This window comes from Klebsiella sp. K5-45 (assembly GCF_030128605.1).
GTDB lineage: Bacteria > Pseudomonadota > Gammaproteobacteria > Enterobacterales > Enterobacteriaceae > Klebsiella > Klebsiella quasipneumoniae.
The window spans coordinates 1-55,491 of sequence record NZ_JAKUZW010000002.1 but is presented as its reverse complement, the minus strand read 5'-3'; the positions used below and the strand labels follow the sequence as shown (position 1 = coordinate 55,491).

Annotated in this window: 57 protein-coding genes and 3 pseudogenes (1 of these 60 only partly in view); 32 read left to right on the top strand and 28 right to left on the bottom strand. The window is 57.1% G+C overall.

Annotation, left to right across the window (positions count from 1 at the left end; genetic code table 11):
* Positions 1 to 939: the 3' portion of a GntP family transporter gene (locus tag MKS11_RS04150; RefSeq protein WP_114267948.1), read on the top strand. 426 nt of this gene lie to the left of the window's left edge; only the last 939 of its 1,365 coding nucleotides appear in the window; its start codon lies off the left edge, out of view; it ends in the stop codon at positions 937 to 939.
* A 26-nt stretch (positions 940 to 965) separates the two neighbouring features.
* Here MKS11_RS04150 and MKS11_RS04145 read toward each other — a convergent pair whose 3' ends face one another.
* Positions 966 to 1,874: a helix-turn-helix domain-containing protein gene (locus MKS11_RS04145; RefSeq protein WP_284109383.1), complete on the bottom strand. Its 909-nt coding sequence runs from the start codon at positions 1,872 to 1,874 to the stop codon at positions 966 to 968.
* A gap of 311 nt (positions 1,875 to 2,185) precedes the next feature.
* Between MKS11_RS04145 and kbvR the strand changes: the two genes are divergently transcribed.
* Positions 2,186 to 2,797 carry a LuxR family transcriptional regulator KbvR gene (gene kbvR / locus MKS11_RS04140; RefSeq protein WP_043519528.1) on the top strand — a complete coding sequence of 204 codons (612 nt, stop codon included), beginning with the start codon at positions 2,186 to 2,188 and terminating at the stop codon, positions 2,795 to 2,797.
* Between the two features lie 29 nt (positions 2,798 to 2,826).
* On the opposite strand, the gene MKS11_RS04135 is transcribed toward kbvR, so the two are convergent.
* Positions 2,827 to 2,946: a small membrane protein gene (locus MKS11_RS04135; RefSeq protein ID WP_138100189.1), complete on the bottom strand. Its 120-nt coding sequence runs from the start codon at positions 2,944 to 2,946 to the stop codon at positions 2,827 to 2,829.
* Between the two features lie 398 nt (positions 2,947 to 3,344).
* On the opposite strand from MKS11_RS04135, the gene MKS11_RS04130 reads away from it, so the two are divergent.
* The gene (locus MKS11_RS04130) at positions 3,345 to 4,562 is read left to right on the top strand and encodes a diguanylate phosphodiesterase (protein WP_064187257.1); all 1,218 of its coding nucleotides are present in this window, start codon (positions 3,345 to 3,347) and stop codon (positions 4,560 to 4,562) included.
* 20 nt (positions 4,563 to 4,582) lie between these two features.
* On the opposite strand, the gene MKS11_RS04125 is transcribed toward MKS11_RS04130, so the two are convergent.
* The 3 genes and pseudogenes from MKS11_RS04125 to MKS11_RS27575 all read right to left on the bottom strand — a co-directional run.
* Positions 4,583 to 5,095 (bottom strand): 2-oxo-tetronate isomerase, encoded by a 513-nt coding sequence (locus MKS11_RS04125; RefSeq protein ID WP_023318181.1) that lies wholly within the window; start codon positions 5,093 to 5,095, stop codon positions 4,583 to 4,585.
* A 169-nt stretch (positions 5,096 to 5,264) separates the two neighbouring features.
* Positions 5,265 to 5,738: an Hsp20 family protein gene (locus MKS11_RS04120; protein WP_017900339.1), complete on the bottom strand. Its 474-nt coding sequence runs from the start codon at positions 5,736 to 5,738 to the stop codon at positions 5,265 to 5,267.
* Positions 5,739 to 6,188: 450 nt separating this feature from the next.
* A pseudogene (locus MKS11_RS27575) lies at positions 6,189 to 6,281 on the bottom strand (hypothetical protein); the annotation flags it as partial.
* Here MKS11_RS27575 and MKS11_RS04110 point away from each other — a divergent pair.
* Together MKS11_RS04110 and MKS11_RS04105 are read left to right on the top strand one after the other, a co-directional pair.
* Entirely contained in the window at positions 6,241 to 6,336 is a 96-nt protein-coding gene (locus MKS11_RS04110; RefSeq protein WP_272481999.1) for a YnaM/YnfT family protein, read from the top strand. The pseudogene MKS11_RS27575 and the gene MKS11_RS04110 overlap by 41 nt on opposite strands.
* Positions 6,337 to 6,674: 338 nt before the next feature.
* Entirely contained in the window at positions 6,675 to 7,346 is a 672-nt protein-coding gene (locus MKS11_RS04105; RefSeq protein ID WP_064189723.1) for an SOS response-associated peptidase, read from the top strand.
* Between the two features lie 78 nt (positions 7,347 to 7,424).
* On the opposite strand, the gene MKS11_RS04100 is transcribed toward MKS11_RS04105, so the two are convergent.
* From MKS11_RS04100 to dcp, 4 genes are all read right to left on the bottom strand, one after another.
* Positions 7,425 to 7,961: a GNAT family N-acetyltransferase gene (locus MKS11_RS04100; RefSeq protein ID WP_064189722.1), complete on the bottom strand. Its 537-nt coding sequence runs from the start codon at positions 7,959 to 7,961 to the stop codon at positions 7,425 to 7,427.
* A gap of 110 nt (positions 7,962 to 8,071) precedes the next feature.
* The gene (locus tag MKS11_RS04095; protein WP_064189721.1) at positions 8,072 to 8,761 is read right to left on the bottom strand and encodes a VIT family protein; all 690 of its coding nucleotides are present in this window, start codon (positions 8,759 to 8,761) and stop codon (positions 8,072 to 8,074) included.
* A gap of 51 nt (positions 8,762 to 8,812) precedes the next feature.
* Entirely contained in the window at positions 8,813 to 9,394 is a 582-nt protein-coding gene (locus tag MKS11_RS04090; protein WP_284109382.1) for a cytochrome b/b6 domain-containing protein, read from the bottom strand.
* 303 nt (positions 9,395 to 9,697) lie between these two features.
* Positions 9,698 to 11,743: a peptidyl-dipeptidase Dcp gene (gene dcp, locus MKS11_RS04085; RefSeq protein ID WP_101865675.1), complete on the bottom strand. Its 2,046-nt coding sequence runs from the start codon at positions 11,741 to 11,743 to the stop codon at positions 9,698 to 9,700.
* Between the two features lie 130 nt (positions 11,744 to 11,873).
* Here dcp and ydfG point away from each other — a divergent pair, with 130 nt between their 5' ends.
* Together ydfG and MKS11_RS04075 are read left to right on the top strand one after the other, a co-directional pair.
* The gene (gene ydfG, locus MKS11_RS04080) at positions 11,874 to 12,623 is read left to right on the top strand and encodes a bifunctional NADP-dependent 3-hydroxy acid dehydrogenase/3-hydroxypropionate dehydrogenase YdfG (RefSeq protein ID WP_004206024.1); all 750 of its coding nucleotides are present in this window, start codon (positions 11,874 to 11,876) and stop codon (positions 12,621 to 12,623) included.
* A 91-nt stretch (positions 12,624 to 12,714) separates the two neighbouring features.
* Positions 12,715 to 13,401: a GntR family transcriptional regulator gene (locus MKS11_RS04075; protein ID WP_087771715.1), complete on the top strand. Its 687-nt coding sequence runs from the start codon at positions 12,715 to 12,717 to the stop codon at positions 13,399 to 13,401.
* 51 nt (positions 13,402 to 13,452) lie between these two features.
* On the opposite strand, the gene MKS11_RS04070 is transcribed toward MKS11_RS04075, so the two are convergent.
* The 4 genes from MKS11_RS04070 to MKS11_RS04055 form a co-directional block, all read right to left on the bottom strand.
* Positions 13,453 to 13,884 carry a universal stress protein gene (locus tag MKS11_RS04070; protein WP_004206026.1) on the bottom strand — a complete coding sequence of 144 codons (432 nt, stop codon included), beginning with the start codon at positions 13,882 to 13,884 and terminating at the stop codon, positions 13,453 to 13,455.
* 267 nt (positions 13,885 to 14,151) lie between these two features.
* The gene (locus MKS11_RS04065) at positions 14,152 to 15,615 is read right to left on the bottom strand and encodes a mannitol dehydrogenase family protein (protein WP_087771714.1); all 1,464 of its coding nucleotides are present in this window, start codon (positions 15,613 to 15,615) and stop codon (positions 14,152 to 14,154) included.
* A 269-nt stretch (positions 15,616 to 15,884) separates the two neighbouring features.
* Positions 15,885 to 17,168 (bottom strand): MFS transporter, encoded by a 1,284-nt coding sequence (locus MKS11_RS04060; RefSeq protein WP_017900333.1) that lies wholly within the window; start codon positions 17,166 to 17,168, stop codon positions 15,885 to 15,887.
* A 114-nt stretch (positions 17,169 to 17,282) separates the two neighbouring features.
* A complete protein-coding gene (locus MKS11_RS04055) occupies positions 17,283 to 17,645 on the bottom strand; it encodes a YnfA family protein (protein WP_165474151.1) in 363 nt (120 codons plus the stop codon).
* Positions 17,646 to 17,753: 108 nt separating this feature from the next.
* Here MKS11_RS04055 and MKS11_RS04050 point away from each other — a divergent pair, with 108 nt between their 5' ends.
* The gene (locus tag MKS11_RS04050; protein WP_004206035.1) at positions 17,754 to 18,095 is read left to right on the top strand and encodes a DUF1283 family protein; all 342 of its coding nucleotides are present in this window, start codon (positions 17,754 to 17,756) and stop codon (positions 18,093 to 18,095) included.
* Positions 18,096 to 18,161: 66 nt separating this feature from the next.
* On the top strand, positions 18,162 to 18,722 hold the full coding sequence (gene speG, locus MKS11_RS04045; protein ID WP_004206037.1) for a spermidine N1-acetyltransferase: 561 nt from the start codon (positions 18,162 to 18,164) through the stop codon (positions 18,720 to 18,722).
* On the opposite strand, the gene MKS11_RS04040 is transcribed toward speG, so the two are convergent.
* Positions 18,716 to 19,426, bottom strand: coding sequence for a YnfC family lipoprotein (locus MKS11_RS04040; protein WP_017900332.1), 711 nt, complete (start codon positions 19,424 to 19,426; stop codon positions 18,716 to 18,718). The genes speG and MKS11_RS04040 overlap by 7 nt on opposite strands.
* A gap of 101 nt (positions 19,427 to 19,527) precedes the next feature.
* On the opposite strand from MKS11_RS04040, the gene MKS11_RS04035 reads away from it, so the two are divergent.
* The 6 genes and pseudogenes from MKS11_RS04035 to clcB all read left to right on the top strand — a co-directional run bounded on the left by MKS11_RS04035 (position 19,528) and on the right by clcB (position 25,949).
* Positions 19,528 to 19,797, top strand: coding sequence for a DUF1161 domain-containing protein (locus MKS11_RS04035; RefSeq protein WP_023318174.1), 270 nt, complete (start codon positions 19,528 to 19,530; stop codon positions 19,795 to 19,797).
* A 150-nt stretch (positions 19,798 to 19,947) separates the two neighbouring features.
* Positions 19,948 to 22,383, top strand: a pseudogene (ynfE, locus tag MKS11_RS04030) (selenate/tellurate reductase subunit YnfE).
* 10 nt (positions 22,384 to 22,393) lie between these two features.
* Entirely contained in the window at positions 22,394 to 23,011 is a 618-nt protein-coding gene (locus MKS11_RS04025; RefSeq protein ID WP_064187263.1) for a DMSO/selenate family reductase complex B subunit, read from the top strand.
* Position 23,012: 1 nt separating this feature from the next.
* Complete coding sequence (locus MKS11_RS04020) at positions 23,013 to 23,870, top strand: DmsC/YnfH family molybdoenzyme membrane anchor subunit (protein ID WP_087771710.1); 858 nt, start codon at positions 23,013 to 23,015, stop codon at positions 23,868 to 23,870.
* A 41-nt stretch (positions 23,871 to 23,911) separates the two neighbouring features.
* Positions 23,912 to 24,520, top strand: coding sequence for a Tat proofreading chaperone DmsD (dmsD, locus tag MKS11_RS04015; protein ID WP_284109380.1), 609 nt, complete (start codon positions 23,912 to 23,914; stop codon positions 24,518 to 24,520).
* Positions 24,521 to 24,653: 133 nt separating this feature from the next.
* The gene (clcB, locus tag MKS11_RS04010) at positions 24,654 to 25,949 is read left to right on the top strand and encodes a voltage-gated ClC-type chloride channel ClcB (protein ID WP_053810422.1); all 1,296 of its coding nucleotides are present in this window, start codon (positions 24,654 to 24,656) and stop codon (positions 25,947 to 25,949) included.
* Here the strand turns inward: clcB and bioD are convergent.
* From bioD to MKS11_RS03995, 3 genes are all read right to left on the bottom strand, one after another.
* Positions 25,902 to 26,597 carry a dethiobiotin synthase gene (gene bioD, locus MKS11_RS04005; RefSeq protein ID WP_004206045.1) on the bottom strand — a complete coding sequence of 232 codons (696 nt, stop codon included), beginning with the start codon at positions 26,595 to 26,597 and terminating at the stop codon, positions 25,902 to 25,904. The genes clcB and bioD overlap by 48 nt on opposite strands.
* 127 nt (positions 26,598 to 26,724) lie before the next feature.
* Complete coding sequence (gene mlc / locus MKS11_RS04000) at positions 26,725 to 27,945, bottom strand: sugar metabolism global transcriptional regulator Mlc (protein WP_004206046.1); 1,221 nt, start codon at positions 27,943 to 27,945, stop codon at positions 26,725 to 26,727.
* Positions 27,946 to 28,069: 124 nt separating this feature from the next.
* The gene (locus MKS11_RS03995; RefSeq protein WP_004206047.1) at positions 28,070 to 28,972 is read right to left on the bottom strand and encodes a LysR family transcriptional regulator; all 903 of its coding nucleotides are present in this window, start codon (positions 28,970 to 28,972) and stop codon (positions 28,070 to 28,072) included.
* Positions 28,973 to 29,102: 130 nt separating this feature from the next.
* Between MKS11_RS03995 and MKS11_RS03990 the strand changes: the two genes are divergently transcribed.
* Positions 29,103 to 30,353, top strand: a complete 1,251-nt coding sequence (locus MKS11_RS03990; RefSeq protein ID WP_043519519.1) for an MFS transporter — start codon at positions 29,103 to 29,105, stop codon at positions 30,351 to 30,353.
* A gap of 30 nt (positions 30,354 to 30,383) precedes the next feature.
* Here the strand turns inward: MKS11_RS03990 and MKS11_RS03985 are convergent, their stop codons facing one another.
* Positions 30,384 to 30,476 (bottom strand): KPN_01571 family protein, encoded by a 93-nt coding sequence (locus MKS11_RS03985; protein WP_004206050.1) that lies wholly within the window; start codon positions 30,474 to 30,476, stop codon positions 30,384 to 30,386.
* Between the two features lie 227 nt (positions 30,477 to 30,703).
* On the opposite strand from MKS11_RS03985, the gene MKS11_RS03980 reads away from it, so the two are divergent.
* From MKS11_RS03980 to MKS11_RS03970, 3 genes are all read left to right on the top strand, one after another.
* Entirely contained in the window at positions 30,704 to 32,191 is a 1,488-nt protein-coding gene (locus tag MKS11_RS03980; protein WP_284109379.1) for a carboxypeptidase M32, read from the top strand.
* A gap of 164 nt (positions 32,192 to 32,355) precedes the next feature.
* Positions 32,356 to 32,775: an acid resistance repetitive basic protein Asr gene (gene asr / locus MKS11_RS03975; RefSeq protein WP_004206052.1), complete on the top strand. Its 420-nt coding sequence runs from the start codon at positions 32,356 to 32,358 to the stop codon at positions 32,773 to 32,775.
* Between the two features lie 940 nt (positions 32,776 to 33,715).
* On the top strand, positions 33,716 to 34,528 hold the full coding sequence (locus MKS11_RS03970) for a serine protease (protein ID WP_259595622.1): 813 nt from the start codon (positions 33,716 to 33,718) through the stop codon (positions 34,526 to 34,528).
* Here MKS11_RS03970 and MKS11_RS03965 read toward each other — a convergent pair whose 3' ends face one another.
* A complete protein-coding gene (locus MKS11_RS03965; RefSeq protein ID WP_224052069.1) occupies positions 34,529 to 36,631 on the bottom strand; it encodes a bifunctional diguanylate cyclase/phosphodiesterase in 2,103 nt (700 codons plus the stop codon).
* Between MKS11_RS03965 and MKS11_RS27570 the strand changes: the two genes are divergently transcribed.
* Entirely contained in the window at positions 36,603 to 36,716 is a 114-nt protein-coding gene (locus MKS11_RS27570) for an ArsR family transcriptional regulator (protein ID WP_224052065.1), read from the top strand. The two genes, MKS11_RS03965 and MKS11_RS27570, sit on opposite strands and share 29 nt — an antisense overlap.
* A 74-nt stretch (positions 36,717 to 36,790) precedes the next feature.
* On the opposite strand, the gene kpnF is transcribed toward MKS11_RS27570, so the two are convergent.
* The 3 genes from kpnF to MKS11_RS27670 form a co-directional block, all read right to left on the bottom strand.
* On the bottom strand, positions 36,791 to 37,120 hold the full coding sequence (gene kpnF, locus MKS11_RS03955; protein WP_004206057.1) for a multidrug efflux SMR transporter subunit KpnF: 330 nt from the start codon (positions 37,118 to 37,120) through the stop codon (positions 36,791 to 36,793).
* Complete coding sequence (gene kpnE / locus MKS11_RS03950; protein ID WP_004206058.1) at positions 37,107 to 37,469, bottom strand: multidrug efflux SMR transporter subunit KpnE; 363 nt, start codon at positions 37,467 to 37,469, stop codon at positions 37,107 to 37,109. Before kpnE ends, kpnF begins: the two co-directional genes overlap by 14 nt.
* Positions 37,470 to 37,587: 118 nt before the next feature.
* The gene (locus tag MKS11_RS27670; protein ID WP_004148297.1) at positions 37,588 to 37,773 is read right to left on the bottom strand and encodes a hypothetical protein; all 186 of its coding nucleotides are present in this window, start codon (positions 37,771 to 37,773) and stop codon (positions 37,588 to 37,590) included.
* Between the two features lie 138 nt (positions 37,774 to 37,911).
* Here MKS11_RS27670 and MKS11_RS03945 point away from each other — a divergent pair, with 138 nt between their 5' ends.
* From MKS11_RS03945 to mdcH, 9 genes are all read left to right on the top strand, one after another.
* Entirely contained in the window at positions 37,912 to 38,946 is a 1,035-nt protein-coding gene (locus MKS11_RS03945) for an AI-2E family transporter (protein ID WP_004206059.1), read from the top strand.
* A 221-nt stretch (positions 38,947 to 39,167) separates the two neighbouring features.
* On the top strand, positions 39,168 to 40,823 hold the full coding sequence (gene mdcA / locus MKS11_RS03940; protein WP_049116449.1) for a malonate decarboxylase subunit alpha: 1,656 nt from the start codon (positions 39,168 to 39,170) through the stop codon (positions 40,821 to 40,823).
* Positions 40,823 to 41,665, top strand: a complete 843-nt coding sequence (locus MKS11_RS03935) for a triphosphoribosyl-dephospho-CoA synthase (RefSeq protein WP_048294814.1) — start codon at positions 40,823 to 40,825, stop codon at positions 41,663 to 41,665. The genes mdcA and MKS11_RS03935 overlap by 1 nt, the downstream gene beginning before the upstream one ends.
* Positions 41,666 to 41,682: 17 nt before the next feature.
* On the top strand, positions 41,683 to 41,982 hold the full coding sequence (mdcC, locus tag MKS11_RS03930) for a malonate decarboxylase acyl carrier protein (protein WP_017900317.1): 300 nt from the start codon (positions 41,683 to 41,685) through the stop codon (positions 41,980 to 41,982).
* On the top strand, positions 41,975 to 42,808 hold the full coding sequence (locus tag MKS11_RS03925; RefSeq protein ID WP_048294813.1) for a biotin-independent malonate decarboxylase subunit beta: 834 nt from the start codon (positions 41,975 to 41,977) through the stop codon (positions 42,806 to 42,808). The genes mdcC and MKS11_RS03925 overlap by 8 nt, the downstream gene beginning before the upstream one ends.
* On the top strand, positions 42,808 to 43,608 hold the full coding sequence (mdcE, locus tag MKS11_RS03920; protein WP_032455992.1) for a biotin-independent malonate decarboxylase subunit gamma: 801 nt from the start codon (positions 42,808 to 42,810) through the stop codon (positions 43,606 to 43,608). The genes MKS11_RS03925 and mdcE overlap by 1 nt, the downstream gene beginning before the upstream one ends.
* A gap of 136 nt (positions 43,609 to 43,744) precedes the next feature.
* A complete protein-coding gene (locus tag MKS11_RS03915; protein ID WP_032455991.1) occupies positions 43,745 to 44,704 on the top strand; it encodes an AEC family transporter in 960 nt (319 codons plus the stop codon).
* A gap of 3 nt (positions 44,705 to 44,707) precedes the next feature.
* Entirely contained in the window at positions 44,708 to 45,325 is a 618-nt protein-coding gene (locus MKS11_RS03910) for a malonate decarboxylase holo-ACP synthase (RefSeq protein ID WP_087771708.1), read from the top strand.
* Positions 45,325 to 46,227: a malonate decarboxylase subunit epsilon gene (gene mdcH / locus MKS11_RS03905; RefSeq protein WP_064187270.1), complete on the top strand. Its 903-nt coding sequence runs from the start codon at positions 45,325 to 45,327 to the stop codon at positions 46,225 to 46,227. Before MKS11_RS03910 ends, mdcH begins: the two co-directional genes overlap by 1 nt.
* Here mdcH and MKS11_RS03900 read toward each other — a convergent pair.
* The 4 genes from MKS11_RS03900 to MKS11_RS03885 all read right to left on the bottom strand — a co-directional run bounded on the left by MKS11_RS03900 (position 46,217) and on the right by MKS11_RS03885 (position 50,529).
* Positions 46,217 to 47,143, bottom strand: coding sequence for a LysR substrate-binding domain-containing protein (locus tag MKS11_RS03900; protein ID WP_004206070.1), 927 nt, complete (start codon positions 47,141 to 47,143; stop codon positions 46,217 to 46,219). The two genes, mdcH and MKS11_RS03900, sit on opposite strands and share 11 nt — an antisense overlap.
* A gap of 156 nt (positions 47,144 to 47,299) precedes the next feature.
* Positions 47,300 to 48,910, bottom strand: a complete 1,611-nt coding sequence (gene mqo / locus MKS11_RS03895; protein WP_228958665.1) for a malate dehydrogenase (quinone) — start codon at positions 48,908 to 48,910, stop codon at positions 47,300 to 47,302.
* 307 nt (positions 48,911 to 49,217) lie between these two features.
* Positions 49,218 to 50,138, bottom strand: coding sequence for an N-acetylmuramic acid 6-phosphate etherase (locus MKS11_RS03890; RefSeq protein ID WP_048324078.1), 921 nt, complete (start codon positions 50,136 to 50,138; stop codon positions 49,218 to 49,220).
* Positions 50,139 to 50,337: 199 nt separating this feature from the next.
* On the bottom strand, positions 50,338 to 50,529 hold the full coding sequence (locus tag MKS11_RS03885) for a hypothetical protein (RefSeq protein WP_176377276.1): 192 nt from the start codon (positions 50,527 to 50,529) through the stop codon (positions 50,338 to 50,340).
* A gap of 440 nt (positions 50,530 to 50,969) precedes the next feature.
* On the opposite strand from MKS11_RS03885, the gene MKS11_RS03880 reads away from it, so the two are divergent.
* Both MKS11_RS03880 and MKS11_RS03875 read left to right on the top strand, forming a co-directional pair.
* Positions 50,970 to 51,272 (top strand): hypothetical protein, encoded by a 303-nt coding sequence (locus MKS11_RS03880; RefSeq protein ID WP_000673879.1) that lies wholly within the window; start codon positions 50,970 to 50,972, stop codon positions 51,270 to 51,272.
* A gap of 18 nt (positions 51,273 to 51,290) precedes the next feature.
* On the top strand, positions 51,291 to 52,181 hold the full coding sequence (locus tag MKS11_RS03875; protein WP_000522986.1) for a hypothetical protein: 891 nt from the start codon (positions 51,291 to 51,293) through the stop codon (positions 52,179 to 52,181).
* Positions 52,182 to 52,570: 389 nt separating this feature from the next.
* Here the strand turns inward: MKS11_RS03875 and MKS11_RS03870 are convergent.
* Positions 52,571 to 54,484: pseudogene (locus MKS11_RS03870) on the bottom strand (ClpP-like prohead protease/major capsid protein fusion protein).
* Positions 54,481 to 54,675, bottom strand: a complete 195-nt coding sequence (locus MKS11_RS03865) for a hypothetical protein (RefSeq protein ID WP_087771704.1) — start codon at positions 54,673 to 54,675, stop codon at positions 54,481 to 54,483. The pseudogene MKS11_RS03870 and the gene MKS11_RS03865 overlap by 4 nt, the downstream one beginning before the upstream one ends.
* Positions 54,676 to 54,826: 151 nt before the next feature.
* On the opposite strand from MKS11_RS03865, the gene MKS11_RS03860 reads away from it, so the two are divergent.
* Positions 54,827 to 55,384, top strand: coding sequence for a HEPN domain-containing protein (locus MKS11_RS03860; RefSeq protein WP_284109378.1), 558 nt, complete (start codon positions 54,827 to 54,829; stop codon positions 55,382 to 55,384).
* The last annotated feature ends 107 nt before the right edge of the window (positions 55,385 to 55,491 follow it).

The window sequence follows — 55,491 nt, the reverse complement described above, 5'->3', positions numbered from 1 at the left end:
TTTGGCCTGCCAATGGCCGGAGTGATGTTAACCGTCCACGTGGCATTGCCAACCCACCCTGGCGCGGCGGTCGCGGCAGGTATTCTGCATAGCGATGTCGGCTGGCTGATGCTGGCGGGGATTGGGGTGTCGGTCGTGGTGGGTATCGTGGGTTATTTTGTCGCCCGGTCGATCAATCAGCGCCATTATCATCTGTCGATTAACGTGCTGGAACAGCAGCAAACGGCCGAGGTGCCCGACCTCTCCGTCAACGCGCAGCAGACCCGACTGGCGCCGCCGAATGCGCTGGTTATCGGCGGGCTGATCGTGGTGCCCATCGTGCTGATTGTTTCCGGAACGCTCTGTCAGGCCTTGCTGCTGCCGGAAAACGCGATTCGCCAGCTGATGACCGTCATTGGCACCCCGCCCGTCGCCCTGCTGATCTCCCTGGGGCTGGCCAGCTGGACGCTGGGCATCCGGCGGGGTATGAACCTGAAAAAGCTGGGAGAAGTGACCGGCAGCGCGATCCCCTCCTCGGCGGACGTTATCCTTGTCGCCGGCGCCGGCGGCGCCTTTGGCGGGGTGCTGGTCGCCTCCGGCATCGGCAATGCCTTAGCCGAGGCGCTGGAGACGATTCATCTGCCGCTGATGCCCGCCGCTTTCCTGCTGTCGCTGGTGCTTCGGGCCTCGCAGGGCTCGGCCACCGTGGCGATCCTCACCACCTCCGGCCTGCTGTCACAGGCAGTTGCCGGGCTGGAGCCGCTGCAGCTGGTGCTGGTGACGCTGGCGACCTGCTTCGGCTCACTCGGATTGTCACACGTCAACGATGCCGGATTTTGGGTGGTCACGCGCTATCTGGGGCTCTCGGTGCCGGACGGACTCAAAACATGGACCGTACTGACAACCATCATGGGGGTGACGGGCTTCCTCATTACCTGGCTGCTGTGGTTTTTACTGTGAAGTTTATTTGGGTGGCTCCGGCCACCTTATTGGGTCCCCCTCGCGGGGACTGACTCATTATCGCTGCCCGGCTGCTGAGCCGCCGCTTTCAGCGTCATCGGTATAAAATAGCGTACGTGATAGCACCTCTCTTCTGTATCTCCGCCTTCCGTATGGCGTGCCATGAAACATTCTATGTCATACCCGTCGCGACGGCTTACCCCCAGCGTTGGCAGCAGATCCAGATAGAGATCGCTGGACAAACGGGCATAGCGTGACCAGCTGCCGTAGAAATCAACTCCGACATAGAGTCCCGACCGGGCGGTCAACGTGGACGATGGCTTTCGCGTCTCATGACAACCAACAAAGGCGTTAATCTCGACGTTAAGCTCATTTTGACGCGCCGCGGCGTAATCAGAGAGTATGGAAAGCGAGCCTTCTCCGGTGGTAAAAAAACGGTCAACCTTTTGTCTGATAGCCGTCTTGGCGGTGCGTTGCAGCACCATATCCGACAGGCGCAGTTCATACTTCATCGGGTAGCCATAATAGACCCGCTCCGGCAGGGAACAGATCCGCGCCAATGGCAGACGTTCATCATCAGGGGAGAATTTTTTTAACAGTTTTGCCGTATCCCAGTGCGCTGCGCATCGGTATTCCCGTGGCGAAAGCGAGAACCGTTTCTTAAACTCGCGGGAAAAGGTCTGCGGCGAATCGTAACTTAACTGCCAGGCTATAGCGGCGATCGGTTGCCGCGTTAAGCGCAGACTGACCGCTGCGATGGTCAAGCGCCGCAGGCGAATATACTGCCCGATGGGTAACCGGCCGTATTGATAAAACACCTCGTACACAAACCGACGCGAATAGCCCATATACTGTGCCAGGTCATCGATCGCCGGGTTACAGTAGATATTATCCTCCAGCCACGCCAACATTTTTAAATAGAGCTTCTGCTTCATAAGCACTACATACTTCCTGTAATCTTGTCCTCCGCTAATTCTAACAACAGATACTGGCTATCACTAAGCTTTTTATGCATCGCAAAAATAAAAAATCATCAAAACGCTTAAAACGCTGATCGATATATCCTTAACATTTTGTTTATTAGGAACTTTCGCATACCAATACACCGATATCTCACTTTTCCAGGCAGATATTGCATTAATGAAAAACATCCCTTAGATTACCCCGGCTAAAAAACGTCTGCACCTCACCATTATATTCTTTAATTTATTCTGACACCTTTTTTAATACCCAACAGGGAAGTTATATGACGAATTTTTTGATCAATATAAAAAATCACTATTTGCGGGTTGCTATTGCGGAACTGGTGGATGAAGCGATGAAGACCTACGGGGGATCAGAGTATCAGTTTTCTCAACAATGGAACGCGGATGGGATGGCGCAAGCTAATGTGATCTTCACGGAAATGGTGGCGGGAGAATGGTACCTGTGTCATGACCTGTTTCAGCATGCCCCAGAGCAATACACGCTTTTTATTTTTCAGGATAATGAACAAGCTACCGCCGAAGAGGGTTTACCCAACTGTCTGCGGCAGGCGGTGTTTATGCCTCCCCACGTTCCCGTTCAGCTTCTTAAAGATGAGATAGCCAGCGCGATTCAGCGCTCCCTGCCACCTCATCATGACCCATCCTTCAATCGCCTGCGGCGTTGCATCAATTGCGCCTGCAAGACGGTCAGCGATGCGCAAACCAAAGTCATTTACGCATTCAGTATTGGATTAAGTCCGCATGAAGTCGCCGCGGCGCTTAAAATTAGCCATAAAACAATTCATTCGCATAAAAAGAATATTATGTGCAAGTTCAATTTAAACAGCCGCCAGCAATTTAACAACCTCGTAAAACTACTCGCAAGACGTTAATACAATCGCCATTGTATTACCTCTGCAGATTATCTTCTGGAACGGAAGACGTAGCGTCTTTTGCGTCTTTCCCGAATGTAAGAAACACCACTCCACAAAGAAATAACGGGACAGAGAATCAGGCATAAAATAATAAACAAGTCACTCATAGCAGACCTAAAAAAAGAAATTTAACCTGGACTGATATTATGCATTCTATTTTATCGAGGCAAGACCAGCATCGCTTTTTGAGAGCGTGAAATAGAATGGTAGGATAATTCCTGGTGACGAGTATTAACCGGCTAGTTAATACGCTGAGCCAATATTTCAAAAAGGGCGATCGGTCTGTTTGCCCTTTTTTGCATTGAGCATGCGAAAAAGATAGCTAAACTTTAGATTCCCTGTAGAGTGAAGGTAGTCACCAAGTGAAACTCACGTTCTGCGTGCGGACATCACGGTTAGTTAAAGGGCACCAAACACAGACTCCCTATTTGGGGGGCAGGCCATACTTTTCTCAACATGCGCTGTACAGGCCATCGCAGCTTTGCTGCAGCGACCGGAATGACTAATGCTAACCACCCTGATTTATCGCAGCCAGGTTGATCCTGACCGCCCGCTCACCGATCTCGACGCTTTAATTCATCGCGCCTGCGGGAAAAATACGCCCCTTGGCATCACCGGCATTCTGTTGTTTAACGGCCTGCAGTTCTTCCAGGTGCTGGAAGGGAGCGAAGAGAGTCTGGAGTCGTTATTCCACGAAATACAAAGCGATCCGCGCCATCGCGATGTGGTTGAGCTGATGCGCGACTATTCGGCCTACCGTCGCTTTCGCGGCACCGGGATGCGCATGTTGGATCTCCGTCTTTACGATGACGATGGCGCGCTGGAGGAGATCCTGCGCATTAGCTCGTTCGGGGTCACCGAGCCAATCAACGACCGGATGTTCCGACTGATTAACGCCTTTATCGCTAACGGTGGGCGCTATTGTCTTCCCGAGCCGTTGCAGCCTTCTCGCTGGACGATGAAGGCCGCCGCGGGCACAGCCACGCCGCGTCATCTGCCCGATCAACCCTGCCAGTTTGCCTTGCAGGCTATCGTCGAACCAGCGAAAAAGCGAATCTCCTCCTTTGAAGCGCTGATCCGCAGCCCTACCGGCGGATCCCCTGTGGAGATGTTTGCCGCCATCCCGGCGGAGGATCGTTACCGTTTCGACCTCGAGAGCAAAGCATATGCCTTCTCTCTCGCAGGTCAGCTACCGCTTGGCAAACACCAACTGGCCATTAACCTGCTGCCCGGTTCGCTGTATAACCATCCTGACGCCGTCGGCTGGCTGATGAACAGCCTGCTGGCGGCCGGCCTCAGGCCGGACCAGGTGCTGATAGAGGTCACCGAAACGGAGGTGATCACCTGCTTCGACCAGTTCCGCAAGGTGCTCAAAGCGCTGCGCGTCGCAGGCATGAAGCTGGCCATCGATGACTTTGGCGCGGGTTACTCCGGCCTGTCGTTACTGACCCGCTTTCAGCCTGACAAAATTAAAGTGGACGCAGAGCTGGTGCGCAACATTCATATCAGCGGCACCAAGCAGGCGATTGTCGCCTCGGTCGTCCGCTGCTGCGAGGATTTAGGCATCACGGTCGTGGCGGAAGGCGTTGAAACCCTGGAGGAGTGGTGCTGGCTACAGTCGGTTGGCATTCGCCTGTTTCAGGGCTTCCTGTTTTCCCGGCCTTGTCTGAATGGCATCGGGGAGATTTTCTGGCCGGTAGAGCGCCAGGCTGCGGATCTGTAAAGGCGCAGCGTCCGGTAGCGTCACTGCCAGTGGGCGAGTTTTTCGCCCAGCGCTGCCATGGCGAAGCGCACCGCTTGTGCCACCACTGCCTCGCAGTCACCGGTAAAGCGCATCCGTTGGGTTTCGATCTGGCCGCGAAAGTTCCATGCAAACCATACCGTCCCGGCGGGAGTTCCATCCTCCCCTCCTTCCGGCCCCGCATAGCCGCTGATGGCGATGGCGATATCGGCCCCGGCTAACGTCAAAATACCGGTCGACATTTCCTGAACGCACGCTTCGCTGACAGCGCTATGTACCGCCAGGGTTTCCGCGCGGACCTGGAGCACGTTGCGCTTGGCTTCATCGCTGAAGGTAACCACGCCGGTATCATAAAAGGCCGCGGTATCAGCCTGAGCACAGAGCGCCGCCGCCAGATTGCCACCGGTGCAGGATTCCGCCGTGGTCAGTCGCCAGCCTCTCGCAATAAGCGCCCGGGCCACCCGAGCGGTCAATTCATGGGTATTTTGTGCGTCTTTATCGATTTGGTCCGTCATTCTGACACCTCGCCGACTTTTAGAAGGAACACAGCCTCACAGGCCCTGTTTACAGGATAGCATATCGATTTCTCTGATCGCCGGGAGGCCGTTTACGCCTCCTTTAGCGGATAATATAAAGGCCCGCAGCGCGGGCCTTGAAATGAACAACTTTAGGACAGAGACGCAATCAAACTTTATGCTCGATCACCCTGCCTTGATTCTCAATCGCAATTTTGCGCGGTTTTTCGCTCTCGGGTATTTCCTGATGGATAGCAATTTTTAAGATCCCGCTATCCAGCTGCGCCTGATTAATCTGGGCGTGTTCAGGAAGCGAGAAACTGAGCTGGAAATCAGCCCGACGAATGCCTTTATAAATCCAGCCCTGGCTGCCTCCGGAATGATTTTCGGTTTGCGCGCGTTTGCCGGTAATATGTAAATTACCGCCTACGGTCTCAATTTCCAGTTCATCATCTTTCCAGCCTGGTACGCTAACGCTGAGCAGAAAATTACTGTCATCCACTTTCTGTAAATCGTAGGCAGGTAAGGTACCCACCGGCGTATCGCCAGTTAACTGGCTGAAAAGACGGTCAATACGATTAAAGCGATCGGCAAAAAGAGAATCAGCAAATACCGGGAGTGCTGACAAGGTTTTGAGTGCCATCATTAACCTCCTGAATATCCATTCAAAAGCTCAACATAAAGGCAAGCATTGCTTGTCCGCTATATAAAATAATAGCTAAAGCGCGTTTTTCAAGACCTGAAATAAAAATTTTCTTCGTCAGTCACCGTGAGAAATAACCAGGTCAGGTGGCAAAGTAACCCCCGCCCGACGGCGGGGGTGTGGTGCTTCTGAGTCCCATAACTGATGCTGTTTAACATTCAATAAACAGAAGCGACATGTATATATAACTTGTACAATGGGATGTCAACGCCCGAAACGCGACGCATCCCCCTGCCAGTGGCTTCCTGCAACAGCGCAGGGAGAAACACGGCTCCCCGCATTATCCCTCCGTCAAGAGCGGTGCCTCGATATGACATCCGCCTCGCTGGCGCCAGACGGAAAGACGCTGGTGAAAAGATAATCCGCCAGGGAAGGAACCTTTCTCGTCCCCCCGTGCCTAATAATCTGCATACGCACTTTCTGAGGCATCATAATGACCAGCATTTTTATCTCTACCACCCTGTTCGCCCTCTTCGCGTCGATGTTGATCGGTCTGGGGATGGTATGGAGAGGCATCTCCAACAACCCGGATAACTAATCTTTTTCTACGCCGTTGCCTTTCGTCTGTTGCAGCGGCGGGTAAACACCCCACCTTCAACCCCATCTACACGCCTTGTTCAGGCGACATATACTCAGTACTTGCGCCTGCGTACATTTATCGCAACAACAATTCACATGGTGAATAAGTAACTTCTATTAATATATTTCAGGCCAGAATCATGGCCTGCAATATCGGCAACTTAAACAGTATGTGCCCAGACGTCAGCCATACGCCTGGGGGAAGGAATCACAATCGCATGATTTCAAAATCATTTCTCACAACGGCCCCTCCCTGATGAACTATACTTTCCTTTATACATTATGCTGGAGGTGGCGATGTGCGGACGTTTTGCGCAAGCACAGACGCGGGAAGAATATCTGGCTTATCTTGCCGAAGAGGCTGAACATGATATCCCCTGGGACCCGGCGCCGATTGGGCGGTATAACGTGGCACCCGGGACAAAAGTGTTACTCCTGAGTGAAAGGAATGCGCAACTCCACCTCGATCCCGTTTACTGGGGTTATGCGCCAGGATGGTGGGATAAACCCCCGCTGATCAACGCCCGCGTTGAGACCGCAGCCACCAGCAGGATGTTCAAACCGCTGTGGCAGCACGGGCGGGCGATCTGCTTCGCCGACGGCTGGTTTGAGTGGAAAAAGGCCGGAGAGAAAAAGCAGCCCTACTTCATCCAGCGCAAGGATGGTCAGCCGATATTTATGGCCGCTATTGGCAGCACGCCCTTCGAACGCGGGGATAGCGCCGAAGGATTTTTGCTGGTGACCGCTGCCGCCGATCGCGGTCTTGTCGATATTCATGACCGCCGGCCGCTGGTCCTGGCGCCGGAAGCCGCCCGGGAATGGATGAGGCAAGAAGTCACCGGCGCGGAAGCGGTGGAGATTGCCAGGGACGGAGCCGTCACCGCCGACGATTTCATCTGGCATGCGGTATCGCGGGCGGTCGGCAATGTGAACAATCAAGGGCCAGAGTTAATTGAGCCAGTAGAATGAACGCATGATTCTGTGAGCAATCCCCACCTGATGCGCCGGCTGCGGTGCGATCCAGCCTTGCGAATAAGCGCCCGCGGGTTACCCCGACTGGCTTAACCACTCGCTTAAGGTCAAAGAATAGAGCAGACTCGGCGGCGCATCTTTTACATCAGCAATATCGTTAATGTACCTCATCCCGGCTTTCTCGAGAACTTTCTGCGAAGCCAGATGGTTAGCCCGGACAACCGCTGACATCTCCGCAAGTTTAAGCGCCTCGAAGCCATATCTTATCGCGCCAATCGCAAACTCGGTGGCCAGTCCTTTTCCCCATGCCTCAGTGGAAAACCGATATCCGAGATTGTTAATGGTGACATCGTTATAACTGCGTAGACTTACGCCGCCAAAGCCAATGATTTTTTCCGGGGTATCACGCGCCGATATGGCCCAGTTGCCAAATCCGCGATCGTGCCAGTGGGCAAGCCAGCGCTGGAGAACCATACTGGCATAGTCAATATCCGGATAGGGCCCTGCGGGGTTAAAGGTATTTGTCGCCGGATCGCCATAAATTCGGTATAGATCGACAACATCTTCAGCCATGACAGGGCGAAGACGCAGGCGATGAGTCTCAATATGCAAACGTATCTCCTTGACGAATGAGGTGGGCAGTGCTCCTCCCTGCCGATCAAAACCCCACGATGAGCTCAACCAGTGATGAGGAGCGGTCGAGGAACAGACCCTCGACAATTCTACAATAGTATCTGCCCGGCGATACGCCCAATCCCCATCGAAAAAAGCATGGCCAGCGAGCTCCAGAACGTAATTCTGATGATCGCCCTGACAGGCGGTGCGTTACTCACAACGGAAGAGAGATAGCCCAGCGCAGCCAGTGAAAAAAGTGTAGAAAAGAAGATAGAGATGGATATCAATTTTGCTGGCGATAACAAGGCAACGATCAAAGGCAACCCCGCCCCGACGGAAAAACTCACTGCCGAAAAGAGAGCCGCCTGCAAAGGTCGCGCAGAAAGGACATCCGTTAACCCCAGTTCTTCGCGGGCATGAGCCTCCAGAGCGTCTTTAGCCATAAGCTGCTCTGCTACCTGCCGGGCAAGCACTGGCTCCACACCACGTTGGATATAAAGTGATGTCAACTCCCGCACCTCTCCCTGATAATCTGCGTCAAGCTCACTTTTTTCCTGGGCAAGCGCCGCGGCTTCGGTATCCGCCTGGGATGATACCGAAACATATTCTCCTGCGGCCATAGACATGGCGCCAGCAACCAGCCCGGCGACCCCCGCCAGTAGTACACCCGAAGAGCCGCTGTTTGCAGAGGCGACGCCGAGCACCAGGCTTGCGGTTGAGACAATCCCGTCATTTGCTCCCAGAACCGCAGCCCTTAGCCAGCCGACGGTTTCGATGCTGTGTCGTTCAAGATGCATGTCGTTTCCCTTTAAATACGCATCCTCATCGGAATTAGAAAGTGCAGAACATTAATCAATAATCGCTTGTTTTCTTTGACGGCGAAAGGAGAGAAAGATATGCAGCACTCCCATCGCACCATGTGCCCAGAAATAGGTTTCAATGAACACCGTCAGAAACTTATGCCAATGAAGGACTGTTTCCGCCAGCGACGGTGACGCCCATGACGCGGTGTCCAGTACAAACCAGAGTCCACCACAGAGTGCGACCGCTAACAGTGCCAGTACGCCAAGCCCCTGAATCATTGCCGCTATGCCCCCGGCATGGGCTTCAGGAAGACGAAATGTCATCAGCTGTTTACTGTCTTCAACCACACCACGAAAATCAAACGTCGACCAGGCAAAATAGTATCGAAACCCGCGCGTATTAAGCATCCAAACCAGCAACACCGCACCAAGCGCAATCAGCGCTAATCCCGAGACAATATGAAACCATGTGACGACCCCGGTAATATTCAGGTCGCGAAGCGCCTCACTTTCAGTGAAATTAGAGCTAATAATCTGCAGCAGAATCAGGGTGGCGACAATAATATGCAGCATGCGGAAAAAAGGGGTGTCTTTATGCGGTAGTGCATTACGTAACTGTTCGTTCATGATTTGGCCATTTTATGAGAGGATTGGCGAGGTCAGTATCCTGCCTGTTTGTTAATTAAACCTTAACACCCGTGTTTGCAGGGAAATAAGTGGCGCCTGATGTCCTCTTTTTCTGTGTTTGGAAAACGGACAAAGTCGCTGTCACCTGCGCCGCCCCGTTACTGCGACGGAAATATCGCCGGTATAGTTCTTTCTCAGAATTTGAGGGGGGACTGGGGAGAACAGTGTGGAGACATTTGAGGAACAAAAAGGGGTCAATAAACCGGGCATCGCGCCCGGTTATCGTGTCAGCCCGAAATGACCCTACGCACTCAGCCCACGGTTTTCCAGCATCGGCTCAATCTGTGGATCGTGTCCGCGCCACTGGCGATAAAGTTCAGCTAAATCAGTGCTATTGCCGCGCGACAGAATCGCTTCCCGGAAGCGCTGACCGTTCTCACGGGTCAAACCGCCCTGCTCCACGAACCACTGATAGCCGTCATCGGCCAGCATCTGGGTCCACAGATAGGCGTAATAGCCTGCCGCATAGCCCCCGCCGAAGATATGGGAGAAGTAGCTGCTGCGATAGCGCGGGGGAACGGCCGCCAGATCCAGTTGCTCATCCCGAAGTATTTTCTGTTCAAACGCATCCACCTCTTCCGGTAACGAAGTGGTCGACAGCGTGTGCCAGCGCATATCGAGCAGCGCGGCGGCTAGCAGCTCGCTCATGTCATATCCTTTATTGAAAGTTGCCGCACGCAACATATTGTCGCGCAGCGCCTCCGGCATCGGCTCTCCGGAGCGATAATGCTTCGCATAATGGGCAAATACCTGCGGATGGCTGGCCCAATGTTCGAAGATTTGCGACGGGAACTCGACAAAATCCCGCGGGGTATTGGTGCCGGAGAGGCTGGCATAACGCTGGTTGGCGAACAGCCCGTGCAGGGCGTGGCCAAACTCATGGAACAGGGTGATCACCTCATCCCATGACAACAGCGCGCTCTGCTCGCTCTGCGGCCGGGTGTAGTTGCAGACGTTATAGATAACCGGGCGCTGCTCCCGCAGGGTCGACTGTTCGACAAACACGTCCATCCAGGCGCCGCCGCTCTTTGAATCGCGCGCGAAATAATCACCATAAAACAGCGCTATCCCTTCGCCATTGTGGTCGAAGATCTCCCAGACCCGCACATCCGGGTGGTACACCGGGATGTCAAAGCGCTCCACGAAGCGGAGCCCAAAGAGCTGCGATGCCGTCCAGAAGACGCCGTCCTGCAGCACGCGCTCGAGGGCAAAATAGGGTTTAAGCTGCGCGTCATCAATGGCATAGGCAGCCCGCCGCACCTGCTCGCTGTAGTAAAGCCAGTCCCATGCCTGCGCGTGAAACGCCCCGCCTTCGTTGTCGATCACCTGCTGGATGTCCGCCAGCTCACGTTCCGCCCTCGCCCGCGCCGCCGGCGCGATCTGACGCATAAAGCCCAATGCCTCCGCCGGGGAAGCCGCCATTTGATCGGTCAGCGCCCAGCTGGCGTAATCTGCCGCCCCCAGCAGTTCCGCCTGCTGCGCGCGGATCGCCGCCAGCCGCAGCACCAGACGACGGGTATCATGCTCATCGCCCTGCTGATTGCGCGTCCAGCCGGCGGCGAAAAGATTTTCCCGCGTTTGCCGGTCGCGCAGCGCAAGCAGCTGCGGCTGCTGGGTGGTGTTGGTCAGCGTCAGCAGCCAGCGATCGCTGAGCCCTTTTTCGCGCGCCGCCTCGGCAGCCGCCGCTATCTCCTCATCGTTCAGGCCATCCAGTTGATGCCGGTCATCGACCACCAGGCCGCCGCTTTTCGCCGCCCCCAGCAGCCGCTGCTGGAACTGACTTTGCAAAGTGGCCGCTTCAGTGTTCAGCGCGCGCAGCACCGCCTTCTGCGCCGGGTCCAGCGTTGCCCCGGCGTGAACAAAACGTTGCCATGTCAGGGTCAGGAGACGCAGGGATTCGCCGTCAAGCGCGAGCGTCTCGCGCTGTTCGTAGACGCTGTTCACCCGCTGGAATAAGGCCTCGTTGAGCCAGATGTCATTCCCCAGCCCGGCGAGCTCGGCGGAAAATTGTTCATCCAGTGATTGAAGATAAGGGTTGGTATGGGCGCAGGCCATGGCGAAAAAGACCCGCGTCACCCGCGCCAGCAGCTGTCCGCTCTGCTCCAGCGCCTCGAGCGTGTTGGCGAAACTGGCCGGCTGCGGATTGTCGATAATGGCGCGGATCTCCTCGCGCTGCTGCCGAACGCCCTCATCAAACGCCGGACGATAGTGACTGTCTTCGATCAGGTCAAACCGCGGCGCCTGGTAAGGCAACAGACTGACGCTAAAAAAGGGGTTTTGTTCGGACATCTTTCTCTCCTGCACAGGCTAATCCTGTAAGATTAGGCTTCTCCTTAAGGGGTCGCAATGATTTCCGTTACCGGTCGCCGCCTGTGCGTGCTATGGTATGAAAACACAAAAAGCGTTGAGGAACAGTAAGATGATTATCATGGTCACCGGCGCCACTGCCGGTTTTGGTGAAAGTATTACTCGCCGTTTTGTCGCTAACGGTCATAAAGTGATTGCCACCGGACGTCGCGAAGAGCGCCTGAAGACGCTGAAAGACGAGCTGGGCGATAATCTTTATATCGCGCAACTGGACGTCCGCAACCGCGCCGCTATTGAGACGCTGATTGCCGACCTGCCCGCCGAGTGGCAGGCTATCGATGTGCTGGTGAACAACGCGGGTCTGGCGCTCGGTCTGGAGCCGGCGCACCGCGCCAGCGTGGAAGACTGGGAAGATATGATCGACACCAATAATAAAGGGCTGGTGTACATGACCCGCGCCGTCCTGCCGGGCATGGTGGCGCGCAATCGCGGCCATATCATCAACATCGGCTCCACGGCGGGCAGCTGGCCTTATGCCGGCGGTAACGTCTATGGGGCGACCAAAGCCTTTGTGCGCCAGTTCAGCCTCAATCTTCGCACTGACCTGCACGGCACCGCGGTGCGCGTCACCGACATCGAGCCGGGCCTGGTGGGCGGCACCGAGTTCTCTAACGTCCGCTTTAAAGGCGATGACGCCAAAGCCGGTAAAACCTACGAGAACACCGAAGCCCTGACGCCGGAAGATGTGACCGAGGCGGTCTGGTGGGTGGCCACCCTACCGAAACACGTCAACATCAACACCCTGGAGATGATGCCGGTGAGCCAGAGCTTTGCCGGGCTCAGCGTTCACCGCCAGGGCTAACCGTCAGCCACCCGGCCTGCTGGCCGGGTATGGGCGGAACCGCAAAAAACGCGTAAAATAGTGCGCATAACCCCATAAAAAGTAACCATCAATGGCCGCAGAATCGCAACTGAATCCGACGCAACCCGTTAATCAGCAAATTTATCGCATCCTCCGCCGGGATATCGTTCACTGCCTCATCCCGCCTGGCACGCCGCTGTCGGAGAAAGAAGTCTCCGTGCGTTTTGCGGTATCTCGTCAGCCGGTGCGCGAGGCCTTTATTAAGCTGGCGGAGAATGGACTTATCCAGATCCGTCCCCAGCGCGGCAGCTACGTCAACAAAATCTCCCTGTCTCAGGTGCGCAATGGTTGCTTTGTCCGCCAGGCGATTGAGTGCGCGGTGGTCCGCCGTGCCGCTGGCATGATTAACGATGAGCAAGTCTATCAGCTGGAGCAGAATCTCCATCAGCAGCGTATTGCCGTCGACCGCCAGCAGTTAAACGATTTTTTCCTGCTTGATGATGAATTTCACCAGAAGCTATCGGTTATTGCCGATTGTCAGCTGGCCTGGGATACGGTGGAAAACATCAAAGCCGCCATTGACCGCGTGCGCTACATGAGCCTTGACCATGTCTCCTCCCCGGAGATGCTTCTGCGCCAGCATTACGAAATTTTTACCGCGCTGGAAAAACGCGACGCTGAGGCAGTCGAGAAAGCCATGAGTATTCATTTGCATGAAATCAGCGAATCTGTGCTGCTGATCCGCCAGGAGAATCGCGACTGGTTTAGCGAAGAGTAAGGACCAGACGGCTGCGAAATAAGGCTGACGCAGCCGTCGTGACGGAGGGGATTATCTGACCACCAGCACCGGCGTTTTGGCGTAGCGCAAAATGGACTCGGCGTTGGAGCCCAGCAGATGGGTGGAGATCCCCGGTTTGCGGGAGCCAATCACTATCACATCGAACGCTTCGTTGTTACTGATAGCCAGAATTTCATCGCGCACGTTACCAAACACGACCCGGGTATGGATCCGTGACATTGGCAGGTCGAACAGTCGCGCCACCTCGCGCATCTTTTTCTCTGACTCTTCCTGCATATAGGCTTCGAATTTACGAATATCCGCCGTAAATCCGCGTAATAACGAACGGCTGCTGTTCGGCAGGACGTTGAGCAAGGTGATCTCGCCATTTTCCGCCGATGCGAGAAATTCCGCGTGACGCACTGCCTTATCGCTTAAATCCATTTCAAAAACATCAACAGGCAATAAAATCTTTTTATACATGGCCCGCACTCCTTTTCCAGAGAAAATGATTTTTCAATAACTTAACTATGCCATTTTTGCGGTGAATGACCAGCCATTATTCGGAAAAATAACAGCTAATTATCTTTAGTAAATCAGGGAAATATAGAGTTATGTAAGGACATTGCGTTCGATCATATTTTTAGCCTGCTAAAAGCGATCGACAGCAAAAAAGATTTATCAGCGGAACCGTGCAGAAACAGCAGAAGAGCCGGTGTCGACCCCATGACCGACACCGGGAACAAATGATTATTGCGCCTCAGCCCATGCGGCAACGGTGGCTTTCGCCCCCTGACGCTGTAGCGCTACATAGGCGCGGGTCACCGCCGAGACGAACCGCGCTTCCTGCGGCAGCTCCCGGCCAAAGATGGCCTCAATGCCCAACAGCGCTTTGACGCGCGCTTCGCCATCGGCGCTGGCGGCTACCGCCTGCTGGATCACCGGCAGCAGCGGATCGCAAATTTCGATTGCCTGGCCGGCGTCGTCAACACCGCCGACATAGCGCATCCACCCCGCCACGCCCAGCGCCAGCATCGTGAAGTCATGCTGGTGCGCCAGATGCCAGCGTACCGAGTCCAGCATGCGCTGCGGCAGCTTCTGGCTACCGTCCATTGCAATCTGCCAGGTACGGTGTTTGAGCGCCGGATTGCAGTAGCGGTCAATCAGCAGACTGGCATAGTGTGACAGATCCACCCCCTGCACTTTTAAGGTCGGGGCCTGCTCGTCCAGCATCAGCGCCAGCGCCGCGCGGCGGTAGTTGTCATCCTGCATACAGTCGTTGATATGCTGATAACCGGCCAGATAGCCGAGATAGGCGAGGAACGAATGGCTGCCGTTGAGCATCCTCAGCTTCATCTCTTCGAAAGGCACCACATCGGCGACCAGCTCCGCCCCCGCTTTCTCCCACTGTGGACGTCCGGCGACAAAATTATCCTCAATCACCCACTGGCGGAACGGCTCACAGGCCACCCCAGCCGGGTCGCGCACGCCGGTCAGCTGTTCAATTTTATCGAGGGTTTCCGCGGTCACCGCCGGGACAATGCGGTCCACCATGGTCGACGGAAAGGTAACGTTCTGTTCTATCCATGCTGCGAGGTCCGCGTCCAGCGCCCGGGCGTAGGCGCAAACAACGTTGCGCATCACATGACCGTTTTCCGGCATGTTATCGCAGGACATCACGGTAAAGGCAGGCAGCCCTGCCGCCCGGCGGCGCGCCAAAGCCTCCACCACCACGCCCGCTGCCGATTTCGGCTGGCGCGGGTTAGCGAGATCGGCGGCGATCAGCGGGTGATCGAGCTGCAGCTCGCCGCTGGCGGGCGAATGGCAATAGCCTTTCTCGGTAATGGTGAGGGAGACAATGGCCACCTGTGGCTCACACATCGCCGAAAGCACGGCCTCGAGACCATCAACCTGGGCATGCAGCGCCTGCTTCACCACCCCGACCACGCGCGCGGTCCACGCGTCGGCGGACATTTCGGCCACGGTATACAGCAGATCCTGCTGCCGGAGATCGGCGATCTGCTGCTCGCCGCCAATCAGGTTGACTTCAGTGTAGCCCCAGTCACTGCCGTACTCGCTGGCCAGTATATCGGCGTATACCGCCTGATGGGCGCGGTGAAACGCGCCAAAACCCAGATGGACGATACGGGGGACCAGCGCGTGGCGATCGTAGCCGGGCAGGATGGCGTTAGCGGTTAAGAGGGTGTTTTCCATGGTAACTCTCGTTGTTATGTGGCTCATCAACCATTCTCTGGGAGAACTCTCGAGGAGAATGCCTTTGTGCCTCAACCATCTCACGCAATTGGTATAACATCTTTGATTTCTGTCAACTACCATACAAGAAGCTTTTGCCGGGTTGTGCTCGCTGGCGAGCGGTCACAAAATCTCTGAGATGACAGAAGAAAATCCGCCACGAAGCGGTAAGAGAAGACGGAGCATGGCGCAGGCCACACCTCCCTGCGGGCCTGTTGCACAACGACCGGTTAATCGATGCGGGTTTTGACGATAAAGAAGTAGCACAGCGCCCCGGCGAAGGTCACGCCGGCGGCGATCACCAGCGCCAGATTGAAAGAGTGGGTGGTATCCACAACCCAGCCGGTGACGATCGGCGCGAAGGAGGCAAACACAAAGCTGCCAAAGTTCTGGATCGCCGCCACCGACGCCACTTTATGTTCCGCCACCAGCACCTGTACCAATCCCCAGGCCGAGGTGCCAGCGAAATGGACGCAGAACAGCGCCATGGAGATAAACGCCACCGCCTGGGTCGGCGAGTTTGATTGCACCACCAACAGCGTGCCGAGAGCGGAAAGCACCAGTCCGGCGACAATCGCCGTTTTGCGGGTTTTCGCCAGATCGTAGCCTCTGCGCGCCAGCGCATCGACCACCAGCCCATTGACCCACATGCCCACCGCCGCAGCGAGAAACGGGATCGCCGCCACCCAGCCGGTTTTAGCAAGGCTCAATCCCTGCTGCGCCTGCAGATAACCCGGCAGCCACGCGATATACAGCCAGCCGGTATAGTTCACCCCGGAGAAGCCGAGGATCATCCCCCAGGTGGTACGTCGTTTAAACAGCGCCAGCCATTCGCTCAGTTTCAGCGCCGGTCGTGCCGCCTCCTCGCTGGCCAGATAGCGTTGCTCCTCCTCCTGCAGGGTGAATTGCCGCCGGTTACGGTATCCCACATACCAGCACAGGCCGACCAGGATACCGGCTAAACCAATCACCACAAACATTGTCCGCCAGCCCCAGGCCAGCTGCATGATGACCAGCGCCGGCGGGGCGATGGCCTGACCCAGCACCGTCGAGGAGTTAAATATCCCCACCGCCGTGCCGCGCTCTCGTTGCGCATACCAGTCGTTGATCGATTTCACGCCGGCGGGCATAAACGGCGCTTCGCCGATCCCGAGGCCAATGCGCAGCAGAATAAAATGCGAGAACGAATTGACTATCCCGGTCAGGGCCTGCATCGCAGACCAGAATATTAGCCCGGCGCCCAGCACAACCCGCGGCCCGAGGCGATCCAGCAAAATGCCCGAGGGCAGTTGCGCGAAGCCGTAGGAGAGCGAAAAAGCGGAGAGCAGCACCCCGAACTCGGTGGCGCTCAGACCCAAATCGGCGCGTATCGCCTCCCCGGCGACGCTCAGGGAAGAGCGGTCCAGAAAGTTAACGATACCGGCGATAAACAGCAGCGTCAGGGTGATCTTCTGCACCCGACGGATGCGCAGCGGCGTTGCCCCCGCCTGTGGGGCAAATGTCTCAATAGCCATCGTTGTTCCTTACAGAGTCATAACCCAATATGATGTCTGATAAGTAAGGCAACAGGTCGACTACCATACAAGAATTAGGGTTTAAAAAAGTGGCAGGGATCACATTAGACGGGCTTATGCCCGTCCCCAGCCCGCCGCGATGATCAGCATCCCGCACAGCGCGATGGCCGCCCCCGCCCAGTCATAATGGGTTAATTTGACTCCGTCAACGACCCGCAGCCAGAGCAATGCGGTACAAACATACACGCCACCGTAGGCGGCATATACCCGCCCGCTGGCGGTTGGATGGAGCGTCAGGAGCCAGACGAACAGCCCCAGCGCCAGGCCGGCGGGGATCAGCAGCAGCGGCGTGGCCCCGCGTTTTAACCATAGCCACGGCAGATAGCAGCCGACGATTTCACACAGAGCGGTGGCAAAGAACAGCAGCGTGGTTTTGAGCATTAAAAGATTCGTAAAAGAGACAAAGCGTTGAACTATTCTACGCGATAATAGCCCTTTCCCTATGCTGTTTTGTCGGCTATGCCCGGCAAAACAGCTGTAGTAAACTTAACCTGAGGGTTAACCCATCACCTAAAGGAAATCGTGATGAACATGACACTGAACAAACGCTGGTGCCTGACCGCCATTCTGGCGTTAAGCGCCGTGGTCTATACCTCCAGCTCATTCGCAGCCACCGACCGGCTGGTGATTGAGTCAGGCGACAGCGCGCAAAGCCGTCAGCAGGCGTCGATGGAAAAAGAGCAATGGAACGACACCCGCAGCCTGCGCCAGAAGGTGAACAAACGGGCGGAAAAAGAGTGGGACAAAACCGATGTCGCCTTTGACGCGCAGGATAACTGCCAGAAGAGCGCCAACGTCAATGCCTACTGGGAACCAAACACCCTGCGCTGCCTTGACCGCCGTACCGGCCGGGCGATCAATCCCTGAGCACGCTGGCGCCTGCGGGCGCCGCCTTTCCGTCCCCTCTTTTTCGCTTTGACCACAGGAATTCCCATGACCGACGCGCTACACGTCAGACTCCGCCCCCTTGAGCGCGAAGATTTGCGCTTTGTTCACCAGCTCGACAACAACGCCAGCGTGATGCGCTACTGGTTTGAAGAGCCCTATGAAGCCTTCGTTGAGCTTTCCGATCTGTACGACAAGCATATTCACGACCAAAGCGAGCGTCGCTTTGTGATCGAATGCAATGGCGATAAAGCCGGACTGGTGGAGCTGGTTGAAATCAACCATGTTCACCGCCGGGCCGAGTTCCAGATCATCATCTCGCCCGACTTCCAGGGAAAAGGTCTCGCCACCCGCGCCGCGCGGCTGGCGATGGACTATGGCTTTACCGTGCTCAATCTGTATAAGCTGTATCTGATTGTCGATAAAGAGAATGAAAAAGCGATCCATATTTACCGCAAGCTCGGCTTTATGGTCGAGGGTGAACTGATCCATGAGTTTTTCATTAACGGCGAGTATCGCAACACCATCCGCATGTGTCTGTTCCAGCATCAGTATCTGGCGGAACACAAAACGCCGGGGCCGTCCCTGCTGAAGCCGACGGCTCAGTAATAATCAATGCGGTTTTTAATCGTGTAGTGGCGGGTCAGCGGCGGCTGGACGCTTTCATCGATCACCTGCAGCTCACAGCTCAGCGGATTGTCATGACGATCGTAGTCGCAGGTCTGGCGCACTGTGCCCAGCGTGCGGTCGTTGAAGGTGCTGATGGCGGTATAGTCCATTTTCTTGCGCGGATCCTTCGACGGCGTGGAGGCAACGGTAAATCGCTCCTCTTTGGCGGTGGTGGTTTTCCCCAGCGGATAGCCATCGCTGTCGTAGCGGTAGGTGGCGGTGGTCTCTTTGCCGCGGGCGCTGATAATAAAGCCGTTATCATCCGTTTCCCAGCTCACGCCGGTGGCGGGCATCTCCGCCAGCTGACATTTCCCCTGCAGACGCAGCCGCTTCTCATGGGTGCGGCCATCGACGTAATAGTTGGCGTCCAGCAGCAGCGTAGCGCCGGTGTTATTCTCCACATCCTCCAGCGTCAACAGATCGAAACATCCCTCTTTTGACAGCTGCGCGCTCACCTTTTTGACCACCACATCGTGTTCGTCCAGTAGGGTCTGGCTAAAATCTTTCACCGGTCCGCGCAGCGGATCGAACTCAAACTCATTGGAAAAACTCGCCATCTCCGGGGTGAAGGCTTCCGGGACGCTTTCGCGGTCGCACGCCGTCAGCAACAGCGCGGTCGGGATCAGCCAATACAGTCTTTTCACAGGTGATTCCTTTTGTGTACATCCAATCATATTAGCAAATACAATTGTTTACACCAGTTCTGCTATGCTTAAATCTGGATAACATCGATAAGGAGCGTAAGATGAAACTATCCCTCTGGACAGGCGCCGCGCTGCTGCTGTGCTCCACGACCGTACTGGCGGCCCCCGACTCCTGTGAACGGGTCAAAAATGATATTCAACAGAAGATCATGAACAATGGCGTACCAGAAACGGCCTTCAGTCTGGCCATTGTGCCCAACGATCAGGCGGACCAGCCCGGCGCTCAGGTGGTCGGTCATTGCGCCAATGACACCTTCAAAATCACCTACACCCGTAACAGCGACAGTCCCGCCGAAAACGACGCACAGTAAGGCCGCTTTGCTTTCAAACGAAAGATCTTATCCCTGCATTGACCAGGGATAAGATCTGCCGGCTACCCATAACGTATTATCGCTCACCCCGGCGTCTGTTAATGACGCGGCGGCCCTTCTCCGCCCAGCATAACCATCATGGAGTGAGCAATGTCGAATCAGGAATCTTCCGGTGGCGTCACCCGACGCGCGTTACTTAAATCCACAGCCCTCGGTTCTCTGGCGCTGGCCGCCGACGGGCTTCCCCTGCCCTTTACGCTGCGCAGCGCCGCGGCGGCGGTACCGCAGGCTGGCGGCGGCGACACCCGCATTGTCTGGGGCGCCTGTTCGGTCAACTGCGGCAGCCGCTGCGCCCTGCGGTTGCACGTGCGTGATGATGAAGTGGTGTATGTCGAAACGGATAACACCGGCGACGACCGCTATGGCGATCACCAGGTCCGCGCCTGCCTGCGCGGGCGTTCGATTCGCCGGCGCATCAACCACCCGGATCGCCTTAACTATCCGATGAAGCGCGTGGGAAAACGCGGAGAAGGTAAATTTGAGCGTATCAGCTGGCAGGAAGCGCTGGATACCCTTGCTGACCGCCTGAAGCGCGTCGTCGCGGAATATGGCAACGAAGCCGTGTACATTAACTACTCATCAGGAATTGTCGGCGGGAACATCACTCGCTCCTCGCCTTCCGCTTCGCCGGTGACGCGGCTGATGAACTGCTACGGCGGCTCGCTTAACCAGTACGGTACCTACAGCACCGCGCAGATCGCCTGCGCCATGCCCTACACCTACGGCAGTAACGACGGCAACAGCACCTCGGATATTGAAAACAGCAAGCTGGTGGTGATGTTCGGCAACAACCCGGCGGAAACCCGCATGAGCGGCGGCGGCATTACCTGGTATCTGGAACAGGCCCGCGAGCGTTCCAACGCGCGGATGATCGTTATCGATCCGCGCTACACCGATACCGCCGCCGGTCGCGAAGATGAGTGGATCCCCATTCGCCCCGGCACGGACGCCGCGCTGGTCGCCGGTATCGCCTGGGTGTTGATTAACGAGAATCTGGTGGATCAGCCGTTCCTTGATAAATACTGCGTCGGCTACGATGAGAAGACGCTGCCGGCCGGGGCGCCTGAGAATGGCCACTATAAAGCCTATATCCTCGGCGAGGGCGACGACGGCGTCGCCAAAACGCCGCAGTGGGCCTCGCGTATCACCGGCATCCCAGCCGATCGCATCATTAAGCTGGCGCGCGACATCGGCATGATCAAACCGGCCTATATCTGCCAGGGCTGGGGGCCGCAGCGCCAGGCCAACGGCGAGCTCTCGGCCCGGGCAATCGCCATGCTGCCGATCTTAACCGGCAACGTCGGCATCAACGGCGGCAACAGCGGCGCCCGCGAATCGACCTACACCATCACCATCGAGCGTCTGCCGGTGCTGGAAAACCCGGTGAAAACCGCCATCTCCTGCTTCACCTGGACCGACGCCATCGCCCGTGGTCCGGAAATGACCGCCACCCGCGACGGCGTGCGCGGCAAAGAGAAGCTGGATGTGCCGATCAAATTCCTGTGGAACTACGCGGGCAACACCCTCATCAACCAGCACTCCGACATCAATAAGACCCACGATATTCTGCAGGACGAGAGCAAGTGAGAAACCATCGTGGTCATCGACAACTTTATGACCTCGTCGGCGAAATACGCCGACCTGCTGCTGCCCGACCTGATGACCGTTGAGCAAGAGGATATCATTCCCAACGATTACGCCGGCAATATGGGCTATCTGATTTTCATCCAGCCCGCCACCTCGGCGAAGTTTGAACGCAAACCGATTTACTGGATCTTAAGCGAAGTGGCGAAACGGCTCGGCGACGATGTCTACCAGCGTTTTACCGAGGGGCGCACGCTGGCGCAGTGGCTGCAGCATCTGTACGCCAAAATGGTGGCGAAAGATCCGGCGCTGCCGGCCTACGAGGAGCTGAAGCGAATGGGCATCTACAAACGCAAGGATCCGAACGGCCACTTCGTCGCCTATCGCGACTTCCGCCGCGATCCCGAAGCGCATCCGCTCAACACCCCGTCCGGCAAAATTGAGATCTACTCCAGCCGGCTCGCCGAGATTGCCGCCCGCTGGCAGCTGGAGAAAGACGACGTCATCAGCCCGCTGCCGGTCTACGCCTCCACATTTGAAGGCTGGGACGATCCGCTGCGCAGCCAGTATCCGCTGCAGCTGTTTGGATTCCACTATAAGGCGCGCACCCATTCCAGCTACGGCAACGTGGATGTGCTGCAGGCCGCCTGCCGTCAGGAAGTGTGGATCAACCCGCTTGACGCGAAAAAACGCGGGATTAATAACGGCGATCTGGTGCGGGTGTTCAACCAGCGCGGCGAAGTCCGGCTGCCGGCGAAAGTGACGCCGCGCATCATGCCGGGCGTGTCGGCGATGGGCCAGGGCGCGTGGCACGACGCCAATATGGCCGGCGACCGGGTTGACCATGGCGCCTGCATGAATACCCTGACCACCCACCGCCCGTCGCCGCTGGCGAAAGGGAATCCGCAGCATACTAACCTGGTCGATATCGAGAAGGTTTAAGGAGTAAACCATGAGCACGCAATATGGATTCTTTATCGACTCCGCTCGCTGTACCGGGTGCAAAACCTGCGAGCTGGCCTGTAAGGACTATAAAAACCTGACCCCGGAAGTCAGTTTCCGTCGCATCTACGAGTACGCCGGCGGCGACTGGCAGGAGGACAACAGCGTCTGGCAGCAGAACGTTTTTGCCTATTACCTCTCCATCGCCTGTAACCACTGCGCCGATCCGGCCTGCACCAAAGTCTGCCCGAGCGGGGCGATGCACAAGCGCGAAGACGGTTTTGTGGTGGTGGATGAAGAGGTGTGCATCGGCTGCCGCTACTGTCATATGGCCTGCCCGTACGGCGCGCCGCAGTACAACGCCGACAAAGGCCATATGACCAAGTGCGACGGCTGTCATGAGCGCGTCGCCGAGGGGAAGAAGCCGGTCTGCGTCGAGTCCTGCCCGCTGCGGGCGCTCGATTTCGGGCCGATTGCTGAACTGCGTGCTAAGCACGGCCAACTGGCGGCGGTAGCCCCGCTGCCCTCGGCGCACTTCACTCAGCCGAGCATCGCGATCAACCCTAACCGCAACGCCCGGCCGTGTGGCGATACCACCGGTTATCTGGCAAACCCGAAGGAGGTGTGAGATGGGAAGCGGATGGCATGAATGGCCGCTGGTGCTGTTTACGGTACTGGGGCAATGCGTGGTGGGCGCGACATTCATCAGCGGTCTGGTCTGGCTCGAGCTGGCGGACCAGCGCGAAGCGCGGCAGCGTCTGGTGCGCAGCATGTTTTTTATCTGGCTGCTGATGGGGATCGGCTTTCTCGCTTCAGTTATGCATCTCGGTTCGCCACTGCGCGCGTTTAACTCGCTGAACCGCGTCGGCGCCTCGGCGCTGAGCAACGAAATCGCCAGCGGCGCCTTGTTTTTCGCTGTGGGCGGATTCTGGTGGCTGCTGGCAGTGCTGGAAAAAATGCCGGCAGCGCTGGGCAAAATCTGGCTGGTGATCACCCTGCTGTTGGGGCTGCTGTTTGTCCTCGCGATGACCCGGGTTTATCAAATCGATACTGTACCGACATGGTACACTGGCTACACCACCAGCGCCTTCTTCCTGACGGTACTCCTTAGCGGGCCGCTGTTCGCCGCCCTGCTGTTGCAAATGGCGAAAGTCGACGTTAACGGCTGGTTTATTGCTGGGTTGAGCGTGGCCGCGCTGGTCATCAGCGCCGCGGTGATCGTCATGCAAAGCGCCGGGCTCAGTACTATTCACAGCTCCGTTCAGCAGGCGGCCAGCCTGTTGCCGAATTACGGCAGACTGCAGGCCTTACGCCTTATCCTGCTGGCGCTGGGACTCGGCTGCTGGCTGTGCCCGCTGATCCGTCGCCAGCCGCCGCGCGCGGCGGGGCTACTGGCTGGTCTGCTGCTGGTCTTGATTGCTGAATGTATTGGCCGCGGCCTGTTTTATGGGCTACATATGACCGTCGGTATGGCGGTTGCCGGTTAATGAGACGGCGCGCCGGCGCGCGCCGCAGAAAGGAATAAGTGATGATGCCGTTCCCACACCGCGACGCCGTCGCGTTAAGCGCCCGTACCCTGGGCGCGTTGTTCTCTTATGCGCCGAATAACGCGCAAATCGCGCCGCTGGTCGCCGCCTTCCAGGACGGCAGCTGGCAGCAACAGTGGCCCTACCCGGTTGCCGCCCCGCTGGCATCGGGGTTTGCCGCGTCGGTTGAAGAGTCGTTGCCGGAAGCCTGGCAGCGCCTGTTTATCGGACCATGGGCCCTGCCGGCGCCGCCATGGGGATCCGTCTGGCTGGATAAAGAATCGGTGCTGTTCGGCGAATCCACGCTGGCCCTGCGCGAATGGATGCGCGCGAACGGCATCGCACTGGACGCCGATCGCAACGAGCCGGAAGACCATTTCGGCACCCTGCTGCTGCTGGCGGCGTGGCTGTGCGAAACGGAGCAGGAGGCGTTGTTTGGCCAGCTGCTGGCCTGGCATCTGCTGCCGTGGTCCGGACGCTTCCTGAGCGTCTTTGTCGAACGCGCTGCCCACCCCTTCTACCAGGCGCTGGGTCAGCTGGCGCAGGCGACCCTGGCGCAGTGGCAGGAGAATCTGCCGATCGCCGTGGCGGAAAAGCCGCTCTATCACTAATCCCTTTACCGCGCCGGTAGTCGGCGCGGTTTCCTTATTTGCACGCCTGACCGTGACCCGCACTTATCGCTTTTGCATATAAGGTTATTCCCTATCACAATAAGGCCATGTTTTCCGACTTTCGCCATGACCGATGCACCGTCTTCATCCCTATCCTGACGTGCAGGTGATGTTTCGTCGCCTGCTGATCGCCACGCTGATTGGCCTGCTCGCCGCCCTGGCGGTGGCCCTGTTTCGCCATGCCATGGTGGTGCTGGAAACGCTGTTTCTCGGTAACGACAGCGGGAGCCTGGTCAATGCCGCGCAGTCGCTGCCGGCGTGGCGGCGGCTGATTACCCCGGCGCTGGGGGGACTGGCGGCAGGGACACTTCTCTGGCTCTGGCAGCGGCGCAGCATTGCCCGCCCGCACGCCGCCACCGATTATATGGAAGCCCTGGAAACCGGGGACGGTTGCTTCGATACGCCGGCAAGCCTGGTGAAGTCGCTGGCCTCGCTGCTGGTGGTGGTCACCGGCAGCGCGATTGGCCGGGAAGGCGCCATGATCCTGCTGGCCGCGCTGGCGGCCTCGCTGTTCGCCCGCCGCTTCACGCCGCAGGCAGAATGGAAGCTGTGGGTCGCCTGCGGCGCCGCCGCCGGGATGGCCAGCGCCTATCATGCCCCGCTGGCCGGCAGCCTGTTTATCGCTGAAATTCTCTTTGGCACGCTGATGCTGGCCTCGCTTGGGCCGGTTGTCATCTCGGCTGTGATCGCCCTGCTGCTCACCCAGTTTCTCAACGGCGGCGCCGCGCCGCTGTACCATGTCGTCCTGCAGCAGGACCTTAGCGCGCTGCACTATGGCCTGATGCTCGCCACCGGACTGCTGGCCGGGCTGTGCGGGCCGCTGTTTATCTGGCTGATGGCCTACAGCCACCGCGGGTTCGTCAGGCTGAAGCTGGCGCCGCCGTGGCAGCTGGCGCTGGGCGGGCTGATAGTCGGCGGCTTATCGCTCATCACTCCGGCGGTGTGGGGCAACGGCTACAGCGTGGTGCAAAGCTATCTCCTGCTGCCGCCGCCCGGCGCGCTGCTGGTGGCGGTATTCCTGTGCAAACTGCTGGCGGTGCTGGCCAGCAGTGGCTCCGGCGCGCCGGGCGGGGTGTTTACCCCCACGCTGTTTGTTGGTCTGGCGATGGGCATGCTGTTTGCCCGCTTCAGCGGGCTGTGGCTACCGGGGGATCAGGAGATGGCTTTGATGATGGGACTGACCGGCATGGCGGCGTTTCTTGCCGCCACCACCCATGCGCCCATTATGTCGACCCTGATGATTTGTGAGATGACCGGGCAGTATACGCTGCTTCCCGGCCTGTTGATCACCTGCGTGGTGGCGTCGGTGCTGTCGCGGACGTTACGCCGGGATTCGATCTATCGCCATCACGTTGCCGAGCATGTCTAAGTCGACGTAGCGGCTTAGCTCACGCTGCTCGGCGCGCGGCAGATACGGCAGCTCGCCAATGAGCGGCGCCGGCAGCTTTTTGCTGAGCACATCGATGATTTCGGCGTAGTGCGCCAGACCGGGGTTAATGCGGTTGGCCACCCAGCCGATCAGCGGTAGCCCGTCATTGGCGATCGCCTGGGCCGTCAGCAGCGCATGGTTGATGCACCCTTCCTGGATCCCCACCACCATCAGCACCGGGAGCTGCTCCTGTACCACCCATTCGGAGAGCGGTCGCAGGTCGTTCATCAGGCTGCGCCAGCCGCCGGTGCCTTCAACCACCACATGTTCAACCTGCCCGGTCAGCCGCTGCAAACCATCCGACAGCAGACCGTAGTTGATCGGGCAGCTGTGCGCCACGCTGCTTTCGTCTTCGCTTAAGGCGATGGGATTGACAGCCTCATAGGGTAACGCCAGCGTGGAGACGCTCTGCAGCACCAGCGCGTCTTTGTTACGCAAACCGTCCGGCGTCTCTTTGCTGCCCTTCGCCACAGGCTTGTACCCGGCCACGCTTTTGCCTCTGGCAGCAAGTGCCTGCAACAGCGCACGGGAAACCACTGTCTTCCCGACAGAGGTGTCTGTACCTGTAATAAAGAAACGCTTAAACATCACTAACCCCACAGTTTTGTCGATGAAATATACGGGAGAGAAATAATCAACAGTGGGCAAAGTCTACGTGAAGCCGCTGGGGGTCAGCTTGAGATAGCGCAATTTTTGGTGTGACTATGAAAAAATGTTAACCCTGTAACAGTCGTATGAGTAAGGATCCGTTATAGAGCGCATCCTTGACCAACGCCGCGCCAGCCATCGTTCCGCGGTTGGAGAACTGGGTGCTTTCAACCGCGATATGCTGGCTGTAGGCCGGGAGTGATTGTTGCCGAATGCAGCTGGAAATTGCCGGAAAAAGAATGTCTGCCGCCAGGTTAAACGGCGAGCCAATCAGGATTTTCTGCGGGTTAAACAGATTGACCATGATCGCCAGAATGCGGCCGACGTGATTACCGACGCCGCTGATAATGTCCCGGGCCAGCAGATCGCCCTGCAGCGCCGCCTGACATAGCCACTCCACGCTCAGCGGACGCTGATGCAGTAGCGAGCTCATCGACTGCGCCATCCGCATCTGCGCCAGCTCCAGCACGCTCTCCACGCTGGCGATCGTTTCCAAACAGCCATGGTTGCCGCAGTAGCAGCGTTTGCCGTAGGGGTCGACCTGGGTATGACCGATCTCCACGAGACTGCTGCTGCCGGCGTGCAGCAGACGTCCATCGGTGATAACCCCGGCGCCGACGTTGTGATCGATCACTACCTGAATGACGTCCCGGGCGCCGCGCGAGGCGCCAAACAGCGATTCCGCCATGGTCCAGGCGCTGATGTCATGCTGAATATAGACCGGCACCCCGGTATGGTTGGCCAGCGTTTCGCCTAACGGGACGTCTTTGACTTCTTCATAAAACGGCATGCGATGAATAATGCCGTTTTCAGTATCAATGATACCCGGCATCGTGATGGCGATGGAGGTGAGACGTTCCAGCTTCTTCTGGTGGCGAATAAAGAAGCGATCGATATGGTCGATAATCCGCGTCAGAAACGGCGTGCTGTCGGCAAGCGCCAGCTCCAGCTGCTCCTCCACCACCAGCTGGCTGCTTAAATCACGCAGCGAAAGGTGGATCTCGCCGCGGCTGATGCGCACCGCCAGATAGTGCCATGCCTCGGTTTCCACCATCAGCCCCACCGCCGGCCGCCCGCGGCTGCCGGGCTCCTGAATTTCGGTCTCCTGCACCAGGTGCGCTTCCAGCATTTCGCGGACAATTTTGGTGATGCTGGCGGGCGCCAGTTGCGCAAATCGGGAGAGGTCGATACGCGATACCGGGCCGAGCTGATCAATCAGGCGATAGACGGCGCCCGCATTGGTCTGCTTGATTTGATCGATATGGCCTGGTTGACTATCCGCTACCACCATTGACTCCCTTTATTTTCGCGCTTCGAAATAAACTTTCGGCTATGGTGAAGCACTTCGATGGTGAACGTCAAATTTTTGCTTAGCCTTGTGATTTACCGCACATTTCCAGCCCATTTTTGCTTCAATTGCGCTCGCTTTTCCAGGCCAGCAGCGTGTCACGAAAGCGTTTTGCCAGCGCTCCCTGCTCATGGTGTTTCGACCACACCAGCCACATCTCTGACACCGCATCCTGTTCGTCGATCGGCAGCCAGCGCATTTCGCTGAGCTGCACGCGCTGAAAGGAGGCCGGCAGGATCGACACCCCCAGCCCGGCGGCCACCAGGCCAATAATGGTCATCGCCTCCCCCACCTCCTGGGCAATCACCGGCGTATGGCCGTAGCGGCGCAGCAGGCCAAGGATATCGTCATACAGGCCGGTACCGACATGCGGGTCGAAAAAGACGAACGGCTCCCGCGCCAGCGCCGCCAGGCTGACCGAGGGCAGGCGGGCCAGCGGATGGTCCGCCGGGACCATCGCCAGCAGCGGCTCACGCAGGACCCGCTGCCACGCCAGGGTGTCCGGCAGTTGAGTATTACGCAACAGGCCAAGGTCGAGGGCCCCCTCGCTCAGCGGGACAATCTGTTCGCGGGTATTGGTCTCGCGGGTGAGAATATGCACATCCGGGTAGCGCTGACGAAACAGCGACAGCGTATCGGATACCGCCTTGATGAAAGGGGCCGAGGAGGTAAAGCCGATACGCAGTTCGCCCGTTTCCCCATGGTGCAGGCGGGCGGCGCGGGCGGCGGCGTCCTCCACCTGGGCGAGAATTTGTCGGCTGTCGGCGAGAAACTGTTTGCCCGCCGCCGTCAGGCTGACGCTGCGGTTGGTGCGGGCGAACAGGCGGGCGCCGGTCTGCTGCTCGAGGATCTGAATTTGCTGGCTTAACGGCGGTTGAGAGATGTTCAGTCGCGCCGCGGCGCGGCCAAAATGCAGCTCCTCGGCGACGGCGACAAAGTAGCGCAGATGACGCAACTCGATATTCATATTTAAAACGTCTTATTTGAGATTATTAATATATTAGACAGAATATTTACATTTTCATACCCTAAAAATGTGAGCTGAATGGTCACAACACTCTGTTGGTAAGCAGCAACTTCTATCCAAGGAATTCTCTGTGAGTCGTACAACAACCGTTGACACCGTGCCGGCGGACGAGGTCAGCGTCGCTGGTGCATCCCGCCCGGATCAATTTATTAAGCGCGGCACCCCGCAGTTTATGCGCGTCACTCTCGCGCTGTTCTCCGCCGGTCTGGCCACCTTTGCCCTGCTCTATTGCGTGCAGCCGATCCTGCCGGTGCTGTCGAACGAGTTCGGCGTATCGCCGGCCAGCAGCAGTATCTCTCTCTCCATTTCCACGGCGATGCTGGCGGTGGGCCTGCTGTTTACCGGCCCGCTATCGGACGCCATTGGCCGCAAGCCGGTGATGGTCACCGCCTTGCTGCTGGCCGCCTGCTGCTCGCTGTTGTCGACCATGATGACCAGCTGGCACGGCATCCTGATTATGCGCGCCCTGATCGGCCTGTCGTTGAGCGGCGTGGCGGCGGTCGGCATGACCTACCTGAGCGAGGAGATCCACCCCAGCTTCGTGGCCTTCTCCATGGGACTCTATATCAGCGGCAACTCCATCGGCGGCATGAGCGGCCGCTTGCTCACCGGGGTCTTTACCGATTTCTTCGGCTGGCGCGTGGCGCTGGCGGTGATCAGCGGGTTCGCTCTGGCAGCGGCGATTATGTTCTGGCGTATCCTGCCCGAGTCGCGCCATTTCCGCCCGACCTCGCTGCGGCCAAAAACGCTGCTGATTAATTTCCGCCTGCACTGGCGCGATCGCGGCCTGCCGCTGCTGTTCATCGAAGGTTTCCTGCTGATGGGGGCCTTTGTCACTCTGTTTAACTACATTGGCTACCGTCTGATGATGTCGCCGTGGTCGTTAAGCCAGGCGGTGGTGGGTCTGCTGTCGGTGGCGTATCTCACCGGAACCTGGAGCTCGCCGAAAGCGGGCGCCATGACCGTACGCTATGGCCGCGGTCCGGTGATGCTCGGCTTTACCGGCGTGATGCTTTGCGGCCTGCTGATGACGCTCTTTTCTTCCCTGTGGCTGATTTTCATCGGCATGCTGCTGTTCTCCGCCGGCTTCTTCGCCGCGCATTCCGTCGCCAGCAGCTGGATTGGCCCACGCGCGCGCCGCGCCCGCGGTCAGGCGTCATCGCTATATCTGTTCAGCTATTATCTTGGCTCAAGCCTGGCGGGGACGTTAGGCGGGGTGTTCTGGCACCGCTACGGCTGGAACGGCGTCGGCGGATTTATCGCGCTGCTGCTCCTTGCCGCGCTGTTGACCGGCACTTGCCTGTATCGCCGACTAAAATAATCGCCCGTGACGTGGCCTGCGGGCCACGTTTCACCACATGCCCATGATAGATGACAAGCCCATCAGCTCTCTGACGGCATCAACGGACAGTAAGGCAATAAACAGCCAGGTGAACGGATTCATAAACCACCCCCGAACCTCCAGACCTGTGTAATCGATCACAGTTTAGTCACGATACGTTGCCGATTTCTGCAATACCGCTCACAGAGCCACGCTTTTTTTCCTGCTATCTCCCGGCTGATGCTATACCACGCCTCCTGCGCGCAACGCTCGACCCGCCAGGCGTATCAGGATAGTGTAGAGGCATACCGATAATCTGTTCATTCACCTGTCACGGACCGAACGCTACTATGACTGAAAATACGCCTTATCAGCAGCTTACCCGCACGTTTCAGCGCCTGTCGCGCTTTTCGCATCTCTCCGCCATCGCCGGCTGGGATATGTTCGCCATGATGCCTCCGGGCGGTAGCGCCGCCCGCGGCGAAGCGCTGGCGGAACTCGGCGTGCTACAGCATCAGATCCTGACCGATAAAAAAGTGGGCCAATGGCTGCAGGCGGCCCGCCAGCAGGATCTCAACGACCTCGAACAGGCCAACCTGCGGGAAATGCAGCGTCAGTACGATCAGGCGGCGCTGCTGCCGGAAAGCCTGGTGGAGGCCAAATCACTGGCCGGTAGCCGTTGCGAACATGCCTGGCGCAGCCAGCGGCCGGCTAACGACTGGGCTGGCTTTGCCGAAAATTTGCGCGAGGTGGTCAGACTGAGCCGCGAGGAAGCGCAGATCCGCGCCGACGCCCGGGGAGGCTCACCCTATGACGCGCTGCTTGATATTTTCGAGCCGGATATGACCAGCGCCCGGCTGGACAGCCTGTTTGCCGACCTCAAGTCCTGGCTACCTTCCCTGCTGCGGCAAGCGGTCGACAAGCAGGCGACGCGAACCTTGATCGCCCCGCAGGGGCCGTTCCCGATCCCTGAGCAGCGCGAGCTGGGTCTGCAGGCGATGCGCATCCTCGGCTTTGACTTTGACGGCGGGCGTCTGGACATCAGCGCCCACCCGTTCTGCGGCGGCGTCCCTCAGGATGTGCGCATCACCACCCGCTACAACGAAAACGACCTGCTCAGCGCCCTGTTCGGCGTGATCCACGAGACCGGCCACGCCCGCTATGAGCAGAACCTGCCCCGCCCGTGGATCGACCAGCCGGTAGGACTGGCCCGCTCTACCGCCATTCACGAGTCGCAAAGCCTGTTCTTTGAAATGCAGCTGGGACGCAGCGAGCGCTTCCTCCACCGCCTGTTGCCGGCGGTGCGCGAACGCTTTGGCGATCGGCCGGCCTTTAGCGAGGAGAATTTTGTCGCCTGGAACCAGCGGGTGAAACCAGGCTTTATTCGCGTTGATGCCGATGAGGTCAGCTACCCGGCGCATGTGATCCTGCGTTATGAAATTGAACGCGCGCTGATCGACGGCGAGATCGAGGTGGAAGATATTCCGTCGCTGTGGGATGAGAAAATGCAGCACTGGCTGGGACTGTCGACCACCGGCAACTACCGGGACGGCTGTATGCAGGATATTCACTGGACCGACGGCGGGTTCGGCTACTTCCCTTCCTATACGCTGGGGGCGATGTACGCCGCGCAGCTGATGGCCGCCGCCCGCCGCGCGCTGCCGACGTTAGACCGCGATATCGCGGAAGGGGATTTCAGCGCCCTGTTTGACTGGCTGCGGCAGAATATCTGGCAGCATGGCAGCCGCTTCACCACCTCGCAGCTGATCCAGCAGGCCACCGGAGAGGATCTTAACAGCCGCTACTTCCGCGACCACCTTACCGCCCGCTATCTGTAATCGTCCGCGCCGGGCTGCCCGGCGCGTCCTTCGCTCCTCGCCTTGTACATTCGGTTACACGCCGATACCAAACACTCACGGAAAGCCCGAAAAGACAAGCATATAGTAATTTCACCGGCCCCGCAGTGGGGTTGAAATTAAGAAAACTTTTCGAGGATATCAGAATGAAAAAAGTATTAGCTCTGGTCGTTGCCGCTGCTATGGGTCTCTCTTCCGCCGCTTTCGCTGCTGACGCAGTAAGCACCACTCAGGCGCCTGCTGCTACCCACAGCACTGCTGCCAAGACCACCCATCACAAAAAACACCATAAAGCCGCAGCAAAACCAGCTGCAGAGCAGAAAGCTCAGGCTGCCAAAAAACACAAGAAAGCAGAAGCGAAACCAGCCGCTGCCCAGAAAGCCCAGGCCGCTAAAAAACACAAAAAAGCAGAAGCTAAACCAGCCGCTCCGCAGAAAGCCCAGGCCGCTAAAAAGCACCACAAAGCTGCCGCTAAACCGGTAGCCCAGAAAGCCCAGGCAGCGAAAAAACACCACAAAACCACCAAACACCAGGCCGCTAAACCTGCTGCACAGCCGGCAGCATAATTCCTCCCGGTGAACCAACCTTCTTAAATAATCGGCGCTGTTTCAGCGCCGTTTTTTCTGGAGAGCACTATGCTGCGGCGCTATCGTTTTGAGCTCATCCTGATCCTGTTAATCATTTGCGCAGTGGTTGCGACCCGCTTTTTCCTCTATTAATTGTTTCGCCCCCTCTCCCGTTTTGCCGCCTGGCGCAGACTTCCCGGAAGGTGAATGTCGCGCAAATATTATTGCCTGCCTCTTACCACTCTTTGTACCCTGCCGCTGCCAGCGGCGCAAATAATGCCCGGCGCCCGAAGACGCCAGACACGTTAGCAAGAAACCATCGCGCGCCTGGCCCCCATGCGGCGGCCAGACTCATCACAAAGCACGTACCGCTTCCATCACAAGATAGCCGGTTGCGCCCCAGATGGCCACGGAGACCAGGGAAACATAGACCAGTGCGCGAATACCTTTTTTAGACATATACCCTCCGAACGCCGGGGAAATAGAATTCAGGCTATCATCGCCGGTATTACCTCTCTATTTACTCAACGGCGGGGTGACGGTAACAATGTTTTCGGTGAGAAAATGTTTCGCATTGAAAATTATTACGTGAGGCGTAAAGAAGTGCGAATTCTGGTGAAGTTCTGGCGGGTAAACGTATTATTTTTGCGCATTCCGCTGACAAACCAGGAATAACCTTAAAGAAGTGTTGCTGCATTATTCGCCAATTTCAGTACGTTCTGATACACGAATGTTCTTGCGCCAGACCGCGCTTTCTGCGGAAATAGCAGCAGAAGGTTACTGGTATTAACCGATTGAAATCAGACGGTTTTACCCGCGCCAGGGCCCACCGCGCGCAGATGAGATATGCCGTTTGGCCTGATAAGAATTATTGTTTACTTTCATAAACTTAAATCTCCTGCTACTGTCAATAGACATCATAGTCTCCCCAGAGAGTGATATGCGTAGAAACGTTCTGTTATTACTGTGTTCATTTTATCTGTTACCTCTGGGCGCACATGCCGATGATAACGGACTGAGCGCCAAAGATATTAAGACGTTGTTTTTCGGTCACGATGACCGTAAAGCGGTGAGCCGTCCGGAGGAGAGCCCGTGGGACGCGATTGGCCAGCTGGAGACCGCCAGCGGCAATCTGTGCACGGCGACGCTCATCTCCCCCAACCTGGCGCTGACCGCGGGCCACTGCCTGTTAACACCCCCGCGCGGCAAGCCGGATAAAGCGGTCGCTCTGAGCTTTATTTCCCGCAAGGGGAACTGGGTGTATGAGATCCACGGCATTGACGGACGAGTGGATCCCGGCTTAGGCAAGCGCCTGAAAGCCGACGGCGACGGCTGGATCGTTCCCTCCGCCGCGGCGCCCTCGGATTTTGGCCTGATCGTGCTGCGCTATGCTCCCTCAGGCATCACGCCGATCCCGCTCTTCCCCGGCAGTAAGGCCGATTTAACCGCGGCGCTGAAGGCGGCGGACCGGAAAGTGACCCAGTCAGGTTATCCTGAAGATCATCTGGATAATCTTTATAGCCACCAGGACTGCATCGTCACCGGCTGGGCGCAAAACAGCGTTCTGTCGCACCAGTGTGACACCCTGCCCGGCGACAGCGGCTCGCCGCTGCTGCTGAAAACCGCGGACGGCTGGCAAGTGATCGCCGTGCAAAGTTCGGCTCCCGGCCCGCAGGATCGCTGGCGAGCGGACAACCGCGCCATCGCGGTGACCGGCTTTCGCGATAAGCTGGAGGCGCTGGCCGGAGAGTAATTACCCCTGCTGCTGGCGCCGCTGCAGCAGGTCGGCGATCGGCATCGGTTTACTGAAGTAAAAGCCCTGTAGCCGGTCGCAACCGGCCCGCCGCAGCAGCGCCAGCTGTTGCGGATCTTCAACCCCCTCAGCCACGACCGTCATCCCCAGCGCGCGGGCGATGCGCACCGTGCCGCGCACCATCTCCGCCGCCTGCGCATCACAGTCCACCCGCCCGGCGAGGGATTTGTCAATCTTCAGGCTGTCAAAACGAAAGCGGCGTAAATAGCCGATGCTCGAATAACCGGTGCCAAAATCGTCCAGCGCCACGGCGATGCCCTGGGCCTTCAGATTCTCCACCACCGCCTGCGAACGTTCCGGATTTTCCAGCACATAACTCTCCGTCACCTCCACTTGCAGGCGTGACGGCGGAAAGCGGCAGGCAGCGACCGTCTCCATCACCCGGCTTTCAAAAGCCGGATCGCGAAATTGCGCCGGGGAGATATTCACCGACAGCAGCAGATCGCTCACCGGCTGCAGATCGCTGCAGGCACGTTGCAGAACGAACTGGCCGAGGGTGTCAATCAGGCCGCTGCTCTCGGCAATGGCGATAAATGCATCCGGCGCCAGCGCACCCTGCGGGCGACGCGGCCAGCGCAGCAGCGCTTCAACACCGGTCATCGTCAGGGTATCGGCATCGACTACCGGCTGATACCAGACCTCAAATTCATCCTGCTCCAGCCCCTGACGGATGCCATTCTCGATCATCAGCTGATGACGTCGCACGGCATCCAGCGCATCGTCATACCAGGCCGTCTGCCCCTTGCCGCTCTTCTTGGCGTGGTACATGGCGATATCCGCCCGGCGAAACAGTTCGGTACTGGAGCATTCCGCCGGGGTTCCGCTGGCGATGCCGATGCTGGCGCCGATATAAATTTTGCGTTTGCTCAGTGCCACCGGCGCTTTCAGCAGCTCCAGCGCCGCCCAGGCGAACGCCGCCGCCCGGTCGATCGCTTGTTCGCCGCTCACCGCCATGGCGAATTCATCCCCGCCCATTCTTGCCAGCATGGCCTCCGCCGGCACCCGTTTTTGCAGCGCGCTGGCGATATGGCGGATCAGGGCGTCGCCCACATCGTGGCCATAGTTATCATTCACATCCTTAAATCCGTCCAGATCGATAAACACCACGCACTGCATGTCGTGCTTACTCGTGTCGCACACCTGGCTTAACCGCAGCAGCAGCGCTCGTCGGTTGGGCAGCCGGCTGAGCCAGTCAATCAGGGCGATCTCCCGCGCCTGACGTTCGCCGCGGGCCAGCTTATACATGCCGAGGCTGCTGAACAGAATAAACAGCAGGATCAGGCTGGCGGCCACCCCGGCGATCAGCCGCATACTGCCTGATGAGGCCAGGGCCGCTTCGGCGCCGGGCAGACGCGGCTGCCACGCCAGATAGCCCAGCACCTCGCCTCCCTGCGTGCGCAACGGAATATGGTGTTCGCCGGGGCCGTCGCTGAGATGGAGATGACTTATCTGGAAGGTGTCGCCTAAACGCTGCAGCAGCTGAGGACTGATGTGCCGGGTAATGACCAGATAGCGCCGGGTATCGTCAGCCACTTGCAGCCGGCCGGTCGTTGGCCGGATCAGACCGATGCCGACGAAAGCGATCCCTGCCTCGGTGCGCGTGATGCCGGCGAAGGCGTTTTTCCCCTCGCGCAGAGCTTTTGCATGATAACGGATCAGGCTGGTCAGCCCGGCGCCGAGAAATGAAAGGTCTGTCCGGGGCATCACCTGACTCTGAAAGGCGCCCCACAGAATGTGATAATGTTCATCAAGGACAAAGGTGCCGTCGTACAGGTTATTGATTTTGAAGCCCGATCCCCAGGTGTCGTACAGCCATTTTTGATCCAGTCTGGGGGCGTAAGTCTGGGTCACCGCATCGTCCCAGATAGCATTGTCCAGCACCAGGGACAGCACCCGGTTGACCGATGTCTGCACCGCCCCTTCCACCGACAGGACAGAACGCTGCTGGTCAATTTCATTGGATTTGCTGGCAATGAGGTGTTGCGACAGGTAAAGCAGGGAGATCACCGACGCGGTGAGGCCGAGCCCGGCGAGAAAAATCATTATTGACAACGTCCTGGCGGAAGGAATTTTCCGCCAGCCGAAAGCTGTGAACATGCGCAGTCCTCATCGTCACCGGGCACAATAACTGCGGGGCCGGTCTTGAGGTAAGCATACTACAGCGGACCCGTTTTGCCGCCTGGCTTTGCAGGCGGCGCGACGTCAGGCGAGTTTAATTAACACCATGCCGGCAACCAACAGGATGACTCCCGCCCAGCCTTTGTTATTCAGGCGCTGGCCAAACAGCACCCAGCCGGCGGCGATGGTCGCCGCGATACCGAAGCCGCCCCACAGCGCATAGGCAACCGACAGATCGATGCCTTTTACCGCCTGCGACAGGGCGCTGAATGCGCCCAGCACCGCCGCCAGCGACAGGATGCCATAGACCTTGCGGCGGAAACCGTCGGAAAACTTCAAAAAGACGTTGGCAATAATCTCCAGAACAATGGCGATAGCCAACCAGGCGGCGTGGATCCACTCAAACTGCTGCATGAGCCACCTCCTGCTTCGACGACGCTTTTTTCTGGGTGCCGGACTTAATCAGGACGATCCCCACCACCAGTGTGGTCAGACCGGCTATTTTCAGCAGCGACAAGCTTTCATCAAATAACAGAACGCTGAACAGGGTGATCAGCAAAATGCCAATCCCTTCCCATAACGCGTAAGCCACACCGAGGGCAATTTTTTTAACTGCAAAGGCGAGAAAAATATATGACAGAGCTATCATGGCCAGCATTAAAATATAGCCGGTATGCCCACCGCTGATGCTTGCCCATTTCATCGACAACGTGCCGGTAATTTCAGCAACAATAGCTAAAGCTAATAAAATCCAATAAAACATGATCCCTTCTCCTGCTTGAGAATATAATCCATTACCGTTTACGAGACGCGTAAACCGGAAAATTTCTGACGTAGATTTCGCTGTGCGCTTGGCGCCAGCTCAGGCAGAAAGAAGGTGACTATAGCGCCGAATGCCAGTGCTGTTCGCCGGCAAAACGGGAAAAAGTGAGGGATACTGCGGGGTGATTTAAAATATACATCCTGAACTGATTGTCCATAAAATTACAATTATCCGCGGTGTTGCTTCTCGTCCGGTGCGGATGGAAATTGTCCTCAGTAGTTAAACACAGGTAGATTTGTAGCATAGTGCTACATTTAATTCAAAGACTTTGCAATTCTTTACGCCGCGGTTTTGCAGCAATGCGTTTTTTCTGAAAAAAAACGTCATTATGCTAATGTAACGCAACCTGTTAACAGGCAAGGAAGATTGAGGACGGGATCCTATGGCTAAACCTATTATTACACTTAACGGACTAAAGATGGTCATCATGCTGGGCATGCTGGTGATCATCCTGACCGGCATTCGCTTTGCGGCAGACATTATTGTCCCGTTTATTCTCGCGCTTTTTCTGGCGGTGATCCTTAATCCGCTGGTGCAGCTGCTGGTCCGCTGCCGGGTGCCGCGCGTGCTGGCGATCTCACTGCTGATCGGCCTTATCGTGATGTTAGCCGTTGTGCTGCTGGCCTCGCTGGGGACCTCGCTTAACGAGCTGGCGCGCACCCTGCCGCAGTACCGCAACTATCTCTACGAACCGATGCAAACCATCGCCCCCTGGCTGCAGCGCCTGGGTTTTACCGTCTCGGTGGTGGAGCTTAACAAATACATCGACCCCAACGCCGTGATGACCCTGGTCACCAGTCTGCTCACTCAGCTGTCGAACGCCATGTCCTCGATTTTTCTGCTGCTGCTGACGGTGGTGTTTATGCTGCTGGAGGTGCCGCAGCTCCCCGCTAAACTCCAGCAGCTGATGTCCCGCCCGGTAGAAGGCATGGGGGCTATCCAGCGCGCTATCGACAGCGTGTCGCATTATCTGGTGCTGAAGACCGCGATTAGCCTGGTCACCGGGCTGGTGGTCTGGGGCATGCTGGTTCTGCTGGACGTGCGCTTCGCCTTTATGTGGGGGCTACTGGCCTTCGCGCTGAACTATATTCCCAATATCGGTTCCGTACTGGCGGCCATCCCGCCGATCCTGCAGGTGCTGGTGTTCGGCGGCCTGTACGAGGCGCTGGTGGTGCTGGCCGGCTATCTGATCGTTAACCTGGTGTTCGGCAATATTCTCGAACCGCGGATCATGGGGCGCGGCCTGGGGCTCTCCACCCTGGTGGTGTTCCTGTCATTGATCTTCTGGGGCTGGCTGCTGGGGCCGGTCGGTATGCTCCTGTCGGTGCCGTTAACGATTATCGTCAAAATTGCCCTTGAGCAGACCAGCGGCGGGCAGAGCATCGCCTTCTTACTAAGTGATGTGAGCAAACAGTAAACCTTTCCCGGGCCGGTGGCTGACCGGCCCTCCTCTCCTTGTCAGCTGCAGTAGACCACTACGCCTTTTGTATTATTGATCCTCATCACAAAGGGCCACTCACCATTGTTACTCTCAGGCTAACGATTGGCCGCCGTGCTTAATTGATGCTCCGCGCCCCGCGTCGCACACTACCCTCCACCAGGACAAACAAAACGATTTGTCGAATCAGGAGGTTAATAATGAATGCCGAACAAACGACGGGGCGGGTCTGGAACCGTCGCCGGACGGAAAAGCAACGGCGGCTGGCCGAGGCCAACATCCCGGGCAAAGTCATCCCCACTGACCAGCTGGTCAGCGTACTGGAAAACCTGCTCGCCCCCGGCGACCGGGTGGTGCTGGAAGGCAACAACCAGAAGCAGGCCGATTTTCTCTCCCGCATGCTGGCGGAAGTCAATCCGCAGAAAATCCACGATCTGCATATGATCATGCCCAGCGTCGGGCGCAGCGAACACCTTGACTTGTTTGAAAAAGGCATCGCCCGTAAGCTCGATTTCTCCTTCTCCGGTACCCAAAGCCTGCGCATTTCGCAGCTGCTGGAAGATGGGCTGCTGGAAATCGGCGCCATTCATACCTATATCGAACTCTACTCCCGCCTGTACGTCGATCTGTCGCCTAACGTCGCGCTGATCGCCGGCTACAAAGCCGACCGCAAAGGTAACCTCTATACCGGGCCGAGTACCGAAGATACCCCGGCGCTGGTGGAGGCCGCCGCCTTCCACGACGGCATTGTTATCGCTCAGGTCAACGAACTGGTGGACGACGAGCGCGATCTGCCCCGCGTCGATATTCCCGGCTCGTGGATTGATTACGTGGTGGTCGCCGACAAGCCGTTCTTTATTGAACCACTGTTCACCCGCGACCCGCGCCTGATTAAGCAAGAACACATTCTGATGGCGATGATGGCGATCAAGGGCATCTACGCAGAGCATCAGGTGCAGTCCCTCAACCACGGGATCGGCTTCAATACCGCCGCCATCGAACTGCTGCTACCGACCTACGGCGAACAGCTCGGCCTGAAAGGCAAAATCTGTAAACACTGGACCCTGAACCCGCATCCGACCCTGATCCCGGCGATCGAGAGCGGCTGGGTGGAGAGCGTGCACTGCTTCGGCGGCGAGCTGGGGATGGAAGAGTACATCCGCGCCCGCCCGGATATCTTCTTTACCGGCCCGGACGGCTCCATGCGTTCCAACCGCGCCTTCTGCCAGCTGGCGGGTCAGTACGCGGTGGATATGTTTATCGGTTCGACCCTGCAGGTGGATGGACTGGCTAACTCCTCGACCGTCACACGCGGCCGCCTTTCCGGCTTCGGCGGCGCGCCGAACATGGGCCACGATCCGCACGGCCGCCGCCACGCTACCCCTGCCTGGCTCAATATGATCACCGAGCCGGACCCAATGCAGCGCGGTAAAAAACTGGTGGTGCAGATGGTCGAAACCTTCCAGGCCGGCGTGAAACCGACCTTCGTTGAGACCCTGGACGCGGTCGACGTGGCCAAAACCTCCGGCATGCCGCTGGCGCCGGTGATGATTTACGGCGATGACGTCACCCACGTGCTGACCGAAGAGGGTATCGCCTATCTGTATCGTGCGGAAAGCCTGGAAGAGCGCCGGGCGATGGTCGCCGCAGTGGCCGGGATCACCGATATTGGCCTCGGGGTGGACGCAAAACGCGTGGCTGCCCTGCGTCAGAGCGGCAAAGTGGTCTACCCGGAAGATCTGGGTATTCGCCGCAGCGAGGCAACCCGTTCACTGCTGGCCGCCGGCAGCGTCGCCGACCTGGTGGAATGGTCCGACGGACTGTACAACCCACCGGCAAAATTCCGGAGCTGGTAATGAAAATTCTCTCTCCCCTGCACGCCGAAAGTCTTGTCAGCTGGCTGGCGGACACCGCCAGCGCCTGCCTGATTGACGAAGCCCGTCTGAGCCCGAAACCGGGTCTGGTCGACAGCCGCGGCAGTGGCGCGCATCAGGACCTCACGCTGGCGCTGATGGAACGCTCCGCCCGCAGCCTGCAGCCGACCTTCCACGCGCTGGCCCAGCAAAGCTGGCGCCGCCCGGCGGATATCGCGCTGCGCGAAACCGTCGGCCGCCTCGGTCGCGAAGGCGAAGCGCAGATGATGCAGGCCACCGGCGGGGTCAATACCCACCGCGGCGCCATCTGGGCGCTGGGGCTGCTGGTCAGCGCGGTGGCGATGTTGGGTGGAGAGGGTCAATCACAGACGATCGCCGACACCGCCGCCGCCCTCGCCCGCCTGCCCGACAGCCTGGCGCCGAAAAGCTTCAGTAAAGGGCTGCGCGCCAGCCGCCGCTGGCAGGTGCCTGGCGCGCGCGAAGAGGCGCAGCGCGGTTTCCCGCATATCACCGCCCTGGCGCTGCCGCAGTTACAGCAAAGCCGCGCCCGGGGCGCCAGCGAGCCGCAGGCGCGACTTGACGCGCTGATGGCCATCATGACCTCGCTGAGCGATACCTGCGTGCTGTCGCGCGCCGGCATGAGCGGCCTGCAGACCATGCAGCAGGGCGCCCGCGAGGTGCTGGCGGCCGGCGGTTGCGCCAGCGTCGCCGGACGCGCCGCCCTGGCGCGACTTGACGCGCAGATGCTGGCGCACAACGCCTCGCCGGGCGGCGCCGCCGATCTCCTTGCCGCCACCCTGTTTCTCGACCGGGTTGCCGGCTAACGCATTCAGAGGATGTTATGGAACAGATTACATTGTCATTTCCTGCCAGCCGCGCCCTCAGCGGCAGAGCGTTGGCAGGGGTTGTAGGTTCAGGCGATATGGAGGTGCTCTATACCGCCGCCGGGAGCGATACGCTCCGCGTGCAAATTACCACCTCGGTGGATAACAGCCAGGCGCGCTGGCAGGCGCTGTTCGACCGGCTGAACCTGATCAACGGCCTGCCCGCCGGGCAGTTGGTTATTCACGACTTCGGCGCCACGCCGGGCGTCGCTCGTATTCGTATTGAACAAGTCTTTGAGGAGGCCGCTCATGCGTAACGATCGCAGCTTTATCGAACTGCGCGCTCGCGAACGCGCCCACGCCCTGCTGGACGACGGCAGTTACCGCGAACTGCTGGATCCGTTTGAAGGCATTATGTCGCCGTGGCTCGGCGCGCAGGGCATCGTCCCACAGTCCGACGACGGTATGGTGGTCGCCAAAGGCACGATCAACGGCCAGCCGGCGGTGGCGATTGCCATCGAAGGCACCTTCCAGGGCGGCAGTATGGGCGAAGTCTCCGGCGCCAAAATGGCCGCCGCGCTGGAGCTGGCGGCGGAAGATAACCGCAACGGTATCCCGACACAGGCGGTGCTGTGCCTGGAAACCGGCGGCGTACGTCTGCAGGAGGCCAACCTCGGTCTGGCCGCCATCGCCGATATTCACGCGGCGATTGTCGACCTGCGCCGCTACACCCCGGTGGTCGGCATTATTACCGGTACCGTCGGCTGCTTCGGCGGTATGTCCATCGCCGCGGCGCTGTGCAGCTACCTTATCGTCACCCGTGAAGCCCGTCTCGGCCTCAACGGCCCACAGGTTATCGAGCAGGAAGCCGGCATTGAAGAGTACGACTCCCGCAACCGGCCGTTTATCTGGAGCATGACCGGCGGCGAAATTCGCGCCGCCAGCGGGCTGGTCGACGCGCTGGTTAACGATGGCGTTAACGCCGTTAAAACCGCGATGAACGAGGCGATCGCCAAAGGCGTACCGGCGCAGCACCGCAGCGACAATTATGACGATTACCTGCGCCGTTTAAGCCAGTTCGACACCCGCCAGCAGGCGGATACCGCGCAGATTAAACAGCTTTTTGCCCGGGAGGAGAAATAATGAGCCAGTTCCCAAACCGCGCCGCGCTGTGGCTGAACAAACTGGCGCCCGACGCGCCGCTGATGAGTGGTCTGTGCCCTTCGGTGCAGGTCGCAGATGGCCAGATTGATGGCGAAAGCGTCCGCTTTATCGCCGTGGTACCTGACGCTAACAACCACTACCCGCGCGCCGCCGGCGGCGAAGTCGGCCTGCTGGAAGGCTGGACGCTGGCGAAAGTGGTCAACGAAACCATCGCCGCTGACGCCGACCAGCCTGGTAAACGGCCGATCGTCGCCGTGATCGATGTGCCGAGCCAGGCCTATGGCCGTCGCGAGGAAGCTTTTGGTATTCACCAGGCGCTGGCCGGAGCGGCAGGCGCCTACGCCAAAGCCCGTCTGGCCGGCCACCCGGTGATTGGCCTGATTGTCGGCAAAGCGATGTCCGGGGCGTTTCTGGCCCACGGCTATCAGGCCAATCGCCTGATCGCCTTTAACGATAGCGGCGTGCTGGTTCACGCGATGGGGAAAGCATCGGCCGCGCGCATTACCCTGCGCAGCGTAGAGGCGCTGGAGAAACTGGCGGCAACCATCCCGCCGATGGCCTATGACGTCAACAACTACGCCACGCTCGGCCTGCTCTCTGCTCTGCTTGACATCAGCAATCCGGACGCGCCTGACGACCACGATCTGGCGCTGGTCAGCCACACCCTGCGCGACGCCATCGCTGACGCGCGCCAGGATCCCTCGCTGAAGTGCCGCCTGGGTGCGGAAAACCGCCGCAGTTCGCAGCAGGTCCGCGACCTTATGCGCGCCAGCTGGTAAGACGTTCGTACGTAAGTAGTAGAAGAAAACCTGCCGGAAGCCGTCCCCCGGAGCGCGTAATAACCGCGCCGGGCAGGGACGGCTTTTAGAAAAAATAACAATCGCGCCAGTACTCTATTTTATTTACAGGTGATTTATGACTTATGTGATTATTCATGCTCTTGCCCCGATTTTCGTCATTATGCTGCTGGGCTTCTGGGCCGGTAAAGCCGGGATGGTAGATAACAAAAATGTCTCCCTGCTCAATATCTTTGTAATGGATTTCGCCTTACCCGCCACGCTGTTTAGCGCGACGGTACAAACGCCGTGGGCCGGTATCGTCGCCCAGTCGCCGCTGGTGCTGGTGCTGACCGGCGCGATGTGGATCACCTACGCCGGGATCTACTTCCTTGCCACCAGCGTGTTCAAACGCACCCCGCAGGATGCCGCGGTGCTGACCCTCACCGTCGCGCTGCCGAACTACGCCGCGCTGGGCCTGCCGATCCTTGGCAGCGTGCTCGGCGAAGGCGCATCGACCTCGCTGTCGGTGGCGGTCTCTATCGCCTGCGGTTCGGTCCTGATGACCCCCTTCTGCCTGCTGATTCTGGAACGTGAAAAAGCCCGCGCCGCGGGGGAAAACACCGGTTCTACGCTGGCGATGCTGCCGGTGCTGATGTGGCGTTCGGTGAAAAAGCCGATCGTCTGGGGCCCGCTGCTCGGGGTGGTGCTTTCCGCTATCGGCATTAACATGCCGGACCTGCTGCTGGCCTCCATCAAACCGCTGGGCCTGGCCGCTACCGCAGCAGCGCTGTTCCTCACCGGGGTGATCCTCTCGGCGCGTAAACTGCAGATCAATGCGCTGATCGCCACCTCCACCCTCGTAAAACTGCTGGTACAGCCGTTTATCGCCTGGGGTCTGGTGATGCTGCTAGGTCTGCATGGCTCCATCGCGATTACCGCGATCCTGATGATTGCCCTGGCCGCCGGCTTCTTCGGCGTGGTGTTCGGCAACCGCTTCGGCGTGCAGTCCCCGGATGCTGAAGCCGTGCTGTTGTTGAGCTCGGTTCTGTGTATCCTGTCGTTACCGCTGTTTATCTCTTTGACTTCAGGACTGTAAACCATGTCATCAACGCCGCGTCCCCACGATTTAGTTTGGTTAAACCATGCCAGCGCCCTGGAAGATGTTGCCGAGCCGTGGGTGGTTCAGCAGTGGCGAGCCGCGCTGCCGGTGGTGGTGAGGCGCGACGTTGACGGCCAGGCCCGCATCCCGGTTGGGGTGCGGGGCATGAAGCGCGAGCAGCGCGCCGCCGGCTGGGTAGAGGCGCAGAATATCGTGCGCAGCGTCACCCCGGAGATGCTGGTGGAGCGCGAGCGCCTGCTGGGCTCTCCTTTTGTTTCGCAGCCGCCGGTGCAGGCGGCTATCGCCCTGACGCTGGACGACTGGCCCTGGCGCTGGGGCGTCACCGGCAGCACTGGCTACGCGCTGGCGACCGAAATCCCGGTACTCCATGCAGCAAGCGATTTGGATCTGCTGATCCGCGCGCCGCAGCCGCTGGCCCGCGAGGCGCTGCTGGAATGGCAGTCCCGGGTGGCCAAGCTCCCGTGCCGCGCCGATACCCAGGTCGAAACGCCGTACGGCGCCTTCGCCCTCAATGAGTGGCTACGCGATGGGCGGGCGCTGCTGAAAACGTCACATGGTGCGCGCTTAACTACTGCGCCGTGGCGCAGGGAGGAATGATGAAGATTTTGTTTACTTTTCCCGGACAGGGCGCCCAGCGTCCCAACATGCTGGCGGCTATCCCCGACCGCGAAGCGATCCTCAGCCAGGCGCGCGCCGTGCTGGGGGATGAAGTCGAGACTCTCGATAGCGCTGATGCGCTAAAACACACCCGTGCGGTCCAGCTCTGTCTGCTGATCGTCGGGGTAGCCTGGGCGCGCGAGCTACAGCGCCAGGGCGTTAATCCGCAGATGGTCAGCGGCCTCTCCATCGGCGCCTTTCCCGCAGCGGTCATTGCCGGCGCGCTCGATTTCGCCAGCGCGCTGCGGCTGGTAGCCCTGCGCGGCGATCTCATGGAACAGGCCTATCCTGAAGGTTACGGGCTGACGGCGATTATGGGCCTGACCCGCCCGCGGGTTGAGGCGCTGATGCAGGGCCACGAGGTCTATCTCGCCAACCTCAACGCCGAAACGCAGATTGTAATCGCCGGACGCGATGAAGCCATGGCCGAAGTGGCACAGCTGGCGCTGCAGGCGGGCGCCAGCAAGGCGCAGCGGCTGGCGGTCAGCGTGCCATCGCACTGTGCGCTGCTGGATAAACCCGCCGCAGCGCTGGCAAAAGCCTTTGCCAACCTGACCTTAACGCGCCCGCAGTGCGCCTATTTAAGCGGCTCGACAGCGCGCGTGCTGTGGGATCCGCAGCGGATCGCCGACGATCTGGCGATGAACATGGCGCGCACCGTCCACTGGCAGGAGGCGATGATCGCCGCCGATGAACGCGACGCGAGACTGGCAATCGAGATGCCGCCCGGCGGCGTGCTCACCTGCCTGACCCGCCAGGCGGGCTGGCGCGGGGAGACCCTTTCGCTGGAACGCAGCGGCGTGGACGTTGCCCGCCATCTGGCGCAGCGGCTTAACGAATAAGGCTCCGGGCGTACATCCTTCCTTCCGCCGCCAGCGCCAGCAGGTCGGCATCGCGCTCGCGATGGTGTGAATAGACAATCGAGATCAGCTGGCGCATCTGGTACGGTTCCGCCAGCTTTAACAGCTGTACATCTTTTTCATAGACTTTCTTCATTCGCCCCGGCAGCAGCGCAAACCCGACGCCCGCCTGCACCAGGCTAATCATCGAAAAGATGTCATTCACCCGGGTGACGATCTCCGGCTCGAAACCAGCGATATGGAATGCTTCCCGAAATCCGGCATAGGTGGCGAACCCCTCCGCCAGCGACACAAACTTGCGATCGGCGTAATCGCGCAGGTCGGCGAGTTGTGAGGCATCCAGCTGCTCCGTCGCCGGGGCGGCGAGAAAAATATCGTCCTCAAACAGCGGCACCACGTCGAAAGCGGTATTGTTGAACTCCCCTTCATTGGTGGCGATCAGGATAGCGTCGAGAGCGTCGTCTTCCAGCATATCCAGCAGCATCTGGTTAGAGCCCATGGTCAGATCCAGCTCCAGCTCAGGGCGCCGCAGCTTCATGCCCATGATAATGCGCGGGACGGTTTCCAGGGTCAGGGAATAAAGAGTGCCGATGCGCAGCCGCCCCTGGCCGACGCCGGCGACTTTGCGCGTCGCCTCAAGCCCCCGGCTCATCAGACTCATCACATCCTGACAATATTCCAGCAGTGTCCATGCTGCCTGCAGCGGCAGCAAATTGCGCCCTTTGTGAACAAACAGCGGGCAGCCCACCCCCTCTTCCAGCGTATGCAGCGCGCGGTGGACGCTGACGCTGCTAAGCTTCATCGCTTCGGCGGTTCTGGCGATATTGCCTTTCGCCATAAACATCATAAAGACCGACAACTTGCGGAAGGTGATCTCCTGGTTGATATCGTCTTGCATAGCCCTTCCACACTCCTGATTTGCTTTTCTTTTTCAATTCAAATCAGTATATCGTTTATGACGGCAAAGTTGCAGGCAGAGCGCGGCGCAGGCGGGGAATTGACGCAAAAAAGGGAAGACCGTGGTCTTCCCTTTTGTTCACTTTCAAGTTTGCTTTTACAGCGCCATATCATGCTGCGGCGAGGCGTCGCGCTGAGGCTCAACCGGCTTCGCGGTCGCGGTGGGCGCAGCCGCTGGCATCTGGATCACCGGCGGTTTCGTCAGTTGCAGGGTCGCGGCGGTATCATCCCAAACCTGCTGGGTCAGCGCCACGTTGCCGTTCAGCTTCTGGCCGTAGCTCGGCACGATCTGGTGGATACGGGTCTGCCACTCCGGCGAGTTAAACTGCGTCGGGAACATCTGCTTGAGCACATTGAGGGTGATCGGCGCAGCGGTGGAAGCCCCCGGCGACGCGCCAAGCAGCGCGGAAATGGTTTTCTGCTGATCGACCACCACTTCGGTGCCCAGTTTCAACACGCCGCCCTTCTCTGCGTCTTTCTTAATGATCTGCACGCGCTGGCCGGCCTGGATCAGCTTCCAGTCCTCTTTACGCGCGTCAGGGTAGTACTCTTTCAGCGCGGCGAAGCGGTCATCATCGCTGAGCATCACCTGGCTGACGAGATATTTCACCAGATCGAAGTTGTCGAGACCGACGTGGGTCATCGGCAGCACGTTGTCAGTGGTAGTGGTGCTCAACAGGTCGAAGAAGGAACCGTTTTTCAGGAACTTGGTCGAGAAGGTGGCGAAAGGCCCAAACAGCACCACGCGCTTGCCATCGAGGTAGCGGGCGTCAAGGTGCGGTACCGACATCGGTGGTGCGCCGACCGAAGCCTGGCCATACACTTTCTCGAGGTGCTGCGCGGTGACCGCCGGGTTCTCGGTCATCAGGAACGAACCACCCACCGGGAAGCCAGCATAGTTGTCCGCTTCCGGAATACCGGTTTTTTGCAGCAGCTTCAGCGCACCGCCGCCGGCGCCAATAAAGACGTATTTCGCATCGATGGTCTGCGCCTCGCCGCTCTGCACGTTCTTAATGGTCACGTGCCAGGAGTTATCGGCATTGCGTTTGAAATCGGTGACCTCAGAGGAGGTTTGCAGGGTGAAATGGCTGTTTTTCTTCAGGCTGCCGATCAGCTGCCGGGTGATTTCGCCATAGTTAACGTCGGTACCCACCGGCGTCCAGGTGGCAGCCACTTTCTGCTGCGGATCGCGGCCTTCCATCACCAGCGGCGCCCACTGTTTAATTTGCGCGTGGTCGGTGGAGAATTTCATCCCCTGGAATAAGGTGGTCTGCTGCAGCGCGGTATAACGCTTCTGCAGATAGTCGACATTATCGCCCCAGACGAAACTCATATGCGGCGTGGAATTAATAAAGGAGTGCGGGTCGTGCAAAATACCGCGCTTCACCTGTGCCGACCAGAACTGACGGGAAATCATGAACTGTTCGTTAATATCCAGCGCTTTGCTGACGTCAATCGATCCGTCCGCCCGCTCCGGCGTATAGTTCAGCTCCATATTCGCCGAGTGACCGGTACCGGCATTATTCCAGCCGTTGGAGGATTCCAGGGCCACGCCGTCCAGTTTCTCCACCATCGTCAGGTTCCAGTCCGGCTGCAGCGCCTGCAGCCAGGTGCCAAGCGAGGCGCTCATGATCCCGCCGCCAATCAGCAGGAAGTCGGTTTTTTTAGAGGTATCCGCTTCAGCATGCGTCGCCGCGCTGACGAACATCGCTAATGCGGTAAAGGAAATAATCGTTTTTTTCATTGCAGGCATAATAGAATTATCACGTAGCACACGGTAATAAGAGGCAGCATATTAATGCACTTTTACTTTATTTTAAAATATCATTTACACTCTCGCATTTTTAATCAAATAATTATTTAACTTAAAAAATCAGAGCGGCACTAAAAAATAAGCGTCGGCGTAAAATCTCACTGAAAATTCAGCGCAATTACCGGAATAAATAGAAGAGAGGAATTTCTTTAGTTAATAAAGTGCAGGCGCGCATACCGTTTGTGCGCGCCTGGCTAAAAGCTTAATGGGCGGGAGTGACAGCGCTGCGCTGGGCTTCGCGCAGGGCGAGACGCAGATGATCGTGATGTTTGGTCAGCAGCTCCCGCGCGTGCCAGGCGTCCAGCCCGCTGAGCAGCATCAGGATGGCGGTGCGGCAATGGTGGTGGCAGCTGGTCAGCGCGGCTTTCGCTTCGCTGCGCGTGCAGTCGGTGGCCGCCATGACAATCGCCACCTGCCGCTCCGCCCAGTGTGGACTGTCAGCCTGCAGATCCACTCGCAGGTTGCTGTACACCCGGCCGTCACGGATAGCGAGGCCCGTCGACACCATGTTAAGGATCTGCCGCTGGGCCAGCCGGGCCTTCGGATTGGTCAAGCCCGCCACCGCTTCCGGCCCGGTTTGCGGAGCAATAATTATATCCGCCAGCTGCGCCGCCTCGCTGGCCGCCTGCTGAGTCACCACCGCGATCGGAGCCCCCAGCGACCAGGCGTGGCGCATCGCCCCCCAGACCCATGGGGTCTTGCCGCTAACGGTAAGCGCCAGCAGCATATCGTGGCTGGAAAAGTCCAGCGACTGCAGCTCGAAGGCGCCTAGATCGTAATTATTCGCCGCGGTCTCCCGCTCGGCCATCGCCGGCGTCTGCCCACCTGCAATCAGCCCCACCAGCGCGTGTTTGCCTTCCGGAGAGTAGTCGCTGACCGCCTGGACAGCCGTGCGGCCTGATTCCCCGGCGCCGATAATAACCAGACGCCCTCCCCGGCTCATTGTCGCGGTGGCAATATCAATCAACCGGGCGATATCCGGCAAACAGGCGCCAACCGCCTCCGATATCTGCTTATCATCCTGATGCAGCATCGCCAGCATGTCGGCGGTGGCGAGGCGATCGATGTGGGTGGTATCCGGGTGACGACGTGCCTGCATTGACGCGGTTAGCGAACTGCTCATAACAACCTCCATTTACGACAGAAAAAGCGCATCTCGGCGAAATCAGCGGCCTGATGCATATCCTTATATTCATCAGGACTATTTAACCTCTGTCGCCACTATAAGGGGAATCTTCCGCGCTTTACCGCCGTCGGGGTCACAGTTTACCGTCCCGATCGCCCATTCACGGGCAATTGCCGATTATCTGAACAATCCTGTCTCAGCTCTCATCTTCGCCGTCCGCCTGCATGGCCAGCCAGAAAGATTGTTGACAAAGGTTATAAAATTGTTTGCGCATTGGCTGCACCACCAGGCCGGCGCTATCGATAACCTGCCACTCGATCCAGCACTCCGGGCAGGAGGCGGCATCCTGTTGCGGAAGTTCGAGTTCGTAGCGGTGCTGGATCATCATGCAATACATTGAAATCATCCTACTGATAAATAAGATTAAAAATCACAATACAGATACGTTTGAGCTTCATTGCAATACGCATTGCAATACACGGTTGCGGGGAGATTTCAAAAGATGAATGCTGCGAAGGATGGAAATTTGGGAACTAGGTGGTGAATAGCACAACAAAAAATCAGAATTCTACTAGCTTAAAATGATGCAAAAAGCATTCGTGGCATCGCAAGCGCTGTACAATTCGTTCTATAATGAAGAAAATTTCTAACAGACTTTATCATTCAAAGGTGGAGGAGATGACAGCAATGCAACATGCATCACGCTCATACTTGAATTGTAAAGCTATCGTTAGAATCACAGCCTTTTTGTTCCGCTGATCTAACGATAAAACTAGTGGTAAAAGGTGTATTTTTTAATTTTTCAGACGCTGGCGCGGGGTAATTAAAATGAAATTTGTAAATATACGGTCATCCGAGTTGCCTGAAATAGATACCTTTGTAAAAGAATGTATCAACCAAGGACAATGGACTCTTTTCAAGGCCGAGAAGGGTGCAGTTAATGACAATAAAGTTGCTTTTTTTCTAAAGGCTGGCAAAGATTTCTTTGCATTAAATAACAGAGGAAGTGTTATCTCTGTATTTCAATCATTAGATTATAATCTTGAAATGAATGAGGTAATTCATTTTTCAGATATTCCTAAACCTGAATCGTTGAGCAATATTGCTAGCTTAGGATTTGCTAGAGTTTAATATATAAGGATATGTACGATGGGATTAATATCTGGAAATACACATTGGGTATTATTTTTACCTTGTGAGCACCAACCAGAAGATCGCCATGTTCAAGATTTAGTTCATGGCGTCTTTTGCTTAGAATCCTCAGGTATACAGCCATCTAATATTAGCATATATATTGATGGCCAAAATAGAGCCAACTTTAATAAGTTAATTTCGATTGCAACCCAACATAATTATACTATCAAGCCTACATCAGAATTTTTCACCGACTGCGATACAAATAGTTATGAAAATCTAGTTATGTTTGTGACCGGACACGGAAGTATGAATGGTTTGGACTCTGCGCCGATCATAACCCCATACCGTTTATTGGACAGGTTAAAAAACACTCCTGTTCTCAAGCAAGCAATCGTTTATCTTGGTCAATGTTTCGCTGGTGTTTTCAACTACTTACCTGCTGGGCAGCGTAAGAGAGGTGAAGATGCCGACCCCGATGTCATTCTTATCGGGGCTACGAGTCTTCATGAAAGTTTGAGTAATCCGACAACGGAAAATATTAATGGTATAGATTTTCCTTGGGTTGCAAATCAATTTTTATATCATGTATTTAAGTGGATATCATCCCCGAATGATATCGATGGGGATGGAAAACATACAGTAATTGACTCTTATAAGTATGCTGGAATCTCATCAAACATGACCAATCGTAGAATGAAGATAGGTTCTTTTGTAGCTTCGGTAGACTTGCATGAGCAATGGAATACTGCAAAAAAAGATCATGAAGCTAACTTGGCTGATCCACAAAAACTACTCCGTTATAGAGCATTAGATCAGCAATACTATGAAAAACTGAACATTAACTATATTCATCAAGAGTGCTGGATATTAAATTCTGTACCTGCACAATCTGTTGAATTCTAATCGTTTACTTTTTTGAATAGATTGCTGCAAGTGCCGTTTTGAGGCCGTAATTTCGGCACTTGCAACTGCTACCAGAAATAGGGCGAACGTTTGACAAACGTTTAGCTATAGTCTGCCGATGAAATCCAGTCACTTCCGCCAACTCACTTAAATTTAGAACTATCTTTTTCATCATAATTACCCTTCAGATGTCGAACAAATAACATACAATCCATCATCTTTTCCACTTTTATAAAGTTTTACCTAATAAAATTCAGTTAGTTAGCGAATGATGATGATGTCTATAAAATTCAAAAACCAGCCGTTTCCCGCGAGCGCGCCGCCCCGTGGAATGTCGCCCCGCCCGGAGGACCCACAAGAAATGGGCAGCCGTGGCCGCCCCTCTGCTCTTATGCCCCACTCGATTTGACCAGCCCGCGGTAGTCCAGCGCAGCCACACCTGCATCGATGCGCACCTTCCAGGCGATACCATCAACGGTGAAGCCCTCCTGCTGCTCAAGATATGGCGTATCCATCCCGTCGAGATAAGCCACCTCGATAGTGTCTGTGCCCTGTGCCGCCGCAACATACCACTGCTTGTTGTCTGACTTATCCAGTCGAGGCTCAACCACAACCTGAGCCATATCTTTTACCACGTTAATGATGCCAGAGTTCTGGTTCAGTGTGCCGTCCTGATCCACCGGGAACAGCGAGGAAGATGAAAGCACCGCGCGATTGGCTGCCCCTTCCAGCGCCGCAGGAACGAGAATATAGGCAGGAATGACATTGATCGGATCGCCGTTCGCGTCTTCCTGCAGGCGCATAGCCTTACGGGCTTCATTAAGTCCGTCAGTATCCATCCCTTTAGCGATGAGGTTTTTATGGTCGGCATGGAATAGCGGCTTACCGTCTGTAAACTTGCTGTTCGCAGTCAGGTTCAGATAGACCAGATTCCCTACAGTACGCGCAGCAGCACGGCCCATAGCCTGAGGAACGGTCGTCAGTTGGCTCAAATCGTCATTGATGATGGCCTGGCGGGTAATGGAGAAGATATTGCCATACGTCGCAAGCGCGATAGGTACGCCGCTGTCACTGGTAGTGACATATTTGTATTCAGCCCCCTCTGGCACCTTTTCCAGCTCAGAAAAGCCGTTCAGCCCAACGCGCTTGGCTTCATGGAAGTTGGATAGCGAGCCGGTTTTCGTCCACTGCTGGAAAGTTTCACCGCTGTTCTGCCAGCCTGTGAGTACGGACTTTTCAGCCCCACCAGCAAGGATTTGGGAAAAGTCGCTGGTACTGTGCGTAAAGGCCAGATTCACAATCTGTGAGCGGTTGCCAAATCAGCTGATGCTGATGCCACGCTCCACCAGCGATGCCTGAGCCATTTCAAACAGGCTCATCATTGCATATGGGTTTCCACGCTCCGCGCGTTCATGGCCCAGACGGGCATTTAACCCCTGTCGAATACCGTCACCCACGATGTTACCGTTGCCCACATAAACATGGGAAAAAGAGTTTTTGTTGGATGGTGTGGCATTTCGCCCTATTTCAGCCAGCAGCAGGTCTTTTGCTTTATCCGGTGTACAGTCGGCATCTTCTAGGCATTGCATTTTCAGCGCATCATGCTTGCCGCCAAACATGGCAAACAAATCTTTAATACCGTTGATACGGTTCTGTTCCGGCACAACTGAACCAGTAGAGCCTTTAGGCTGGGTGATCATCCCTTTGATGTTTTCGGGCATATGTTCAAAATCCTCAATTCGTTTTGATTCGATGCGAGCCATCGCACTGACGGCCGGCAGTAACTCATCCGCAAATCCCTGCGCCACACATTCTCTACCATCCATCCAGGTCTCCTCCTCCAGCAGAGACGCCAGTACCTCAGCAGACTTACCTGTTTTACGTGCGTAGGCGGGGATCAGGACGTTTTCCACCTTGTCCAGCAACTCGGCATAGTCACGCATGTCATTGGCATTTCCACCGGAAATGCCCCACGGCTTGTGAATCATCATGAGGGCATTTTCCGGCATGACGATACGATCACCCGCCATTGCAATAACGGATGCCATAGAAGCTGCCAGCCCATCGATATACACCGTGATTTTTGCCGGGTGTTTATTCAGGAGGTTGTAGATAGCGATGCCGTCAAATACGTCACCGCCGGGTGAGTGGACGTGAAGGCTGATATGGGAAATATCGCCCAGGGCTTTCAGATCCTCAGAGAACTGCTGAGCAGTGATGCCCCAGCCGCCGATCTCCTCGTAAATACTGATATTGGCGCTGGTGGCATCGCTGGCTGCTTTGATGGTGTACCAGCATTTCATACCCAACCTCCCAGCGTCTGGTAATGCCAGTAGTTGACGCTGCTGCGCACAATCTGACCTTTAGTGGGTACAGGCATTTCAGGGTGATTTTTGCGAATGAACGCCTGGTAGCCCTCGATTTTCTTCATGGTTTCCGCATCGATATGAACCGTACCGCCTTTATCGTGCTGCTTATTGTTTCGTTCTGCCATCTTCTTACCCTTATCGTGTTTGATGGTACACGCACAATCATTGATCACTAAAAGTGGTTAGTAAACTGATTTCTATGAGAAAAATAGATTTATGGTTTTTATCAGGTTTTGTATCTTCTAAGTAATCGTTACCATAGACGAAGGGGAAGAAATGGAACTCACTTATGATCAAAAGGTTTTGCTGAACAATGCCGCAAAAAGGTCTTTCAGAGACATGGCCGATCAAGATTATCTAACCGCACGTGTCTGCTTTAAAAATAATCTTCCATTCCAATTTTTATGGATGTCTCAACAAGCAATTGAGAAATATATAAAATGCATTCTTCTTTTCAACAAAGTTCCAGTCTTAAAAATCGGACATAATCTTGTTAAAGGGATAGAAGCTATTAATGCCATTCCGTATCTGAAACTAGATTTAAGTGATAAAAGTATCGATTTCATAAAATACCTAAATGACCAAGGCCCAAATAGATATTTCCAAAAAGTCATGTACACAAGGGGATTAGAAATCATCACCTTAGACAGAGCCGTATGGGAATTGCGGCGATACTGTCGCTTGTTGGACTACCAATTAAAAACACCTAAAGGTGAAGTGATAGATATGCTTGAAGTAGAATTACGGACAATTCGGCACACAAGGAACGTTCCGCCACATAAACACAAAATTGTCGGTGGATATTTAGAGAAACTGACCTGCCCCCACGATTAGATACAACACTCAGTTAGTAACGTCGGAATCTTCATTCTCAGAATGACCCTTTCTCCAGCCCGCTGCAAATTCAGACGGTGTCTGATAATTCAGCGTGGAGTGCGGGC

Bases quoted from the DNA above. Each gene is read 5' to 3' on its own strand.
- MKS11_RS04145 (WP_284109383.1), bottom strand. From the start codon at position 1,874: ATGAAGCAGAAGCTCTATTTAAAAATGTTGGCGTGGCTGGAGGATAAT.
- kbvR (WP_043519528.1), top strand. From the start codon at position 2,186: ATGACGAATTTTTTGATCAATATAAAAAATCACTATTTGCGGGTTGCT.
- MKS11_RS04135 (WP_138100189.1), bottom strand. From the start codon at position 2,946: ATGAGTGACTTGTTTATTATTTTATGCCTGATTCTCTGTCCCGTTATT.
- MKS11_RS04130 (WP_064187257.1), top strand. From the start codon at position 3,345: ATGCTAACCACCCTGATTTATCGCAGCCAGGTTGATCCTGACCGCCCG.
- MKS11_RS04125 (WP_023318181.1), bottom strand. From the start codon at position 5,095: ATGACGGACCAAATCGATAAAGACGCACAAAATACCCATGAATTGACC.
- MKS11_RS04120 (WP_017900339.1), bottom strand. From the start codon at position 5,738: ATGGCACTCAAAACCTTGTCAGCACTCCCGGTATTTGCTGATTCTCTT.
- MKS11_RS04105 (WP_064189723.1), top strand. From the start codon at position 6,675: ATGTGCGGACGTTTTGCGCAAGCACAGACGCGGGAAGAATATCTGGCT.
- MKS11_RS04095 (WP_064189721.1), bottom strand. From the start codon at position 8,761: ATGCATCTTGAACGACACAGCATCGAAACCGTCGGCTGGCTAAGGGCT.
- MKS11_RS04090 (WP_284109382.1), bottom strand. From the start codon at position 9,394: ATGAACGAACAGTTACGTAATGCACTACCGCATAAAGACACCCCTTTT.
- dcp (WP_101865675.1), bottom strand. From the start codon at position 11,743: ATGTCCGAACAAAACCCCTTTTTTAGCGTCAGTCTGTTGCCTTACCAG.
- ydfG (WP_004206024.1), top strand. From the start codon at position 11,874: ATGATTATCATGGTCACCGGCGCCACTGCCGGTTTTGGTGAAAGTATT.
- MKS11_RS04075 (WP_087771715.1), top strand. From the start codon at position 12,715: ATGGCCGCAGAATCGCAACTGAATCCGACGCAACCCGTTAATCAGCAA.
- MKS11_RS04070 (WP_004206026.1), bottom strand. From the start codon at position 13,884: ATGTATAAAAAGATTTTATTGCCTGTTGATGTTTTTGAAATGGATTTA.
- MKS11_RS04065 (WP_087771714.1), bottom strand. From the start codon at position 15,615: ATGGAAAACACCCTCTTAACCGCTAACGCCATCCTGCCCGGCTACGAT.
- MKS11_RS04060 (WP_017900333.1), bottom strand. From the start codon at position 17,168: ATGGCTATTGAGACATTTGCCCCACAGGCGGGGGCAACGCCGCTGCGC.
- MKS11_RS04050 (WP_004206035.1), top strand. From the start codon at position 17,754: ATGAACATGACACTGAACAAACGCTGGTGCCTGACCGCCATTCTGGCG.
- speG (WP_004206037.1), top strand. From the start codon at position 18,162: ATGACCGACGCGCTACACGTCAGACTCCGCCCCCTTGAGCGCGAAGAT.
- MKS11_RS04035 (WP_023318174.1), top strand. From the start codon at position 19,528: ATGAAACTATCCCTCTGGACAGGCGCCGCGCTGCTGCTGTGCTCCACG.
- MKS11_RS04025 (WP_064187263.1), top strand. From the start codon at position 22,394: ATGAGCACGCAATATGGATTCTTTATCGACTCCGCTCGCTGTACCGGG.
- MKS11_RS04020 (WP_087771710.1), top strand. From the start codon at position 23,013: ATGGGAAGCGGATGGCATGAATGGCCGCTGGTGCTGTTTACGGTACTG.
- dmsD (WP_284109380.1), top strand. From the start codon at position 23,912: ATGATGCCGTTCCCACACCGCGACGCCGTCGCGTTAAGCGCCCGTACC.
- clcB (WP_053810422.1), top strand. From the start codon at position 24,654: ATGCACCGTCTTCATCCCTATCCTGACGTGCAGGTGATGTTTCGTCGC.
- bioD (WP_004206045.1), bottom strand. From the start codon at position 26,597: ATGTTTAAGCGTTTCTTTATTACAGGTACAGACACCTCTGTCGGGAAG.
- MKS11_RS03995 (WP_004206047.1), bottom strand. From the start codon at position 28,972: ATGAATATCGAGTTGCGTCATCTGCGCTACTTTGTCGCCGTCGCCGAG.
- MKS11_RS03985 (WP_004206050.1), bottom strand. From the start codon at position 30,476: ATGAATCCGTTCACCTGGCTGTTTATTGCCTTACTGTCCGTTGATGCC.
- MKS11_RS03980 (WP_284109379.1), top strand. From the start codon at position 30,704: ATGACTGAAAATACGCCTTATCAGCAGCTTACCCGCACGTTTCAGCGC.
- asr (WP_004206052.1), top strand. From the start codon at position 32,356: ATGAAAAAAGTATTAGCTCTGGTCGTTGCCGCTGCTATGGGTCTCTCT.
- MKS11_RS03970 (WP_259595622.1), top strand. From the start codon at position 33,716: ATGCGTAGAAACGTTCTGTTATTACTGTGTTCATTTTATCTGTTACCT.
- MKS11_RS03965 (WP_224052069.1), bottom strand. From the start codon at position 36,631: ATGATTTTTCTCGCCGGGCTCGGCCTCACCGCGTCGGTGATCTCCCTG.
- kpnF (WP_004206057.1), bottom strand. From the start codon at position 37,120: ATGCAGCAGTTTGAGTGGATCCACGCCGCCTGGTTGGCTATCGCCATT.
- kpnE (WP_004206058.1), bottom strand. From the start codon at position 37,469: ATGTTTTATTGGATTTTATTAGCTTTAGCTATTGTTGCTGAAATTACC.
- MKS11_RS27670 (WP_004148297.1), bottom strand. From the start codon at position 37,773: ATGCTACAAATCTACCTGTGTTTAACTACTGAGGACAATTTCCATCCG.
- MKS11_RS03945 (WP_004206059.1), top strand. From the start codon at position 37,912: ATGGCTAAACCTATTATTACACTTAACGGACTAAAGATGGTCATCATG.
- mdcA (WP_049116449.1), top strand. From the start codon at position 39,168: ATGAATGCCGAACAAACGACGGGGCGGGTCTGGAACCGTCGCCGGACG.
- MKS11_RS03935 (WP_048294814.1), top strand. From the start codon at position 40,823: ATGAAAATTCTCTCTCCCCTGCACGCCGAAAGTCTTGTCAGCTGGCTG.
- mdcC (WP_017900317.1), top strand. From the start codon at position 41,683: ATGGAACAGATTACATTGTCATTTCCTGCCAGCCGCGCCCTCAGCGGC.
- MKS11_RS03925 (WP_048294813.1), top strand. From the start codon at position 41,975: ATGCGTAACGATCGCAGCTTTATCGAACTGCGCGCTCGCGAACGCGCC.
- mdcE (WP_032455992.1), top strand. From the start codon at position 42,808: ATGAGCCAGTTCCCAAACCGCGCCGCGCTGTGGCTGAACAAACTGGCG.
- MKS11_RS03915 (WP_032455991.1), top strand. From the start codon at position 43,745: ATGACTTATGTGATTATTCATGCTCTTGCCCCGATTTTCGTCATTATG.
- MKS11_RS03910 (WP_087771708.1), top strand. From the start codon at position 44,708: ATGTCATCAACGCCGCGTCCCCACGATTTAGTTTGGTTAAACCATGCC.
- mdcH (WP_064187270.1), top strand. From the start codon at position 45,325: ATGAAGATTTTGTTTACTTTTCCCGGACAGGGCGCCCAGCGTCCCAAC.
- MKS11_RS03900 (WP_004206070.1), bottom strand. From the start codon at position 47,143: ATGCAAGACGATATCAACCAGGAGATCACCTTCCGCAAGTTGTCGGTC.
- mqo (WP_228958665.1), bottom strand. From the start codon at position 48,910: ATGTTCGTCAGCGCGGCGACGCATGCTGAAGCGGATACCTCTAAAAAA.
- MKS11_RS03890 (WP_048324078.1), bottom strand. From the start codon at position 50,138: ATGAGCAGTTCGCTAACCGCGTCAATGCAGGCACGTCGTCACCCGGAT.
- MKS11_RS03885 (WP_176377276.1), bottom strand. From the start codon at position 50,529: ATGATGATCCAGCACCGCTACGAACTCGAACTTCCGCAACAGGATGCC.
- MKS11_RS03880 (WP_000673879.1), top strand. From the start codon at position 50,970: ATGAAATTTGTAAATATACGGTCATCCGAGTTGCCTGAAATAGATACC.
- MKS11_RS03875 (WP_000522986.1), top strand. From the start codon at position 51,291: ATGGGATTAATATCTGGAAATACACATTGGGTATTATTTTTACCTTGT.
- MKS11_RS03865 (WP_087771704.1), bottom strand. From the start codon at position 54,675: ATGGCAGAACGAAACAATAAGCAGCACGATAAAGGCGGTACGGTTCAT.
- MKS11_RS03860 (WP_284109378.1), top strand. From the start codon at position 54,827: ATGGAACTCACTTATGATCAAAAGGTTTTGCTGAACAATGCCGCAAAA.